Raw genomic sequence first — 57,671 nt, 5'->3', positions numbered from 1 at the left:
AGCTGAAACAGCGCGTACGGGACGTTCCCCCACCCCGTTTTCGCGGAGACCCAAATCCATAGTTCAGTTAACTTTCACGTCATTAAAAAGTAAACGGAGACTATTCCGCATTCCAGCCTGACGAATCGACAGCGGTAGGTATTTTTTCCGGGCCGGGCAACGGGTCGACCATGCAAGCAGTCGTACTCGCGGCGGGGCAGGGGACGCGCATGCGGCCGTTGACAGACCACACGCCGAAGCCGATGCTCCAGGTCGCGGACCGGCCGCTGGTGGCACACACCGCGGACACGGCCATCGAGGCGGGCGCCGACGAACTCGTCTTCGTCGTCGGCTACGAGGCCGAGGCGGTCCGGTCGTACTTCGGCGAGGAGTACAACGGCGTCCCGGTCTCCTTCGCTGTCCAGGAGGAGCAACAGGGGACCGCGGACGCGGTGGCCGCCGCGAGAGAACACCTCGACGGGCCCTTTGCGGTGCTCAACGGCGACAACCTCTACGACGCCGAGAGTCTCAGCGGCCTCTTTACCGCCGCGCCGTCAGTCGCGGCCTACCGCGTCGACGACCCGACGAGCTACGGCGTGTTGTCGACCGAGGGCGACGTCGTCACCGGCATCGTCGAGAAGCCGGCCGACCCGCCGACGGACCTGGCCAACGCCGGGGCCTACGTCTTCCCGGCGGTAGCGAGGGACTGGCTGGACGTGCCCCTCAGCGACCGCGGGGAGCGCGAAATCACGGACGTGCTCGCGAGAGTCATCGCGGAGTCGACGGTCACCGCCGTCGAGGTAGACCGCTGGCTCGACGTTGGCCGGCCCTGGGAACTGCTTGCGGCCAACGAGTGGAAACTGGGCCAGCTGGACCGGCGACTCGACGGCGAGGTCCGGGGCGACGCCGACCTGCGCGGCGAGGTCGTCGTCGAGGACGGCGCGGTCGTCGAACCCGGCGTCGTCATCGAGGGGCCGGCGCTGGTCCGCTCGGGCGCACACGTGGGCCCGAACGCCTACGTCCGCGGGGCGACCCTCCTGGGCGAGGACACCCACGTCGGCCACGGGGTGGAACTCAAGAACACGGTGCTGATGGCCGGCTCGAACGTGCCCCACGTGTCGTATGTCGGCGACAGCGTCATCGGCCGCGAAGTCAACTTCGGCGCGGGTACCCAGGTGGCGAACCTCCGACACGACGGCGACCCGGTCCGGATGACGGTGAAAGGCGACCGCGTCTCGACGGGTCGGCGGAAGTTCGGTGTCGTCGCGGGCGACGGCGCGAAGACGGCGATCAACACGAGTCTGAACGCCGGCGTCGTCCTCTCGTCGGGGGCGACGACCACTCCCGGCGAGTCCGTCACGCGGGACCGGTAACGGGGCCCTCTCCGGCGAGTGTCTGTTCTGCTTTCGTCCGGGTAGCTGCCCTTCTGTTACCATTCAGACAAGCGTGTAGGATCGTGACGTACAGTGCAAGTATGTGGGATTAAGTGGCGTGAAAGCAACTCTCAACTAAGATGGTCGACCCGACATCAGATCACCACGAGGACATCGACGAGGACGAGGCACCGGAGTGTGCTACATGCGGTGCCGCTATTGCCAACGAAGTGACACACCGCGTTATCACGTGGATAGAGGACGACAGCGTCGAAACAGCCCACTTTTGCAACGAAGACTGCCGGATCGAATGGCAGTAACGCGCCTGCCCTGACTGTCTCCTGGACTCATTCGCTCGCGGACTGTTCTGCTCGCGCTGCAGGCCGCCTGACCGTGTAACTTTGCCAGCGAAGCCGTCCCAAACCCTAGCCGGTCTGTGTATCGATGTGGTGGACTGCATCTGGCGAGAGGAGTCGCTCTGTCGGGAGTTCGACCCAGCCGTTTGCGAGCACGCGGACCTGTCCCTCGTGCAGAACCGTCTCCTGGTCGATGTCGGCGTATACGATCGCGTTCTCGTACTCCTGGACGAACTGGTCTACGGCGTCACCCCAGGCGGGGTCCGTCGAGATGACCATAGTACAGGCTACGTGGTCGCCATAATGAACTCTGATGTGGGTCGTAGCCCTACAATTGAAGATTGACAGGGTGGTGGTATGCAGAACCCGCAAGAGGGAATCCAGAAACTGCGTGGTCGTATCCAAGGTGGTGACCGTGCGATGAGCGCGGGATGGTTGTCGATCATCCCGTTCCAGATGGAGCTGGCCTCGTCATAGCCCGCATCGTCTGGCTGGATGAGGGTGCCACCGAGTGTGCCCGCGAATTCGGCAAGGGTTTGACCGGGTAGCGTGCCGTCCTGTAATGACACGTGTATCTGCTTCCACAGAGGGGTAGGCGTGGCCAGCACCTAATCGTGTGACATTTTCACACAAGGGCTGTCTTATCAGGAACCGAGTGATACACGACGAGCGGGGCCATGCGGTCTAGCCATCTGTCAGTGCCACTCGAGTCCCGACGGGGCCTGTGGTGGCGGGAGGGGGCTCCTGGGGAGGTCAGACGCCTGGTCCGGGTCGTTGTACGCACAGGGTGCGATGTCGTTGGGTGCGGCAGGGTAGAACAGCGAGGCGAGCGCGTGGAGGTGCTGGCGGCCTACGTTCAACTCCGTCTGCCCGCCACCGTACATCCCGATTCCCCGGTCGAGACAGTACTCGATTGTCTCGAACAGGGTCTCGATACTGCCAAAGCGCGACGGCTTCACGTTGAGCCACTCGGGTGTGAACGGCAACCGCTTGATGCTCGCGATACCCGTGATTGGTTCGTCCCAGGTAATCCGGTGCTCGTGTCCCTCGAACAGCGGGAGGGTATCGTCTGTCAGCCGTGGATCCTCGATGAGTGCGTCGGGAAACCCTTCGATGATACGCCGATAGAGCGAGGGGTCCGCCGACTGATCGACGTCCGTGTGTTTGTAGTGGCCTTTCAGGTCGAGTATCCGGACGGCCTCTGTCGCGGCGAGTTCATCGATGATTTCGGGCGTCCATGCGGAGGTCGCGTCGAGCTTGAACTCCACCTCTGGGTTGAGGTCGAGCCACCGCTCGACCCGCGCAAGCGTTGGTGGCTCCCCGAGACGGGCGCTCACGAGAAACCGGACCGGGTCGTACTCGCGACCGAGCGCCGTTGCCAGGTTCGTGTTGGCCTGTTTGAGCGCGAGATCCAGCGCGGCACTCTCGAGCGCCCATCTCCTGTAGGACCGTGATGCCTCTCGACTCGGGGTCATTCCGGGGAAGAGAGCAGTCCCGTCGAGCGCGTCAGAGAAGCTGTCGACGGTGTAGGAGCCGGCCGGTGGGAGTTCGATCGGCTCGTCGTCCAGCGCGCGGTGGTCTTCGATCTCGTATGTCACGTCTTCACCGGCCCCGGTCGCCCCGTCGCCGTGTATAGAGAACCGGGTACACGGTCGCGTAATCCCTCGCTGTCCCGGTTCGGCGTGCCCCAAGCCCAGTATGACGCTGATGCGGGCGAAGTCACCGGCACAGGTTCGCTGTCGGAATTCGACGTCGTAGCCGTCGATTTCGAGGGCCAGGTCAGCTATCGCGTCGTACAGTGACGGTGGCATCACGATCCGCACGTCTCCTCTGAACCAACTGGTGTCGTGTTCATGGGCGTGTTATGAGGGGTCTGTTAGCTCCGCTATGTTCCGTTCGCCTACTGCCACCGTCTCCTGAAATTTCTCCGTTGGACTGAATTCGATGAGGACAGTGCCCGCATCGACAGCTATCGTGTGGTCCGGTGCCATGTAGTAGACATCACCCGTCTCGACGACGTCCTCGTGGTCCTCGTACCGGACGACCATTCGCCCCGACAGGAGATAGCCCCAGTGGGGACACTGACACCGGTCGTTTGGGAGTCCTTTCAGGAGCGGTGCGTCGTCAAAATCTTGGAGATAGGTTTCGAACCCGACGCGCATCTCACCCCATTCTGCTTCCCGCCAGATGGCCTCATCCAACTGGAGTCCGGGTTCAAACTCTGAGAGTGCCGCGTGCTGGCCCCCCGACTCATGGTCGGTCACTGTTCGGTACTGGAGTGCTCCCCCCCGTCTTCGCCTTGCACGAGCGCGTCGAACCGGTCAACGCCCGCCTCCGCTACCTCCTTGTCTTGTGGAACTGTGCCCCCGCTCGCGCCGATTGCGCCGACGACCTCACCGTCAGCTTCCAGGGGATATCCGCCCCCGAACATGACAAGTCGACCGTCGTCCGTCGTGTGCAGTCCCCACAGGGACTCACCCGGTGTCGTAAGGTCGGCGAGGTCGTGGGTGGGAAACTCGAACCCCGCCGCAGTGTACGCCTTCTGCCGCGAGATGCTGACGCTGGGTAGCCACGCGTTGTCCATCCGCCGTTGGGCAATTATATTCCCCTCGGCGTCAGTTACAGTGATTACGCTTGCGAGGTCCATCTGGCGTGATTTCTGTTCGGCGGCGTCGAGAACTTTCTTTGCCATCTTCAGTGATACTTGTCGCGTCGTGCGAAGCTCCGGGGTTTCCTGTGTGGTAGCTGGTTCGCTCATTGTAGTGGTCTGATGCGTGTTGATTGGCCCAACAGCGCCCCGTCAGCACAGCGCAGCGGTTCGAACTACTGTGTCTGCCGTCCGAGATTCTCCATTTTGACGGTGTATACGACTTGAATCAGTGTCGGCTTCGTTTTTCGATTCTGCACTCTCTTTGGTGGACTGCTCTTCTCAAGATATGTTATCAGATAACATAAGCGGGTCAGATTTTCACGCTGAGACGTGTTTTGAGAAACTGAATGAACGCCACCGCATGCGGACACTGGGCCGGTTCGCTCTGTCATTCACTCTGCTTGTGACCGTTTCCGTAGCGACCGTTCTGAAGCGTGGACTACTTTCCGTGGTGCCCTGAGTGGGTGTGCGAACTGATACTGTTCCGGTGAATAGCTCCCTGAGGGAACCAGCCGACGCAGTCTCGTCTACCTGTACGGCTGTCACCTGGTCCACACCTACATCGTCGCTGGAACACCGCTCACGGTCAGTCTCCGCGCCGTCTCTACCGCTCAAACCATCGGTGGCTGATGGATATCGTCCCGCTGGCATCCCTCCCCACGTACCACGTTGATAGAGCAGGGATACGGTGGCCCCTCGATATGCGGTAAGGTACTGGTACTTTTGATACCGTCTCCTGTACCTCCGAACAGTTTCCGACGGGTACCGAGAGCCGAGTATGAGTCAGACTTCGGACACTCCGGCGACTGTTCCCTGGCGCTCCCGGACCGTCCAGGTCGTACTTCTGAGTACGGCCCTCGCGCCGCTTGGCGTCCCTCTCATCGGGCCGACGCTGCCGATTTTCCGCGACGCGTTCGGTCTCTCGGACGCGGAGGCGAGTCTGCTTGTAGCCGGATACTTCGTGGTTGGCATCGTTCTCTCGCCGTTCATCGGCGTGCTGACCGACCGAGTCGGACGCAAGCGGATGCTCGTGACCGGGCTTCTCACCTTTGGCCTTCTCGGCGGGGGTATCGCCTTCGCACCGTCGTTCGAGGTTGTCATGGCACTGCGAGTCCTCCAGGGAACCGGTGCCGCAGCCATCTTCATTACGACTGTGACTATCGTCGGCGACACGTTCGAGGGGCCACAGCGCAACACAGTCTTGGGTTTCAACATCGCCGTCCTTTCTGCGTCGGCCGCGCTGTTTCCCGTTGTCGGCGGGGTTTTAGTCGGGTTCGGGTGGAACGCTCCGTTTCTCGCTTACTTCGCTGCGGTCCCGGTCGCGGCCTTCGCTGTTGTTGCACTCGATGAACCACCTCGCGAGCCGAGCGGGGGTGGTGTGACGTATCTCCGGGAGGCGGTCGGCGGGATAGCAACTCCCGGAACGCTCGGGTTGTTCGGAGCGACGTTTCTGACGGAGTTCCTGGCATTCGGCGTAGTCTTCACCGCGATTCCGTTCATCCTCGCAGCGACGCTCTCTCCCGTCCTCATCGGCGGGGTGATACTGGCTACCGAGGCGACGTCAACGGTCGTCGCGGCCGCGAGTGGCCGCCTCGCCCGGTCGCTATCGAACGACCGACTCATCGCACTCGGGTTCACCTGCTACGGAACCGGATTTCTCGCCACGTGGTTCGTGCCTGACTCGCTCGCGGTCGCGGGCACGCTCATGCTTGTCGGCGCGGGAATCGGGCTGTTGCTTCCGACAGTTGACGCGGCTGTGAGCAACCGCATCGTGGCGGAGTATCGCGCCGGCGCGTTCAGCCTGCGCAACAGTACGACGTTCTCCGGGCGGGCCGCAGGTCCGGTGACCTTCGCCGGACTCGCAGCCTCGGGCATCGTCGGATACGGGGAACTCCTGCTCGCTGCCGCCGCCGTCGCGTTCGGTGCTGCCCTCCTGGCGCTGGTCTCGAAATACTGACTGACGACCCATCGGCAACTGTGTCGATCGGCGACTGTACATTCCGAGTTTATACCGGGAGTAGTATCGAACACACGCGCGCAACCCGACGATAACCGGTTTCTTCGAGGCCACGTATCACGCACCGAACTCCTCGGGAACCACCGCCTCGGGCCGCCAGCGGCGCTGGCAGGGAAGACGGTCGAAGCACAGACCGTCATTGCGAGCCGTCACAGACGCCCCCTCGGCGGGACAAGCCAGTGGATGGGCCGGAACTCCCTCGGCGAAGGCACGCGTCGCGGGTCCCCGCGGCAGGAACTCTTCGGCAGTCCGGTGTAGGTCCGGCGCGATATCTTTGTGGTCGAAGCCGTGTTCGCAGTCCCCGTCGATGAACACTGCCTGTCACCACGGGTAGTAGAACAGTGTGCCCGGCCAACCGGCCCCAGACGCTGCTGGAACCTACCACACACTCCTATGCTTCAATACAGTAACCGGCGACTTCCTTATCGACAGATTGGATTCTCCGGTCGTCTGGGGTGCGACCGTGCTTAGCCCCTTTTTCGGCCGGTAGAGCGTCAGGAAATCGGGTCGGGACAAGGACGGGCTTTGCCGGCTCACCGGCTCTTCGGCTTCCGGAACTCCCGCGGGAATCAACGCTAACAAACCGACTAAGTGTTAACATCCTACACATATTTGGGTTCGCCCGGCGAACACCGGCGCATGACATGACCGCGGGCAATCATCCCGGTGGCTGGCGCGAGGCCGAGACGGCCTACACCGACGAGGCTATCCGCGACGACACGCTGGGCGAGATGTTCGCCGCGAGCGCGGCGCGGAACGCCGACACGACGGCCCAGCTGTACAAGGGCGGCGTCTACGACCGGTCGCTGACCGACGACGTGATTCCCGCGGCTCCCGACGGCGAGTTCGCCGGCCTCAGCTACGAGCGGATGCAGCATCTGGTCAAATATCTGGCCGCGGGGTTTCGCGACCTCGGAGTCACCCCGGACACTCGGGTCGGCATTCTGGCAGACACGCGGATGGAGTGGGCGCTGAGTGACTTTGCTCTCCTGTCGGCGGGTGGGGTCGTGACGACCGTCTACACGGACTCCTCGTCGAAGCAGGTCCAGTATCTGCTTTCGGACCCGGAGGCGAGCGCCGTCGTCGTGGAGAACGACGAGATGCTGAACCGCGTCCTGGCTGTCGAGGACGACCTGTCGCTGTCGTTCATCGTCGTCATGGACGACACTGACGTGGAACGCGAGGACGTGTACACGCTCAAAAGGGTGTACGGGCGCGGCGAGGAGACGTTCAGCGAGACGGCGTACCAGTCCTGGCTGGACGAGCGCGACCCCGATGACCTGGCGAGTCTCATCTACACCTCCGGGACGACGGGCCAGCCGAAGGGGGTCCAGCTCACCCACCGCAACTTCCGGGCGAACGTCAACCAGACACGCAGGCGGATGGGACCGCGCCCGGACAAGCACCCCGACCTGCCGACGATCTCTGCGGCCACGCGCTCGATAGCGTTTCTCCCGCTGGCCCACGTGTTCGAGCGCCTCGCGGGCCATTTCCTGATGTACGCGTCCGGCGCGGCGGTGAGCTACGCCGAAAGCCCGGACACGCTGGCCGAGGACCTCCGGACGGTCGAACCTACGACCGGCGCGAGCGTCCCCCGGGTGTACGAGCGCATCTTCGACACCATGCGAACGGAGGCCAGCGGCTCGCCGGTGAAAAAACGGGTCTTCGACTGGTCGCTGGACGTGGCCCGCGACTACGCCCGTACCGACGACCCGGGACCGGTACTCAGCGTCAAACACTCGCTTGCGGACCGGCTCGTCTACAGCACTGTCAAAGAACGGCTCGGTGGTAACATCGAGTTCATGGTCAGCGGCGGCGGCAGCCTCTCGAAATCGCTCTGTGAGACGTTCCTCGGGATGGGGCTGCCGATACTGGAAGGCTACGGACTCACGGAAACGGCGCCGGTCCTGACCGTGAACCCGCCGGAGGACATCCGGCCCGGAACGCTCGGACCGCCGGTCCCGGACGTCGACATTCACCTCGACACCACCGTCGTCGACGCCAGCGAGTTCGACGACGTGACTGGTGAAGTGGGCGAACTGCTCGTCGACGGCCCGAACGTCACCGAGGGGTACTGGAACGCGCCCGACGAGACGAGGCGGGCCTTCACCGAAATCGACGGGACCCAGTGGTTCCGCACCGGCGACATCGTCGAGCGGACCGACGACGACTTTCTGGTCTACCACGACCGACTCAAGGAACTGCTCGTCCTCTCGACGGGTAAAAACGTCGCGCCACAGCCCATCGAAGACCAGTTCGCGACGAGCGACCGGGTCGACCAGGTCATGGTCGTCGGCGACGGTCAGAAGTTCGTCGGCGCGATACTCGTCCCGAACTTCGAGGCACTCAGTCGGTGGGCCGAAAGCGAGGGCGTCGCCCTCCCCGACGACCCCGAGGAACTGGTCGAGGACGAACGCGTCCGTGCGTGGGTCGGGACGGCCGTCGACGCCGTCAACGAGGAGCTCGAACGCGTCGAACGGATCAAGGCGTTCGCACTCGTCTCCCGGGAGTGGACCGCAGAGAACGACTTGCTCACCCCGTCGATGAAGAAGAAGCGCCGCAACATCCGCAGCGCGTACCGCGAGAAACTCGCCGAGATATACGGCGACCAGCACGTCGAGACTGCCTGACCCGCGGTCGGGGCAACGCCGCCTCAATCAGTAACGACCACGTCGACGGCTCGCTCGCGCGGGCCGTCACAGTCGACAAGCAGCACGGACTGCCACGTCCCCATGTCGAGGTCCCCGTCGCGGACGGGAATCGTCTCGCTCGGCCCGACCAACATCGCCCGGACGTGGGAGTCCGCGTTGCCGTCCAGTTCGTCGTGGTCCCACCCGGTGTCCGGGACGAGGTCCCCGAGGGCGTCGCCGAGGTCGCCCAGCAGTCGCGGCTCGGCCTCGTTGACGGTGATGGCCGTGGTGGTGTGACGGACGAACACGGTACAGGTCCCCTCGGCGGCGTCCGGAATCGCGTCTCTGACCCGGTCGGTGATGTCGATTACGTCGGTGTGCGTGTCGGTTTCGACGGTGAATCGAGCGGTGCCCATATCGAGTCACACTCTCCGGCGGTATGTGAAGATATGAGCTTGTAACGGTGACGGTACGAGGAGCGCGCGCTAGTCGAGGGCCGATATCTCGGCTTCTAGCGGGCCCGACGGGCGGAGCGTCACGCTCGGCTGCAAGTCGAGTTCGTCTGCAGTCACCTCCACGTCGTAGTGCTGGAGAATGTGGGCCAGGGCGAACTGGGCCTCCGTCAGCGCGATCTGACGACCGATACAGACCCGCGGCCCGCTGCCGAAGGGGTAGTACGCGGCGTCCCCCCGTGATGCGTCGCCGGCCCACCGCTGAGGGTCGAACGTCAGGGGGTCAGACCACACGCGCCTGTCCCGGTGATGGGCGTATATCGGGAGCATGATGAACTCGCCTGCGTCCAGGTGGGTGCCGGCGAGTGTGACCGGCTCGCGTGGTTCGCGTGACACGTTCCAGGCCGCCGGCGTCAGCCGCAGCGTCTCCCTGACGACTCGCTCCGTGTAGGTGAGCTCGGACAGGTCGGCCCAGCCCGGACGCCCCCCGTCCAGCACGTCCCTGGCCTCCGCCCGGACACGTTCCCTGGCCGCCGGGTTCTGTGAGAGCCAGTAGAACGCGTAGGCGATCGTCAGCGCCGTCGTCTCCTGGCCGCCGGTCATGAACAGCACGGTCTGGTCGATGAGTTCGTTCTCGGAGAGCTCGATGTCCGGGTCCGCCTTCGCGTCGATGAGCGCGGTAATCACGTCCCGCGGCGGGTCCTCGTGGTCGAGATGCCAGTCCACGAACTCCGTCGCAACCGAGTCCAGTACCGCGTCGGCGTCCTCGAACTCGCTCGAAACACCGGACTGCAGCCGTTCGGGCAGGAGCAAATCGAGCACGGAAGCGTCGAACTCCTCGCTGAACGTGGCCAGCGCCTCGTGGACGGTCTCCCCGCGTTCGCGGTCGGTGTCCTGACTGAACAGCGACCGAGTGATGACGCGCATCGTCAGTATCGACAGCTCCTCGAACAGGTCCACAGTCCCCGTTTCGGGCCACGCTGTCAGCGTCTCCTCCAGCGTCTCGCCGGCGATCTCCGCGTAGTCCGCGAGCCGACCGCCGACGAACTCGGGGTCCAGCACCGACCGCTGTTGCTCCCAGAGCGCGCCGTCACTCGAGACGAGCCCCTGCCGTCGTTGCTCCTGGACCCCGACGTTCGGGCGGCGGAACCGGTCACGGTCGGCCAGGACGTCGTGAGCGAGTTCGGGCTCGAGGACGACTGTGACCGACTGCCCGACCGACGGGTCGATTCGGACGAGCGGATACTGGTTCCCGTAGGCGTTCTGGATTCCGGTGAGAAACCGCAGCGGGTCCCTCGCCAACCGCGGCAGACTCCCCACGACCGGAAGCCCCGGCGGCGTGTGTGCCCTTCGTTCCATGGCCGCGGGTTAGCCCATATGATAAAAAATCTTTGGTACTGACTGACACGCATCTCCGTCGCTTTCGCGGGCTCGTCCATTCGGTTCCGGAGGCTCGCTCAGCCGTCAGCGAGGTAGCCAGTGAGGTCCGTCGCCGAGAGGATGCCCGTGACCGTCGTTTCGTCGTCGACGACCGGGACGTGACTGATGTCGTTGCCCCGCATCGTGCTCGCGACCGCGGAGAGCGCCGTGTCGGGCGACGTGGTGATAATCTCCCGACTCATGTGTTCCCTGACGGTGGTCTCGGTTGGGTCGACGCCGTCGGCGGTCATCCGGACGTAGTCCGTCGACGTGAGGATGCCCTCGGGCTGGCAGGCCGCATCGACGATGACGACCGATTTTATGGACTGGTCGGCCATCGCCGCTGCGACGTCGAGGGTTCGCTCGTCGGCGGTCACTGTCAGCACTGGCGTGGTCATGACGTCGGCGACGGTCGGGTCACCCATACCCGGGGTTAGGACCGATTTCACATACGATTTGGGTGGGTACTGAGGAACCCGACGGACAGTCCCGCGACCAGTTCCTCGCGCGAATCAGGCGCGGCCGGCGTTCAGGCCAGCCACTCGTCGGGCTTCGTGCTGTAATCGATGTCGGTGGCCGTGAGGTGTTCGACCTCGGACCAGTCCACGTCGGTGACGGTCACGCTCTCCCCGTCGTAGCGGATTCGCTTGCCGACCTCCTCCGGCTCGGGTTCGCGGTCGCGCCGCTTTGCGACCTCCACGTCGTGGTCGTCGAACTCCTTGACGATGGTCAGGAGGTTCACCGGGCGGCCCCACAGCTCGAAGGTCCGCTTGAGGACCTCCTTGGCCTGCCCGATATCGAGCATCACGCCGTTGTACTGGTGGGCAAGCAGGAGTTCGTTACGGTTCTGGTAGTTGCCGTCCTCGACGACGACGGTGGGTTTCCCGAAGTTGGTGAACTGCAACATGAGCTTCTTTTTGACGTCCTCGTGGTCCGTCGAGGTCACCCGGTAGTCCCCCGAGGCGTGGGTGTACTCGTAGGTGAAGTAGTCGTTGTCGTCGACGAACTCCTGGGTGAGGAACTCATCGAGGAAGGTCACGTCGTTGTGGCTCTCCCGGATCTCCCGCATGCGCTCCCAGCCGCGGGTGTAGTCCACGTCCTCGAGTGCGTCCGTGACGCTGTCGTAGCGCGAGTCGTCGAACATGTAGCGGGCGGTCCGCTCCAGTTCCTCCTGGCCGACCCGGGAGACGAAGCCGCGGTACTGGGGCTTGACCAGCGAGTAGTGGCGCTGGGCCAGCCCCTCGTAGGTCAGCACCTTCCAGGGGTACTGTTCGACGTCGAACGCGCCGTCGCGGGCCGCCGCCAGCCCGTCGGCGTCGACTCGGGGGTCCTCCGGGTCGAGGTCGTCGAGGTGGCCCGGGACGTCGGTGAGCCACACCGGCGGTTCGAGGTGGTCCTGGACCATCTCGTAGTCGACGCTGTCGTCGAAGTTCCGCCAGGCGATGCCCTCGACGCGGAGCAGGCGCTCGATGACCTCGCGGCGGTTCTCCGTGTTCTCGACGTACTCCCAGATCTCCAGGCCGAGGCTGTAGGGGTTCAGCCCGCCCGAGCCCAGCACCTTCGACATGTGGTCGGAGTAGAGGATGAACTCGTCGTCGCCGGCGAACTGCTCGCCGGTCATCATCAAGGATTCCCAGTAGGAGGCCCACCCTTCGTTCATCACCTTCGTCATCTTCTGTGGGGCGAAGTAGTAGGCCTCCCGGCGGAGCAGTTCCAGCAGTTCTAGCTGCCAGTCCTCCATCTCCGTGGCGCGTTCGGCGTCCTCGTCGTACTGCATCCCGTGTTTCCGGAGGAAGCCGAGCACGTCCTTCTCGGGTTCGGCGGGGAACGTGACGTTCTCGTCGTCGTCGCGCTGGGCGTCCAGCCACTCCTCGTCGAACACCTGCCGTTTGACCTCCTCGGAGAGGTCGAGGTCATCCAGCTGGTCGGTCACGTCGGCCCCTTCGATGTCCTCGAACTCCTCGGGCACTGTCTCGACGGGGCTGTAGGGGACGTGCTGGTCGATGTTGTCCTCGAGGCAGAGCACGTGGTCGATGAACCGCTCTACCTCGGCCCGCTCGATGTCGGGGTCCTGCATGTACTCCTGGATGGTGTCGCCGTGGCGGGCTAACATTCCGGCGGCGTCGGGGCCGCGACGGCGGTCCTCGCCGGAGGCGTCGGTCGTCGTCCGGGAGGAGCCGTCGGTGAACATGCGGAACCACTCGTTGTTGGCGAAGAAGTCCGCGTGGGCCTCGACGTGGGTGATGACGGCCTTCTGGTCGGCCAGCGTGTTCGACTCCTGGAGGAAGGCGTGGGCCGGGTCGTCGTTGTTGACGATCTCGAAGGCCTTGCCCCCGAGGAACTGGCCCTGCTTTTGCTGGCGGTCGTACTGCATCCCCCAGCGCCAGTGGGGGTACCGCTGCTGGAACCCGCCGTAGGCGATGAGCTCGTTCATCTCGTCGTAGTCGACGATCCAGTAGTTCACCGGGTACGGTTGCAGCCCGAGCTTTCTGGCGAGGTTGCCGGCCTCTTCGACCGGTTCGTCGAGGTCGTCGGCCACGCGCTGTTTCGCGAATCTGTCGTCGTTCATTGGTCCTCCGTGCTGAGTATGTCGTAGATAGCGTCCACCACGTCCTCCGGCGAGGAGACGTAGGCAACGGCGACGTTGTCGGCGTCACGGAAGTTGCGTTCGACCTCCTCGGCGTGGGTGGCGTTGATGGCGTTCCCGCTGGGCTGGGTCTCCACGTAGGCGTGGAGGTTCGCCGGAATCTGTTCCATCAGCGGGATGACCTTCTCCTCGGTGTCGTTCGAGGAGTTCTCGCTGTCGCCCGCGGCGAACACGTAGCGGTTCCACTCGCTCCAGGGGTATTCCTCCTCGAGGACTTCAGCTGCGAGTTCGTACGCGCTGGAGATGCGGGTGCCCCCGCCCGAGCGGATGCCGAAGAACTCGTCGCGCTCCACTTCCCAGGCGTCGGCGTCGTGGGCGATGTAGACGAACTCGGCGTTGTCGTACTTGCCCGTGAGATACCAGTCGAGCGGCGTGAACGTTCGCTCGACGAGTTCCCGCTTTTTCTGGCGCATCGACCCGGAGACGTCCCGGATGTTCACGACGACGACGTTCTTCTCTCGTTCCTCGACAATCTCGGGGTAGCGGTAGCGCTCGTCCTCGCGGCGGAACGGGATCTGGTCGACGCCCTCCTGCCGGATGCGCTGTGAGGTCTCGACCTTCTCGACGTTGTCCTCCATCTCCTCGATGGAGTCCCAGACGGCCTTCTCCCCGGCGGGCAACTCCTCGTAGGCGTCGTCGATCCACGCCTTCGAGACGGGCATGTTCTGCTCGCGGGTCCACTCGTAGACGGTGGCCGGCCCCCAGCCGTCGACTTTGAGCGCCTCGCGGACGTAGTCCTCGTCGAAGTCCATCGCGAGCTTTCGCTTGAGACCTTTCTTGAACAGCCGCTCGAAGTCGAGCGTCGAGGAGGGGCCGGTTCGCGTGATGTCCGTGAAGTCGCCTTCCTTCTCCTCGATGACCTTCTTGCCCTTGGGTTCGAGGTCGAGCCCGAGCTGTTCGTCGAGCTCCTCGGCGAACTCCTCGGGGTCCATCTCGTAGTACTCGTGTTCGCCGCCTTCCTCGCCGGGTTCGCCGTCCTCGTCACCGTCGCCCGGCTGGGGCTGTGGCTGGCCGACCGGGTCGCCCGGTTCGGCACCCTCGCCCTGACCGACGCCGCCCTGGTCGCGCTGGTCGTACTCGAACTCCGGCAGGTCGATGATCTTGATCGGGATGCGGACGGAGTCGCCACGGGACTGGCCGAGGTCGCCGTACTGGATGAACTCGGCGAGGTCCTGGCGGCGCTCCTCGCCCACGTCGCGGTACCGTTCGAGGTCGTCTTTCAGTCCCATCTGTAACTCACCTGGCTCATGACGTGTCGGCTCGTCAGCTCGGCCGAGGCCTCGGTGTAGTCGAACATCTCGACCATGTTGGCAATCGTCGTCGCCTTGAGGCGGGCCGTCTCGGTCCCGGACGGCGGGTTGTCCCACTGCCCGGGCTCGAAGTCCTCGTAGGTGCGCTGGATGTCGTCCCAGTCGTAGCTGCCGAGGACGGTGTTGATGACCGGAATCTCCTTGGGGTTGACGTCGCCCACGCGGAACTCCTCGTCACGGCGCTGCCACGCGTGGCGGTTCAAGGCGGTGATGATCTTGTCGGTGCGGAACTGCTCGACGGCGTGGTCGGGGTCGTTGCCGTCGTAGTTCTTCTCGTCGAACCGGCCCAGGTGCTCGATCTCGAACACCTTCATCTTCAGCGGGTCCGGGTCGACGAGCTCGCCCCGAACGTTTTCGATCTGGTCGTCCGATTCCCAGGCGTAGACGTGCTCGATGTACTCCTCGACGGTCGCCTCGTCGACGCGCTTGTCCCGCATCATCGCGTCGAGGACGTCCTGTTCCTGCTGGCCGAAGATGTAGTTCTTGACAGTCACGACCCGTTCCTCGTACTCCGTGGCCTCGCCGGCCGAGAACACGGGGGCATCCGCCAGCCCCTCGGCGACGGCGTTGAGCACGTCCCGGGGCATCAGCACGTGTTCGACCGGGAGGTCGGGGTGATGGCGGTCCTGTGGCTCGTGCAGCAGGTCGGCGACGATGTCGCGCACGTAGGTGACCGGGATACCGTGGTCGCCGTCCTCGGCGGTGGTCTCCAGGTCGTAGTCCTCGATGTCGACCCGCTCGTCGCCCTCCATCAGGTAGCCCCGGTCGAACAGCAGGGCCTTGTCGACGAGGTCCAGCCCGGTCGGAATCTCGGCGCTGTCCAGCCGCGAGACGACCGCGTACAGCGCCGCGGACTCGACGGTGTGGGGGGCCAGCTCCTTGTCGGTCGCCGTCTCCACCCGGTCACGGACCGAAATCGTCAGCGGCTCCTGTATCCACGTCTCCAGTTCGTCCCAGGTCTCGGGGTCCCAGACCGCCGTCTCGTTGGTCAGTTCCCGGCGCAGGAGCTGGGCTTCCAGCGAGAGGTTCGTCAGGTACGTGAACTCGTGTTTGTCCAGCCGTCGTTTCAGTGCCTTCAGCGGGTCCTGGCCCTCGCGGTCGGCGTGCTTGTTGAGCTGGGCCTCCAGGTCCGGGTTCGAGATGATGACAAGCTGGGTGTCGACGTCCATCCCGATGCCCTTGTCGAGTTTGACGTGGGACTCGTCGGGGACGTTCAGCAGCTTCTGGAGCAGGTCGGCGTGCTGGGCGGCGTCCTCGACGACGGTCAGCAGGCCGTTGCCCTGCGAGAGGACGCCGTCGTAGCTGAACGCCTGGGGGTTCTTCCGCCCCCGTGAATCGAGTTCGCGGAGCATGCCGTGCATCCACGAGCCGACCAGCCGCTCCTTGGGCGTCCCCTCGTCCTCGGAGTGGAGGATGCCGATGCCATGCCCCACGTCCACGACGAAGTTCTTCACCCGGAGGTGAGCGGGCTGGGTGACCGCCGAGAACAGGTCCGTCTCGCCCTGCCGCCGGTACTGCTCTTCGAGGAAGTCGTAGGCCTCCCGCGAGAACGGGTCGAGCTGGCCGTCGACGCGGATGGGGATGTGGTCGTCGAGGCGCTCGTTGACCTCTCCGAGGAGGTCCGCCCGAACGTCGTCGGGAAACACCGTCAGCGGGTGGGCCTGGACGGGGCTCTCGTACCAGTCGTCCTCGTCCTCGATGGCCGCGTTCCCGTAGGTCATGCTGGTGGCGGTGCCGCCGGCCCCGGCGACGTTCCACTCGACGGTGTAGCGCCGTCCCTCGGGTGTCTTCGAGTACTCCCGCAGGCCGTTGATGAGACAGCGTTTGAGCTCGGACTTGCCGGTCGCCGTCGGCCCTTCGAGCCAGATTATCTTCTCGTCTTTGCCGCGGCCCGCCGCGATCGAGCGGAGGTCGTCGACGAAGGCGTTCAGCACCTCGGTGTTCCCGAGGATGGCGTGCTCGCCGTCGTTGTAGGGGTCGTCGAAGAAGCGGTAGCGCTCCTTCTCCTCGCCCTCTTCGATGACCATCCGCGTCCCCGCGTCCTCGATGGCGTCCAGCAGGTACTTCGAGGCATGGGCCGCGATCTGGGGCGTTTCGAGGACGGCGTCGACGTACTCCGCGAGGCTCATCGGGGCCTCGTAGGCGGCGTCGAGCGACTCGTCCGCGCGGTCGATGTACTCCTCGCCTGTCATTACTCTTCCATCTCGCTTTTGGCGACCTCCGCACCGGCGAACTCGAGCACTTCCTTGGCTCCCTCTTCGGAGTAGCCCTGCTCGATGAGGGCGTCGATCCACTGGTTGCGCTCTTCGTCGTCCATCTCCGAACTGGAGACCAGCGCGGAGAAGTTGATGTTGTGCTTCTTGTCTTCCCAGAGTTTGCGTTCCAGCGCACGGCGCAGGCGGTCGTTGTCCTGTGGGTTGAACGTGTCACCCTCGCGGGCGCGCCGGGACACCCAGTTGGACACTTCCTGCCGGAAGTCGTCCTTGCGGTCCTCGGGGAGGTTCAGCTTCTCCTCGACGGAGCGCAGGAACTGCTCGTCGGGCTCCTGCTCGCGGCCGGTGAGCTCGTCCTCGACGGTCGCGTCGTCGATGTAGGCCATGACGTGGTCCATGTACTTCTCGCCCTGGCGCTGTATCTCGTCCATGTCGTAGGCCAGCGCGTGGCGCACGTCCTCGATGGCCCGCTCCTTGTACTCCTCGCGGACGAGTTCGAGGAAGCGGTAGTACTTGCTGAACGACTCCTCGTCGATGGAGCCGTGGTTCTCGAGGTTGCCCTCGAGGTGGTTGAACGTCGTCAGCGGGGAGAGGAAGTCACGGCTGCGGTGCATCGAGTCCATGATGGCCTCGGCGATCTCGTCGCCGATGAACCGCGGGGAGACGCCGTCCATCCCCTCGCCGATGTCGGCCATCTTCTCGGCCTCCTCCCGGAGCTTCTTCACGTCGACGTCGTCGGCCTCGTCGATCTCGCCGTTGTAGGCTTTCGCCTTCTGGACGAGGTCGATGGACTCGTTGTCCGGCTCCTCGATGCGGGTGAGGACACCGAACAGCCCCGCCATCTCCAGGGTGTGGGGCTCGACCTGGATGTCCGGCAGGTCGGCGTTGCGCAGCATCTTCTGGTAGATCTGGGCCTCGGCCTCGTACTGGAGGACATAGGGGAAGTCGATGCGCTTTGTCCGGTCGTTGAACGCCTCCATCTTCTCGTCGCCTTTCTTGTCCCGGTACTCGGGCATGTTCGTCCGGCCGACGATGACCTGGTCGATGTCGATGCGGGGGTTGTTCTTGGGCTTGATCGTCTGCTCCTGGCTGGCGTGCAGGAAGTCATAGAGGAACTCCCGCTGGAGCTTCAGCAGCTCCTCGCCGGAGAAGAGGCCGCGGTTGGCGTTACAGAACGCCCCGGAGTAGTCGAACGCCCGGGGGTCGCTCTCGCCGTAGATGGCGATCTTCGAGTAGTTGACGTCGCCCGTGAGTTCAGTCTCGTCCTGGTTCTTCTTGTCCTTGGGCTCGAAGGTCTCGATCCCGCGGCGCTGGTTCTCATCGGCGACAAAGCGGATGATCTCGACGTGGTTCTCCAGGACTGACTGGAGGTCGTCGTCGTATTCGGCCAGCAGCCGGTCCATGTAGAACTCCGAGGCCGGGTCCAGCGACTGCTCGTTCCGGATGGTGTAGGGGGCATCGAGCGCCTCGTTGATGTCCTCGATGACCTTGTCCCGCTGCTTCTGTGGGAGGAGCACGAGCGGGTCCTGGTTCATCGGCGACCGGACCACGTCGTCGGCTGGGTCCTGGTCGTGGATGACGTCACAGAGGTTCGTCCAGCGGAAGGTGTACATCCGTCCCTCCTCCCGGCTCGTGTAGTCCTCGAAGTACCGCCGGACCTGCCGGTCGAAGTCGGACTTGCCCGAGCCGACCGGGCCCAGGAGGAGCTTGATACGCTTCTCGGGGCCGAGCCCGCGAGCGCCGGACTTGACCTTGTTGACGAACTCGTGGATGGCCTCGTGGATGACCCGCCCGTAGAAGGTGTTCTCACCGTCGTTGAGGGGGTCGTCGCTGGCCAGTTCGTACTCGACCACGCCGGCCTCCTCGTCGTAGGTCTTGCCGTAGTAGTCGAACATGTCCGCCACGCGCTGGTGGGCGTTACGGGCGATCTTCGGTTCGTCGTACAACTGCTGTAGATACCAGTCGAACGTGTTCGTCTTCCGGAGGTCCGCCGGTATCGTGTCACGGTACTCCTTGCTCAGCGCTTCGAGTGTCTCTTTGTTCTTGCTCATGCTATCTCAGTAGTTTGTCGTTGCTGCAGCCGACTGTCGCGGGACGGCCCTGCTGCTGTGTGTCCAATCCGTCGTCGGCACTGTCCGCCGCAAGCGTGCTCGCGTCCGGCCGTCGAATACCCCACCACTGCGGGGTTTCGGGTATGCCCTTTCATGGCTGACCTGCCCGGGGACCGTTCCGACCTGGGGTGGTAACGGGAGACAGTGGGGAACTGTTTCCGATACTATTTACCGTACGAGTGCTGTTCATATAAGAACTTTGCCCTCCTGTGGGTAAACCGCCGATAAATTCCGACGCCGTCATCGGGCGAACACGGGGACAGCGGGCCACAAGTGTGTTACCGTCTCTCATTAGTTCTGTATTGAATTTATATACTGTGTCGGTTGTCAACTGTTCACTTCGGTGTGTCGGCCAGTGTTTAGCGCTGGATTGATGTGAATCTGTTGCTGGATTGATTGGCCACTGAGAGCGGGTCACGTGGTATAGTGGCACAAGGGTTTCGACGGTGCCGTCGAACGAATGGTTGTGGACGTCCGGACGCGCTGGAGTTCGGGCCGGACCAGCGGATTCTTGCCGGTCGGGACGAATTTAGTAACATGGACCTGTCGGGCCTCCCCGAGGACTGGACGGTGTGGAACGAGACCGACGACAAGCTCATCCTCGCGTACCGTCCGGACGTCTTCGACTCCGAGCGGTTTCCGGCACCGTGTCTCCCGACCATCTATCTCACGCGAGGGCGACGGACCCGACGCCCCGGTGCTGACCGGTCCGGTGAGGCCTGGTACGTCACCTTCTATCTGGAACCCGAGGTCGAGCGCGACGCAGATTCATACGAGCGCCGCGACGCTGCCGTTGAGGGAGCTGTCAAGCTTGCGACCCGGTTTGCTGCCGGGGAACTGGACTACCGCTCGCTGTATCAGGTGCCCCGCGAGGCGTATCTGGACAAACTGGACGACCTGACCGGTCGGACATGACGCTTTACCGTGGTGACGTTCTATAGTGTCGTATGACTACTGTCACGCTCGTCGGGACGCGCCTCGCCGAAGTCGGCGAGGAGTTCGTCTACCGCGGCGAAGCCAGCGGCTGTGAGGGCTGTCCGTATCGCGACCAGTGTCTCAATCTGACGACTGGGAACCGCTACCGGATTACGAACATCAGACAGAGCGGGCAGACGCTGGACTGTGCGATGCACCAGGACGGCGTGCGGGCCGTCGAGGTCGAGCCCGCGCCGATCCGGGCGAACGTGCCTTCGAAGGGTGCCTACGCCGGAAGCAAGGCCTCGCTGATGGGGCCGTGTCCACACACTGAATGTCCGAGCCATCCCTACTGTGAGCCTGCTGGGGCCGAGTTTGATGAGGAGTATCGGATCGACGAGATCATCGGCGAGCCGCCACACGACTACTGTATGCTAGATCGGGATTTGACGCTGGTCGAGTTGGAAGCGCCTGAAGATAGTTGATTCCGAGTCACTCTCACTAGTTCTGGATTGGGCTAAGATACACTGGACCGTTCCGTTTTCATGGTTATTCAATCCCATCGAGCACGTGATATCTGTACAACCCGTGGAGTTGACACCAAATTCACTTTATATCTATCCATCTATTGAATTTTTGGTAAAACAATCACATATTCCATACAATTCTAAATATTCAATGGTGTTATTCCGCTAGATAGGAAGAAAAACATTTAAATAGAGGTACAGGTCGTATTACAGCACCTATATCTGGATGTTGTCGGAATACATTCCTGTATTCTGTGATCATTCAGAGGTCTGTATCTGCTCGATAGTATAGTGTAGACCAAGTACTAGGATGGGCGTTAAAACGAGCCAAAGCACATACTCGACCCACATCTCTCCATATGCATCAATCCGTAACGTGATTGACTGACCGTTGAGCAGTGCCAGATGCCAAATATTGATCAGGAACACACTCAGGGCGAAAGCCTCGAATACCGCTATCAGGGAGATCAGTCGCTTCACTATGTTCGGGTCGGCTAGAAAGGGTTTTGTTAGATACTCACTATACTCACTGTATTTGCATAATAAAACCTACTTACCGTCTGTCTGAGGCCAATAGAATATTTTTTACCACTGTTTTTATTGGAATACCTCAGGTTCAACTGTTTTGAGACGCTACTGGTGTCTCAGCATCATTGATTTGGCATCTCAGGAGTTAGACCCTGTTGCCGCTCGTCTTTATCAGAATTGGTGGACATCGCGATCTGCTCTGTGATTGGGGCCTCAAGGAATGTGACGAGTCGATAGAGAAACTTCGTGTTATCTCTCCCATTGAGATGATCTTGATAGACCGTGACCACACGGTCCCAGTCAAGAAAAGACAGCGATCGTATCAACTCTTCGTTCTCATAAATCGCTTCTCGGATGTATGACTGGGTGCGGATCAGCTCACTGTGATTGCCCCACGGATTGTGGTTCAGCCGCTCATCAGGCACAGACTCAAACGGGGAAAGCAAGCGTAGTGCAGTCATCGGGGCATCGCCAAACCGATGAACCGTTCGCGAATACTTGACTGGAACACCAGTGCTAGCGTGGGGGATCTCGGCTAATTCGGGATCAAGTGCGGTTACAGCTGAATTGATGACGTTCCGCCGTAGTTTGTACCCGATCGGCATGTTGACCCACAGATCCAACAGCCGGTTATCATATATGGGCATCTGCAACTCAACGTTCTCCCGGAGACTCTGTCTGAACAATGGATCAGTCGTTGCGGGCACATGTAACCGCCCCAGAACAAAATCCCGGAACGAGTCAAATTCGAGACCGTAGCTAGTGATGCTGTCGTCTTCACGACTGGTGTTCCGGGCCAGAACGGCAGAGCAATCGACATCGGTATCCGCAAAAAAGGGCGTGCGGGCACCAAGCTCACTGTCAAATTCTTCTAAAGTTGATATCGGCAGTTCAAACGGGAGTTCACGTTTGTGCAGCGGCCCGAGATCGAGGAACCGAGTCGGGACAAACATACCTTTAAACAGCGTATCAGCGAAGTGGCCGGTCAGCAGGACATCGACTTCAGAACGGATCTCATCAATAAACCCAGCCGCCCAGGCCTGATTAAACATCTGTGCGAAGTTCCACATCTCCGGAGCCCGATCAAGCACCTCCTCAAAATACTCTGGGTCCCGTCGAAGAAATCTGAACTCGACGCCTTTTGCTATCGCAATTCGCTCGGCGATCCTGGCCTCCTTGCTCATCCAGTCACCCATATGATACGCGGTGATGTCGAGGTCATCATCAAGCGCAGCCATGATGAGACGCGCGTCGCTCCCCCCACTCAGAAGGATTCCGTACTGTTTCGACCGATCTCGTGTCCGCTCGGCCACAGATGCCTGGAAGCGCTCAACAAACTCATCGACAAAGGCAGCATAATCGTCAAACGGACCTCCTTTAGGAAATTTCGGCCGCCAATATGTCTCCTCCGTGGTCGTTCCGTCTTCGAGATCATACGTTGTTATGGTTCCCGGCGGGAACGTCTCCACACCCTGAAGCGGGGTCTTTACTCCAGTCGGTCCTCCTCGCCACGAGAGGTGCTGGACGACGTATTCCTCATCGAAGGACAACGAGAGTGTGGGGTACTCTTGAAGCGATTGGATGTGTGAAGAAAAGACAACCGCTCCGTTTTCGGTTTCAGTGACGTAGAGTGGCCACGTTCCGAGGCGATCTGTAAATATTGAGACCGTTGATTCGGCACGGTCGTAGACCACACCCACGAAATCTCCATTCAATCCGTGAACGAAGTCGATACCCACCTCGTCGTACAAGTTGGCACAGAACTCCGATGCGGATTCGGTCTCGATATCTCGATCCCGATAGACACCGTCTGTTTCATGTCCTTCGACATTACCCCACACCCAGACGAGAGCATCTCTATTTGCTGTGTGGTGTGGATTTTCCCGGTCCCGGCTCTGGTGGGTAAACCCCCGTAGACGGATGTTTGCATCCGCAAAGTGCGACTCGCGCTCGTCGCCCGTCCAGGCGAGTGTCTCCGCCATACCACTCATCGGACAATCGCCATCAATGACACCACAGACACCGACCATGGATATCGGATTTGGAATGATAGTATATATTTAGATATTTTCTACTAACTAACGGCTGGTTAGCGTGGAGTGTCATGGTAGACAATCAAACCTGATAGGATGAAGGCGGTCTACTAGAAGTGGACGACTTTTGTGGTAGACCGCTACTAACCCTGCGAAGGCACTCTTATCCAAGGTGCGATTTGGGCGTAGTCTATACATAGTAACAGTCCTCTCCGACCGAAGGACGTGCAGGACGCGAGCGATGAGTACGCCCGGCAAAAAGCCACTCTCAGATTCAACTGACACAGACGAGCTCTCCTTGCGTGAAACTATCGCTGCGATCGGCGATGTGGTCTCGTACAGGCCGGGGCTCTCGGTAGCAATACTCGGTCTCAGCCTATTAGTCGGGGTGTTAGAAGGAATCGGCGTCGGCTTCATTCTCCCGATCGTGACCGTCGTTCAACAGGGTGGGGGTAGTGAGCTATCAGGCCCTGTCCGCGTTTTTGTCGACGTGTATACAACGTTGGGGCTTCCGTTCACACTCGAGTATATTATTGTCGGCGTCGGATGCATTCTGGCACTTCGATACATGCTAGGGGTAGGTATCGCATGGCTAACGGCCATTCTCGGCACAGGATACAGACGACACCTCCGACTTATTAGCTATGACCGGGTCCTTTCAGCCCAGACAACGTACTTCGATGCGCACGGATCAGAGGAACTGTTGAATGCAATTCTGACCCAAACGAGTTACGCCAGTGCGATCATTACGAAGATCGTTCGCGGGCTCAAAACAGCGCTCGTTAGTACGGCCTACGGGCTTATTGCGCTCTACTTAGCTCCAAAGCTCATGGCGCTGACCAGTCTCGTCTTGCTTCTCGCGATGGCTGGGAGTAAATACGTATTCGAATCGGGATACGGCGTCGGCGACCGGCTCGCCCAGGCCAATGAGCGCGTCCAGTCTTCACTGCAGGCTGGGATCCAGGGAATCAGGGAAGTGAAACTGTTCTCGCTTGAAGACGAACTGCAGTCCGATTTCCGGACTGCGATCAATCAGCAAACTGATGCTTCGATTAAGAAACAGCGAGATCAGACGGCGCTAGCCAATCTCAACAACTTCTTCGCGACCGCGACTGTGTTTGCGCTGGTGTATTTTGCGGTGACGAGTGCCACCCTCTCACTCCCAGGACTTGGCGTGTTTCTGTTCGCGATGTTTCGACTGGCCCCAAGAGTGAGTTCGCTAAACGGGCTTGCTTACGATATTAACAACGATCTCCCACATTTCATCCGGACACAGAAATTCATCGAACGGTTGGATCGTCAGGAAGAGCAGTGGGGCGACAAGGCAGTCCAGGACCCGATCGAACGGATTGAATTCCAGGACGTGTGCTTTGCGTATCCAACCGGCGACGGGACGATACTGGATGATGTTTCGTTTTCGGTCAACCAGGGTGAGTTCATCGCACTAGTCGGGCCCTCCGGAGCTGGCAAGTCGACGCTAACATCGCTGCTTGCTGGATTATATCAGCCGGATAGCGGTCAGATATTGGCAGACTCGACGCCTATTGTCCAGTTCACAGCCGCTGAGTGGCGGTCTCGCATTGCGGTCGTCAAGCAGAATCCACACATCTTCAACGAGACGCTGCGTTATAACTTGACGGTCGGCAATCGAGAGGCATCGGAGGCTGCGATTGCAGCGGCCTGTTCGACTGCTCAAGTGACCGAGTTTCTCGATGAGTTGCCCGCAGGATACGACACTGTTCTCGGTGATGATGGCGTCCGCCTTTCTGGTGGCCAGCGACAACGTGTTGCTATCGCTCGAGCATTACTGAAAGACGCTGATGTTTTAGTGCTCGATGAAGCAACGAGTGAACTTGATAGCACACTTGAAGCGCGCGTCCACGGTGGCATTGAGCGCTTAGATCGCGATTACGCTGTCGTTGCTATCGCGCATCGGTTATCTACCGTGACCGGAGCTGATACGATTCACGTTATCGAAGCCGGTGAGATTGTTGAATCGGGGACCCATGATACCCTGCTTGACCGAGGGACAGCGTACTCCGAGCTGTACCGCTCTCAGGTCGACGAGACTGGTGAGCCACAGTCTCCGGTGAGTGACTGACTCGACAGTCCCTGTCGAAAACCAACAACTCAGACACCCGATCTGGTGCTCCTTTCAGCAACCACGTACAAACCATGTGACACCCCCGCGTACACCGGAACTCGTCGCCGCTGTGATATCTGACGTGGCCGCACTCTTGATACATCTAGTTTGTGTGGGATTGTTGACTCGCGCCTGCAATTCCGAACCGGAGAAAATCGAGGGGGAATTAAATTCGCCTGCTGGGGCAGTGCGACACTACTTGGCGAAGTCCCGGGGCTGTCCCCGAGATACTTGATTGGATATCTTGTCCTTACATCCCTTTGCCGCCATCGTCGTTGTAATGAATGTGACCGCCATCGTGGTCGTGTTCATATCCACTCACTGTTTCTCACCTCCATATGAACTCTCGCTTGGTGAGGTGATTAGAATATATCGACTAACTCGTATCGGAGTGACCGAGCGCTATTTTATATGGCTACTACTAGACGAACGCGTACCCACTGCTATATGTCATGGCTGACACTGGAGGGTGCTTACAGCGGACCGTCGCTACTCGAGCTTCTCGGATAGGTAGACTGCTCTATATCGGAATCAAAAAACCAGAACTTTAATTCGAACGTAGAAACGGGACGGTGACCGATTACACCCCCAGAAGTCGGTCCCGGAAGAAGAAGGCACCGGCAGCGAGTGCCGCGAGAACGATGACAATCCCGATCCCAATCAGCGGCAGGCCGCCGTCGTCACCCGGTGGCTCTGTCGACGGGACCGTCTCGGTGTTCGTTATTGTTTCAGTATCTGTCTCGGTTTCAGTACCAGTGTCGGTAGCTGCTGCTGCTTCGGTCACGGACAGGGTTCCGGCAGAGACTCCATTGACTGCGATCTGATAGCTGCCTGTATCGTCGAATGTCACAGAGACGGTTTCAGTCACGGATTCATCAGCTCCGACTGTAATCTCTCTGGTCTCGACACTGGTGCCATCAGCCGTCACATCCAGTGTGATATTACCTTCTAGGTCGCCACTGTTCTCGACAACAGCGGAGACGTCGACTGACTCACCAGTGTTGACCTCGGTAGTGCTTAGACTGGCATCGGTCACTGACACCGAGGGCTGTGCTACCCCGATAGCGAAGGAGGAGAAGCCGGGTGTGTCTGCCTTGAAGCGGTTCCCACCGAGATGCGTCGTCTCAAGGGCGTTCCACGACCCATTGTGGAAGCGGTACATGACCACACTCTCGGGTGCGATGCCCTGATTCTCAAGCCGGGTTTGCGAAACACGGAAGGTGAACGTCCCTTCACTAACCTCGCTTTCCTCGAGGTTCTTGACCTCGACCTCAATGTGGCGGAGGACCGTCTGCGCGCGGGCTACGTCAGGCGTTCCGGCCACTGGACGCTGGCTCGTGCTCACATTGACCTGCACACCACTAGCGTCCCCGGCACTGGTGATGTTCAATCGCTCAATTGCCGTTCCCTCGTTTTCGCTCGTGTCTCCCTCATTGATATCCAATACGACCGTTTGCCCTGTTGAAAGGTTCCCAACCGTGGAGACTGCCGTCCCGTTCGCTTGGGTTACTTCAGGTCTGATCGCCGGGGGCTCGGTTTCACTGTCGGGTTCGGGATCAGTGATAATCGGGTCACTACTACTGTCATCGCTACTACTATCGTCACTACTGCTGTCATCACTGCTGCTATCGTCACTACTGCTGTCATCACTGCTGCTATCGTCACTACTACTGTCATCACTGCTGCTATCATCACTGCTGCTGTCGTCACTACTGCTGTCGTCACCCAACTGAATCGTTCCGGTTGTAGTACTCAACTGGGACTCGTTATCATCGAGCGTCGAGACGACGACGTACTGATATTTGCCGTTGGTAAAGTTGTCGAACGTATCGACTGAGACCTGTGCATCCCGGTTCTCCCCGTTGACGACCGTTACCGAAGCATCGATCTGCTCGTAGTTGTTGTTGTCTGCACCACCGGCCGTAATCGGATCCGTGTTCGGCTGGTCGGTGTTCAACTCTTCAGCGAAGAACCCGATTGCGCTGCCTGCACTCACCGGACGCCCGACCTCGCCATCAGCGAGGTCATTCCCGTTGAGCGTCGTCCCATCCTCCACACGCGCGATTCCGTTAGTTTCGTTGATGGAGTGTTCGAGCTGAGCATCGTCCGATGCGGAAAAATCAGTACCGAGCTTCGACTCGTCGACGACCAGATCGAAGCGACTGTCTTCGAATGTGGATTTGTTGTAGACGGCAACTGCGTGTGTGACTTTCCCGTCATCACTGCTGTCGAACGCGCTCGTTGTATCGATATCGAACGTCAGGTTGTCTCCCGCTTCGGGTGTCCCTGGCCCGGTTACCGTGGTGCTACCTTGCTGAACAGACAGTTGATCGGCACCGATCAGGACCACCGTCCCGTCGACAGAGATATTGTGGTCAGCAAGACCCGAATTACCACTGGAAGCCCCTGTTTCGATCCCGTCACTGTCGGGCCCGTGAACCGCTGCGAAAATCACGTAATGGCCGGGACTGAACGAGGTTGTATGGGTCAGCTCTCCGGCACCGTCAAGCGATGCCGAGTTATCTAGAATCTCGAACGATGCATTCTTATTGGCCTTCTCAATGTCGGAGAGAAGCGTGAGCGCTTCCTCGGAGCTGGCTGGAGCGCCGGCACCGTCTTCAGGCTTCACCCGAGCGGCCACGAGTTCCACGTTATCCTGGTTATCGAGTTGATTACCTGCCTGCGCGAGACTCTGGTCGAAGGTGATAGTCACATCGTCGCCGCTCTGGTGAACTCCCATCGGATTCCGGTCACCGTCGAACTCACGAATCAGCGACTTGGTGTTGGTACCGTCGTTCCCGTCTGTGAAGGAGTTCCCATCCCCAAGCTGCTCCCCGTTGACCACACTCGGTTGCGTAATGCGGGTAGCGGCGTCCGTGTCATCCGTCCGGAGTGTGTAGGCTCCACGTTCCCAGCCCTGTATCTGTCCGCTGTCACTCAGGGCAAAGACCTGTGACCCGGTAATATCGGCGGGGTTATCGGTAACCAGCGTCACGGACTCAGCCTGATTGACTGTAATGGCCGTCTGAGCGACCTTGTCGTCATACACGGCCGTGAACGATGACTGGCCAGCTAATTCGATAGGGTTTGGAAGTAATTCGAACCCACTTTCTACACCGTTGTTCTTGTTCGTGTGGTACACATCAATCGCAGCGCTATCAGTGACATCCGTACCGGACGATGTCTCAACGGTCACATCTACGTTGTACGCTTCTGGAAGTTCAATCGTGCCAAGGTCAACATCCGAACTCGGTGAGCGCTTATCAATTGTGTAGAGGTCGGGAATGCCGTCGTCAGGGTAGCTATCAATGCCCTGTGTATACTGCAACGTGTACTCCTCCCCTGCGGTCACACTGATAGAATAGCTACCGGAGTTATCCAGTTTAACTGGAGTCCCGTTGCCATCCGAATCAATCGCAATCACCTCACCAGTAGTGACTGGATCCCCCGAAGAATCCTCTAACTGCCCCGTTATTGTGACACTACTACTGCCGGTACTCGCTGCAAACGCCACACCGGGGGCGAGTGCGCTGAGAACGAGTTGTGCAGTTATAATTATAATTATGCTTTTTTTACTTTTCAACATATATCCTTATGCTGATATCTGGTTAGCGGTTAATAATTGTTTCCGTCCTATCAGTAATATATCTCCGAAACTGACTGAAGAATATCAACCTATTGCCATACTGAGCGATGATAACAGACGACGACGAGCACTGCAAGCAGTCCGGTCAGAATTGTGAATCCGGGCCCTGATTCAGCGGTAGTTGCGTCGGGGGCTGCCGTCTCTGGCGTGAGCACACCGCTGTTCTCAGTCGTGGCAGTCGGCGTTCTGGTGGTGTTGGTGCGTTCTGTCTGCGTGGTTGGCGTCGGCGATTCCGTCGTCACCGTTTCTGACGGTATCCGTGTACCCGCTGCTGTTCTGGTCGCGGCTGTGGCCTCCGCAGTCTGTGTCGGTGTTTCCTCTGTTACTGTGGGTTCTGCGTCATCCGCGCCGGTGTCTCCGCCGCCACCTGACCCGGAGGCACCGGAATCGGATTCTGTCTCGGTCACCGTTGATGTCGACCGCTCTGAAATCGTTAGGGAGGACAGGTCGCTCACAGCCAAGACCTCTGCTCGTTGTCGGACGTCCTCATCGCCTCGAACGACCACGTACAAGTTATACGACGCTGGCTCGATGTCGGCTGTCGAAATGTTCGCTGTGTACTGCCCCGCCTGCTCTTTGTTCATCTGCTGGCGAGCTGCGATATCGTCATCACCGATCACGACTTCGACACGGTCTAACGAGGAATGCGTCTGAATGTCCTTTTCCGTCAGGTTCGCAGTGACCGCTAGCGATTGGCCGGATTCGATCGAGGTCGGCGCCGCAACCGACACGCTGTACCCTGCCAGGACAACAGGGTATACAGCTTTCAGTTCGTTTTCATCCCGAATCGTAATAGCGTACGTCCCCGCCTCTCCGTTCCCGAAGTAATCGACCGTATGTGTCGTGTCGCCGGAGTATCGGTCGCTACTGATTAACTGATTGTCCGGGCCGCGAAACTTGATCTCGTAGGACGCGTCGTCGGGGACGTTCGCCTCAGTCGTGACGGATTCTCCAGCGAAGACACGAGTAATCGACGTAATGCTGTACTCGGTGCTTTCGTACGTGACCGTCTGATCGGGGACGTCGAGAGACGGTGTGGCCGAGAGGGAATAGCCGGGGGCAGCAAGGGCACTCGCTGCTGTGAGGGTTACAGCAAACACAAGTATCAGTTGGAGGGGAAGCTTACCGAGACTGGTCATGATATGTCTGTAATGAGGATTCTATTCATCTCTTTCGGTTTATGTGATTAATAGGCGCAAAACCTCGCGCTTTAGCGCGGGCAGGATGTCAACCTGCCTCAATCCGCTGGAAACGTACGCTGGCTGAGCCGACAGCTACAAACGGCTCGATATCCAGATTCAACCCATGCCAACCCGGCGGCGACAGCAGTTCGTAGTTGGAAATATGGCCTGGCTGCTGGGCTCGCTGCTTGTACTGTCGCTTCTGGGCTCGCTCTCCCCTGAACTGTTTTTCGTCGTTTCGCTCATCGGGTTCCTCGTTGTCGTCGAATTAACCGCCCCGTTTGCCGTCACTCCCACATGGCGGCGGCGCCTGAAATGGGTCATCGGTATCGCCCTCGTCGTATTTGGCTACATCGTCGTCCGGCGGATTCTCGAAATACTGCCCCCAGGGATCATATAATGTTCAGCGACCGTTCCTACCCACGCCTGTTACTGCTCACACTCCTCGTCACGGTGGTCGCGACACTGCTTGTCGCTGCTGGCACCTCGTCGGCTGCCTTTGGCGTGTACAATTCACAGTGGGACGGGACGGCGGAAGTCAGAACCGCTGCCGAGGCGGCTGGTGCACAGACGACTGTCGTACAAAACACCAGTCGCTACGATGGCTCGGCACCGAACGAAACAGTTGCCGTTGTCCTGTCGCCGACCCGTGGGTACCACGAGCGAGAGACGGCGGCTGTTCGGTCGTTCGTTCGCGCCGGCGGCACACTGCTGGTTGCCGAAGACTACGGTGACGGCGGCAACGAGTTACTTTCCGCTGTCGGTGCTTCGGCCCGTATCGACGGCAGGCCGCTCCGAGACGAACGGCAAATCGGGCCCAGCCCGGCATTCCCACGGGCAGACGTCATGACGAATCACACGTACACGACGACAGTTGACGAGCTCATGTTGAACCACGGGAGTGCCGTGAATCCGGGATCGGCGACTGTACTGGCGACCGCCTCAGAGTATAGCTACCTCGATACGAACCGGAACGGAGACCTGGACACCGACGAAGAACTGATGCCACGGCCGGTCGTGACTGTCGAATCAGTCGGCTCGGGGACCGTGCTCGTCGTCAGCGACCCAAGCATCTTTCTTAATTCGATGCTGGATCGCAGCGATAATGCTGCCTTCCTGCGGGCGGTCGTGGGCGCACACGACACCGTCCTCCTCGATGTCTCTCACACTACGGCACTCCCGCCACTCGTTGCGCTCCGACTCCTGCTACAGCAATCCGGCCTGGCTACATTCCTCGGCGGCTGTCTCTCGATACTGGCGCTGTTCGCGATAGCGAAATCACCGGGTATCGCTCGCCAGTTCCCGTGGCGAAACCAGCAGTCCACATCCCAAGCCCCGGGGCTTTCGAGTGCCGACGTCAGCGCCGCCGTTCAGCGTCGCCACCCCGATTGGGACGAGGAGCGCGTCAACCGAGTCACAGACAGATTGATGAAACACCGTGAGTAACGAAAGGCAATGACTGATCCCGCAGAGCTGGCTGCAACCATCGCTGACGAAACCTCGGACATCCTGATCGGTATGGACGACCTGGTCGAACAACTGACAATCTCTCTGCTCACTCGCGGCCATGTTTTGCTCGAAGGCGTTCCGGGCGTGGCCAAGACGACGCTGGCAAACACCTTCGCACGGGCAAGCGGACTCACATTCACTCGCGTCCAGATGACGCCAGACATTCTCCCCGCAGACATCACCGGCGCCAGTATCTATCGCGAACAGACTGGTGAATTCGAGATACGCAAAGGGCCTATTTTCGAGAACGTCGTCGTCGCAGACGAGATCAACCGTGCTACGCCGAAAACCCAATCTGCGCTGCTGGAAGCGATGGCTGAGGGGCAAGTCTCGATCGAGGGCGAGACGCTCGAACTCCCCGAGCCGTTCCTGGTTATTGCGACACAGAACCCGATCGAAATGGAAGGGACGTTCGAACTCCCTGAAGCACAGCGTGACCGCTTCCAGCAGAAGCTGATCGTCGATCTGCCCGACGAAAATACGGAGCGGGCGATGCTCAAGCGGTTCGGAAACGCACCGATGATGGGGCCGAGTGACGCCAGTGCGGCTGTCTCACCTGCCGATATCGCGGCTGCTCGCGACGTTGTGATGAACGTCAACGTCGAAGAGGCCGTTCACGACTACATTCTCGGCTTGGTTGCCGCCTCGCGGACGCATGCGGATACCGCGTATGGCGCGTCACCCCGTGGATCGCTTGCGCTCCTCCAGACCGCTAAAGCCCGTGCTGCCATTCGGGGCCGGGAGTACGTCATCAATGATGACGTCAAGCAGCTAGTCGAACCGGTACTCCGTCATCGACTCGTCCTCTCGACGGATGCCGAATTGAGTAATATAACGCCCGACGACATTATCGCCGACATAGTATCGTCGGTCGTGCCGCCAGAGGGGCAGATACAGGATGTCGACCTCCTGAATGACACACCCGAACCGAGTACGGACTAGCTGACCGGTGGCAGTACTCTCCCTTCCTCAGGGAGCGAGCGAAGCGGGCGAACAGAGCGGTCGTTCACTCTTCTGAGTCAGTGTTCTCGGTCCAGCGGCATGTGAGGACAGACGCTGCGCGGTCATCAGTCGCCTCGGTGACCGTAACCGACACAGGAACGTCCAGCCCATGAGCGAGCCCCAGCCCAAACACTGAGGCAATCGGGTGATCGAACCGGTCAAGCGGCCCGTACGCGGACCCGCTCACTGCGACAGTCAGCTGGTTGTTCTCAGGGTCCATTTCTGGGGTGGCTGTTCGGGCCAGTTCGAACTGCTCGACGACGGCGTCGGCGAGTTGTTCGGCACGCGCGCCAGGCGTTGCTGCAAGGCTCCCCGTGACACTGCGTTCAACCGCTCTGAAGAGTCGATAGCCACTGGGGTCGAGAGCCACACCGCGCGCTTCCCCGTCATCCGAGACGACAATCGTCTGCTCGAGCAACTCTGTGGCAGGCAGTGGCGCTGTCTCGTGCTGTGGGACGAACAGTCGGACACTCCCATCGGCGCCAGTCGGAACATAGAGATGGGTGTCTGCTAACCCGAGTTCTTCGACAATGGCAGCCTCGTTGCCCGCAAGCGTTGCGTACACGTCTCGGCCGACCTCGGCTGCGACAAACTGCTCGGGGGTGATGTAGTACGTCAGCAGTCCGCCGAACAGACCAATACCGCCCAATATAAGCAATACGTCGCTGGCCCCTCCAGCGAAGACCGAACTGCCGATAGCCAGCATCCCGAGGAGGGCCAGGCCGGCAGCCGTCCGCTGATACTGGCTCTGTTTCGCCCGCGTGTATGAGTCACGCAGTCGCTTGTTCTCCTCGGCAAGCAACTCAAGCTGTGTCAGTACCTCTTCGCGAGCCGGCTCGTCGTCACCTGTGTCGCCGCCATCCAGTAAGCTATCGAGATTCATAGATTAGAAGAGCGTATCTGTCTCGTCCTCTCAGTTCGTATCTGGAGCTAGATTACTGTGTCGCTTCAGGTTGCCAGCACAACAACCCGAGTGCTTGTTGCGGAACCGTTCTCCGACGGCCGATCTCTTGTACGGAGGTGATACGAAATGCATAGAAGCGACTCCGGCGCGAGTTACCCGTTCGTTGGACGCGACTCCACCGGGAGATGCCCGAGTACCAACAGTAACACCCTGTGCAGCAGATACGATGCCGTTCCAAGTACTATAACGAGACCGATACCCGCCGCATAGATTCCGGACAGCGAGATCAGTCCGACGACGCCGGCGCCGAGGATCACGACACTCCCGACAAGCACGACCCCATCCGGGAGGTCCTGCAGGGCTGTCACGACATCGCTCACGAGGAGCGCGAGCAGCGAGACCGAGCCGGGGAGCAACGCCGTGACCCCGGCGTCGGCGGGCGTTACCGCAACCAGTGCGAACTGGCCGATCGCCACGGGGACTATCACTGGGAAGGCGAGCCAGCTGCTCGCGACGACAACCCACGCGATGACGCCCCAGAACCCACCCAGCAGCCAGAACGTGACGAGGACGGCGACCAGCGCACCCAGCCCAGGCCAGTTACGGTGGCTGGACCACCGGAAGGTAGCGAACCAGGGACGTTCACCGTCGGTCTCACCGTCTGTCGTGCCATCGTCTGGCTGGGTGTCCTGGGTCGGTGTCACTGGGATGCCTCCCGCTGTGCCCGCCCTGCCGATAACACACTAGCGAGGCGATCGCTGGGGCCAACCTCGAACGCAGTGACGCGAGGAATGGCCGCCAGTTCCCGTCGGAACTCCTCGAATTCCGTGTACCGACGATAAGCGTCGTCGATCTGGCCCACTGTCCGGGGTTCATACAGCACAGTTGGCGTGAGAAACACGGTGACTTGCCCGTTCCCCCGCTGTGCGACCTTCACTGCCTCTCGGAGTTCGGTCCGATGGGTGTCGTCAGTCACGATGATTGTCCTGCTGGTCCCGTCATTGCGCGCCGACGCCGTGCGGACCGCACTGAACAGCGGTTCATCCGCGATGCGCTGGACATAGGTGTCGGCTGACTCGAAAAACGGCCGGAGCTTTGTCGCAAACGGGCTTTCATCGTCCAGTCGGGCGGCTGTCCGTCTGGCACGGGCAGGGTTAACTGTCGCTGTCGAGTGGTCGGCGGTCGGATCGTCGGTCGGATCAAGCGATTTGATTCCGCTGGCGATTGTCCGGTAATGTGTGGTATCCGTACTCGGCGTGAACGTCCAAGTGAGGCCACCGTCACCCACGCCGTACCACCCGAGTGGATCGCTGTGTTCCTGTGCGCTTTCGAGTAGTGCGAGTGTGACCTGTCGGGCGAAATCCAGTTTCGTCTCGCCTGCATGGCCCGTTCCCATGGACGCGCGATGGTCAACGACGAGTATCGTTTCGAGATCTGTCTCTGCCTCGAACTCCCGAATGTACGGTTCGCTGAGGCGGGCTGTCGCCTTCCAATCGATTTGCCCGGTGGTATCACTGGGCGTGTACTGGCGAATCTCGGCCGGCGTGAGTCCGCTCCCGGTCCGTCCGGCATCGTGCTGTCCGAATCCAGCCGCAACGCGGTCACCGCCTTCACCGACGTGGATGTCGCGTGGCGAGCGTGGCTCGACAGTCACCGACGGCGTTGGGCCAGCAGTGGTTCGCTGGCGAAACAGGCCCATCGGGTCGGTGACCGTGACCGTTGGCTGGCCGAACGTGAACGCGCCAGCGACAGGCCAGGTCACCTCGAACGTCGTCTGGGCAGTTTGCGCGCCGTCGGAGAGGTGGCAGGTCGCTCGGGTCGCACGGCTAGCGACTGGTGGGTCGATATCGACAGCGATTGTCCCGTCGACCGGGGACGGCGTCTCCATCCTGACTGTCCCCAGTGTCGTTTCTTTCGCGGTGACACGAGTCCGGTCGAGCTGATGCGTGATCGCGAGGGAGTCGACCGTCGCCTGCGTCGTCCGGACGAATCGGTACTGGCGAGTGAGCAGCCAACCACCGATACTCGCAGCGCCGACGAGAAGTACCGGTCGCTCCAGCACGAGCGCCCACAGTCCCAGGAGGCCCGCAACTCCAACCGTCAGCCAGTACCGACGTGTCACCTCCATCTGTATCCCGCAACGGGAGAGCGGCAGTTAAGTGTTACAGGACAGGCGTCGATGCTGGCGTGGGCTGCTCCGCCCTCGACGCTGTGACTCGGGTGGATCGACGCGCTTGCCTCCCGATAGGTGGCAGTCATACCCTGGCCGGTGGGGGTCTACAGGCGGGACCGGCCGAATACCTCGGGGCCTGCCCCGAGGCTTTTTGAGTGGTGTTCGGTAATGCGTGGATTTTTGATGCGTGATAGCTAGTGGTGACTGTGCAACGGACGGGGTTCGGACGCGCCATCATCGTGACACTCTGCTGCCTGCTGGTGCTGACAGCGGGAGGCGGGTTCGCACCGGCTGGCGTCGCAGCCAGTGAGTCAGTCGACGGCCCGACGGTTCATCAGCAGGCGTCTCCGACGTCGACGAACAATACAACCGTGCAACACGAACGGCCCGACAACGTCTCCCAAGCAGGTGATTCACAGCGGGTCAGTCAGTGGCTGGAGGGGCGATTAACGGGACAGTTGCAGGCCAGTACGATCGAGATCTCACAGGGTGAATACGACCGCGCGAAAGCGTATCTCGGCGATGATTACGACTCTCGACTTGAGCAGTATGTCGAGGTTGCCGGGGAGACAGACGGAACGACCGACGACCAAACAGCAGCGACGCTTCGAGAGACGCAGACAGATCAGCAGGCGTTCGCGAACGCGTCACAGGCGTATCAACAGACCTACGAGGAATATCAATCAGCTCGTAGGGCAGGCAACACGACGGCGGTTCGCCAGGCCGCTCGTGACCTGGAACGCCTGTCCCAACAGGTCAGAGAGACGAATCAGTCCCTGATCGATAACTACCAGCGAATCGAGAACCAGACCGGCGTCGCGACTGGTGATTCCCAAGACACGATTAGAAATCTCTCGCAAAACATCACAGCGCAGCAAGCAGTGGTCAGAACCGAAACGTTCGTCCAGACCCGAATGCGCCTCCAGACGAACGGCTCTGCCGTTGCGTTCACCGACCCGATGGCAATCACCGGGACGATAACGACAGCCGACGGGACTACCGTGGCCAACGAGACGGCCAACATCGTCGTCGGGAACCGTACCTACCGGACGACCACCAACGAGACTGGCCGATTTGCGGTCCTGTATCGGCCAGTGTCACTCCCCGTCAACGCTACAACGACGACCGTCAGCTACCGACCACCGGCCGACTCACCCTATCTCGGGACTGCATCGACAGTCCCCGTTGATGTGACACAAGTATCGCCCTCGTTGTCGGCCACTGTGCGACCTTACACAGCCGGATACAGCGATACGGTTGCGACGAAAGTTGTTGCAACCGTTCGCGGCCGTCCGGTACCGTCATTGCCTCTGACGACGACGGTTGGCGATCGTAGTACGTGGGCACTCACAACCGGCCAAGGTGAGGCAGGGTTCACCCAGCGCGTGCCAGCGGCGATTCCCGCTGGACAGCGCTCGATTCGTATTGAGCACACGCGCGAAGCACTCGCAATTGGCCCTGCCTCGACTACAGCGCCCGTGTCTATCAGGACGACCCCAACACAGCTGTCAGTTACGTCACAGTCGCGTGGTGACCGCGTGCGTGTGCGGGGTCGATTGACCACCACAGATGGGGACACTGTATCTGACCAGACGGTCACTGTTGATGTCGGTGCCACAACTCGATCCGTCGTGACGAATCGGACCGGCTGGTATCGTGTGACACTCACAAACGTCTCACGGCCCGAGGGAACGAACCAGTCGGTTGTGGCGGTCACTGCTCAGTTCGATGGCACCCGGACGAATCTGGAGAGCAGTCAGGCCACGACCTCAGTAAACATCGGACTGCCCACAAGCAGTGCGAGCCGTGGCGCTGGGACCGGTGAGACACTCTCGTCGCTGCAGTTACTTGCCCTCGGCCTCCTCGGCGGATGCGCCGTCGTCGGGGCTGTGATCTGGGTCCAGCGACGTGAGGGCAGTGATGAGTCGGCAGCGACTGGTACCGCAGATCCGAGCCCGGATTCCGCCACTGAACTACATGAGCACTCGCGCCAGTGGCTAGACCGGGCCCGTTCGGCGCTTGCCGATGGTGAGGCGACCAGTGCGACCGTTGCCGCATACGGTGCGGTCCGTGGTCGGCTTGAAGAACAGGGCGGGCTGTCGAATTCGTTGACCCATCGGGAGTTCCGCCGGGCCTGTGAAACACAGCTCGACGCGGCCGACGATGCGCTGTTTTCGACCCTCGCCAGCGCGTACGAACGCGCGACGTTTACTGCCACGATAGATGCAGAGACCGCCGCTGATGCCGTCGAGGCAGCGGCGGAGTTACTCTCGCCCGGTGACGAATCGTCGTGACTTGGTCCACAGCCGGCTGAGCGCACACTGCCATTGGCGCCATAGAGACGTCCAGTTTACTTGCAAAACATGACGTTCGACCTATAATAACAATTGTACTGTCGTTATAGCTGACAACTACACTGCTATGACACGTCGAACTCTTCCCACAGGACCGCGTCTCAGATCGGTGGGGAGCGACGCTGGGTGGGATACTAGGTCCGTGGCCGACACTGGGTCCCCTGACAGACACGGGTGATTCAAGCACTGTCCTGAGAGTGTTCTACAGTCTGTTTTCCGGACTGGACCAACTGTCTCTGTTGCTACAATGGGAGACCGCGATAATAGTAAAACCATCATATCGGCTGGCCGTGACAAAGCAATTATGGGTCCTGACTGGAAAAGGAGAGTAAGTAATGGCTAACACCAGTATCGCCCCTGAACCGACAGCCGATCCTGTCCCCGCCGTGACGGCTGATTCTGTCGTCAGAGAGTATACCCGTGGCAGCACCGGTGTCCTGGGCCAGAACGACGCGCCTACTGTCCGAGCACTTGACGGTGTTTCGATGGCTGTCACGCGTGGTGACGTGGTCGGGATCGCAGGTCCCAGCGGCAGCGGTAAATCCACACTCCTCCATCTGCTTGCGGGCCTCGATGTCCCAACGCGTGGTACGGTTTCGATCGATGGCGATGATATTTCGTCGCTCTCTCAACGGCAACGGGCTCGCCTCCGCCTCAACAACGTCGGGATCGTCTTTCAACGCTTTCACCTCCTCGATGCCCTCTCTGCCAGAGCGAACGTCGCCCTCCCACTCGTCGAACAGGGCGAATCGAAACGTGACCGCCGCAAGCGAGCCGAGACACTGCTTGAGTCCGTGGGTCTCGGCGATCGAGCAACACACAAGCCCGGTCAGTTGTCCGGCGGTGAGCAACAGCGGGTCGCTATCGCACGCGCGCTGGTGACTGAGCCGGCACTACTGGTCGCTGATGAGCCGACCGGTGAACTCGACTCAGCGACCGGTGACCAGGTGTTAGACTTGCTCGTGGATGTCGCGGACGAACAGGCGGTTGTGCTCGCGTCACACGACCAGCAGGCCCTAGCTGTCTGTGACCAGGTCATTCACTTGCAAGACGGCACCATCGTCCGGCGAGAGTAATGCTCGGGCAACGCGTCCGCTCATTGGTAGGGTTGGCTGTCGCCCGAGTCGCTGGCCGGTTCCGGATTGCCCCGCAACGGGTGCTGTTGGCAGTGCTTGGCGTCGGCGTCGCCGTCGGACTGATGATCTCTGTCACCGGTGTCTCCCTGGGGCTGGCCTCCCAGTCCGTCGTCCAGAGCGACGGAGTGGATTACTGGCTGGTCCCCGAACAGGCGAGTGTCGAGTCGATCGCCATTTCGACTGGTGGACCACGCCTGGGTGATGTCCATCGAACCAGCCACCAGATTGGGACCGATGATCGGGTCGACTACGTCACACCCGTCTTGCTCGAACTCGTCCCGGTTCGGGATGCGACGACCGGCGAGCGAACGTACGTGTTTGCAGTGGGCGTCGTCCCGGAGCCAGAGCAGTCGGTGCTAGACATGCCGGCTGGCCGTCTCACGCCGGGGGACCCGTACTACCAGAACGGGAGCTACAACGGCACCTGGACCGGGGATGCGATCCTGAACACCGCCGCTGGGACCGTGACCAATACGTCGACTGGCTCCCAGCTCACACCGATCGGCACGAACCGGTCGATGACCGTCATCAATGTCTCGGACGGCGGGGTCGGGACGGCCGGTGGTGGTGTTCCTGTGATGCTCGTCCATCTCAGTGAACTGCAGGACCTGACCGGGAGCACGAGCGGTGACACCGCCGACCAGTTGCTCGTCAGTACGAACGATCCCAGTGTCAAGTCATCACTCGAAGGACGGTATCCGGAAACGACTGTCGTCACGCGCAGTGGCCTCTCCTCACAGCGCGTGTCAGCATCGAATCTTCCGCTAGCCGTCGCCGTCGCAGCCCTCGTTTCGGCAGTCGTCGTCGGCGTCCTCTTCGTGACGACGCTGATGGGACTGGAGGTGAGTGCCGACCGCCAGCAACTGGGTGCCCTTGCGGGAATCGGGTTTTCCCAGCGATCGCGGTCGCTACTCGTCGCCGCTGAAACGCTCATCATTTCGATCCTCGGCGGTATCGTCGGGGTCGGAATCGGTATTCTCGGCATCATCGGCGTCAACAGACTCGGTGAGCGATATTTCAGCGTCGACGCCGTCGCGGTGTTCGAACCACAGCTCGCCGGCTATGCATTACTGGTCGCTGTCGGGATCGGGCTCGTCGGGGCACTGTATCCGGTCTGGTTGAGCCGACGCGGTGATGTCTTGGAGGTGCTGGCCTGATGCTGGGCAAACTCCGGGCGCAACTCGGTATCGCCTTTGCGCAACTCCGCCATGATCGGCTTCGAACCGTCCTCGCCATTTTGGGCGTCGCGATGGCAGTCCTGGCGACCGTACTGCTCGTGAGCGTCGGCTTCGGCGTCATCGAGACCGGCCAACAGAAGTTCGACCAATCCGGTCGTGATCTCTGGGTCACCGGTGGCCCAGTCGAGATCAGACCAGGCAGTGCCGGCGGCTTCGAAAACACGCTCGTTGACTCCCATTCCGTGGCAGCGAACATCACTGCCCGAGAGGACGTTGCAACGGCGGTCCCGATGGGCTTCCAGACCGTCTACGTCGGGAAAAACACGTCTGACTATCAAACGCTCATCGGGGCTGGCGCGCCGGCTCGTGGCCCGTCAGTGCAGATAACGGAGGGACGGGGCGTCGGGAGTCCCGACACCCATTACGCCGGGGGACAGTACGACGGGCCGATGACACGCCAGGTGGTGATCGACCAGCGGACGGCTACCCTGTTGAACGTTTCTGTCAATGACACGCTGTATATCGGCGGCACGCTCGCCACAGCGCGACAGAACAAGTTCACCGTTGTCGGGATTTCCCCGACGTACTCGCGGTTTATCGGCGCGCCGACAGTGACGATGCATCTGAGTGAGTTACAGGAGGTGACGGGGACGACTGTCAGTGACCGGGGGACGTTCATTTCTATTCGGCTGCAAGATGGTGCGAACGTTACGGCTGTCGAGAACGATTTACAGACAGCCTATCCCGAATACACCGTTCGGACCAACAGGGAGCAACTTCAGGCGACGATCCAGGACCAGATCGCGGTGATCGCAAGCGGTGTCAGCCTAGTTGTCCTTGCTGTCGTCGCCGGGATTCTCCTGACGCTGAACCTGCAGCTCTCGTTTGTCTACCAGCGGCGCGAAACCTTCGCTGCACTCCAGGCACTGGGGACCCCGACGTCGTCGTTGTCCGCGATCGTTCTGACGAACACATTGTTGATTGGCCTGCTCGGGGGGCTTGTCGGGATTGGGGTGGCCTATCCAGCGACGTGGCTTGTGAATCGAGTCGCCGCTGCACTCAGCGGGTTCGAGCAAGTGGTGACGCTGTCGGACCGCGTGCTGCTGGGTGGGCTTGGCGTTGCCGTCTGTGTGAGTCTGCTCAGTGCGGTGGCCGCGAGTCTGTATCTTCGACGATTGCACCCGCTGTCAGTCCTTCGTGGTTGACCCGTCTCGGTTCGGAGGTTCAAGAGTGTGGCGCGCTGCACTGCGGGACTGCTGGATTTAGGCTCGACTCCGCAGGCGGCTTCTTTCCCTGGTCGGCGATACCTACAAGCTACCTTTCCGCTAGATTGGGTTCTGTTTCAAAAAGATATATTCAGACCAAACATATATATCACCTCTCACGTACGCTCTGGTAATGGTGTCCTACTCGGGGATAGAAAGGGTGCTACCGCTGAATCGCAGCCATATCGAACAGTTGTCAAGTCTACTACGTCGCGTCGTGTCCGGCTCGTGGCGCCGTACCCGTCGAACGCCGGCAGAGACATTCAGGGGGGCATCGTGACGGATGGCCGAAGTTGCAAACGCAACCCAGAATGGGGCCGCTGTCGCGGATGAGGCGACCACCTGGCTATGTGCAGCTGAGAGCGAGGCACAGCCGACGATCAGCGTAGTGATGCCAACGCTTGATGAGGAAGACGGCATCGCGGAGTGCATCACCCGTATCAAGACCGCGCTGGCAGAACTCGAGACGCCCGGTGAAATCATTATCAGCGACAGTTCGACTGACCGCACGCCCGAGATTGCGCGTGACATGGGTGCAATCGTCGTCGAACCCGACGGCGCCGGCTATGGCTATGCCTATCGGTACGCCTTTGAGCGGGTCCGTGGCGAGTATATTGTCATGGGCGATGCAGACACCACCTACGACTTCGAAGCGATTCCACGCCTCCTTGAGCCGGTTCGAGACGGCACTGCGGACATCTGCATGGGCAGTCGGCTCAACGGCGAGATCCGACCGGGGTCAATGCCGACGCTGCATCAGTACATCGGTAACCCCGCACTGACTGCCTTTTTGAACCTGTTCTACGATGCCGGTGTCAGCGATGCCCACAGTGGGTTCCGTGTGTTCTCTCGGGATGCGCTCGCGACACTCGACCTGGAAACCGATGGGATGGAATTCGCCAGCGAGATGATCATGGATGCGGGCGCAAAAGGGCTGAAAATTGAAGAGGTGCCGATTACCTATCACGAGCGAGAAGGCGAGGAGACGCTCGATAGCTTCCAGGACGGGTGGCGCCACATTCGGTTTATGTTGATCAACGCCCCTGGGTATCTGTTCTCGGTGCCGGGGTTGGTTGGGGCCGCCATCGGTGGCGTGTTGATGCTGCTTGCTGGCAGTGGCTTGTCAGTGGGTGGTATCAGTCTCGGCGTTCACTCTATGCTCGGTGGCAGTCTCCTGACGATCGTTGGCTTTCAGGTAACGAGCCTCGGCGTCTTCGCGACGGTTGCTAGTGACCCCATTCGGCGTCCCTCTGATCCACTGACGGAATGGCTCACATCAGCCTTCCAGTTAGAACGGAGTGCCATGGTTGGTTTGGTGGTGTTTGGAGGTGGCGCCGGCTATGCAGTGTATCTCGCGAGTCGCTGGATTGCAAGCGGGTTCAGGCAACTGCCGCTTGTCGCGGCTGATGTTGTTGCGTTTACCGCGATCGTTCTTGGTCTACAAATCGTGTTTAGTGCCTTCTTCATGAGCACGATTGCCTCCGCTCGACAGTGACTTCCTCCCCACGATTACGGAGCGAACGGCGCCACCGGTGAACTGGCTCGAGGTCAAGCCCCGAGGAATTTCCCTCGAATTCCTGTTAACGAGTACAGCGAGGTAGTCTTCTGGACCGTTCAGTGCAGCATTCACATTGGTCAGAAGATCTGATTCCACGCAGGACTGAACGACCTGCCCTACCGTCTGTTGTTTTCGCTTTAGCGTGTCTGAGGCAGTTTGAAAAACAGAAGCGGCCGGATCAGATTTTTCTGCCGGGTTTCCTCTATATGCAAGCTGGGCCGTCCTTGGTTCAACTACCCGCAGGAGTTCCGACTCTACTCACTTTTTTGTAGTTTACTGCTTACAGCGGTATTACTGAGACCTAAGCGTTCAGTAAGGTCTTTTGACACTTGAACTGGCGGGTAGGCCAACCTCATTTCCTTCAGAATATCAATTTGAGTAACCGTCGGAGCGGGTCGGGCTTAGACACTATGGAATTGGTTTGACCGGTTTAAACGTTAATATCTCTATACAGGTGTTTATCTATGACAAGTATCAGAAACCACAAACATAACAGCATGAGATAGGCGGCGTCCCATCGAACCCGTGATAGCTGACCAGCCCACCGACGAAGAATTGCATAACTCTCCTGCGAATCATAGCTTATTTGCCCTTCCTGTCCTCATTGACCGACTGCGCAGCCGCCCGTCCATACCCACGGAAGGGGGCCGCTAGTGGTGAAATCCTCGACCTGGTGGGTCTAATAAACTTCACAGAGGGACTACGTAGATGACGGCAGACTGGAACTCATTCACAACTACCCTCTGAGGCTGGAGGAGGCAGGGTACATCGAATGGGAGCGGGACAGCGGAGCGTTATCGAAAGGACTGGATTATAATGAAATCAAGCTACTGCTCGACCTCGTAGAGAACTCTGCCGACGAAATCCCACCAGACTGGTCTTGAGTAGACGATGAGTTGATCCACAGAGGGAAATGACGAACCCTTTTTGATGCATCCGTATTGCAAAACACTCTATATGACCCAGATAACAACCAGGGGCTAATCGCCCCATTCTATAGGCGTGGCTAAGCTGGAAGAACAGCCATTGGAGTTGTGTTGCGTACCGGAATCGAGACACGTCGGAGAAATCATCGAGTCGACCAAAGACGTGGTGATGCTGCGGCCCCATTACATTCGGACTCCCGTGTGTGTTGAGCGTGCTGTTGCTGAGGACGTGGAGTTTGAACTGAAGAAAGCGAGACGTAAGATGAGTGGAATAAAGCCATTAGAGACGCGTCAGTGCGTCCGCCGTGTGGAGTTCTCAGCAGGGACTGACGAGTCGGTGGTCGTCAAGATACCACACTTTCCGACGCTCAAGCCGATCTCGCTCACGTATTCGATCTGGGGATATCACTCATCCAGTCGGTATATAAACTATGAACGCTCTTTCGAAGTAGATTGTTGATAGAGAGAGCTGCGGCTGAAAGTCGAAGAGGGCAAGGGCACCGCGCCAGCGGTGCCCGATATGTTCCCAATAAGCCGGTTCGTGTCGGAATCGGCTGCAGCGGACCTGCTACAACAGATCCGCTGGCGTGATGGCGTTGAGTGCCCTCGCTGCCGTTCTGACCTCACGGTCAGAAACGGCAGCTATCGGGTGTATCAGCGGTATTTGTGTAAGAATTGCGGTCGAACGTTCAACGACAAGACCGACACGATCTTTGCTCACTCGAAGCTCTCACTGAAAGAGTGGTACTTTACGATCTACGTATTCTTACGGTTTAATACGAGTATTCGGCAGATTGAGGCGGAACTCAATCTTTCGTACAGAACGGTGAGGCGGCGCGTCGAGCGCTTCGCCAAAGCGCTCGACGCGCCTTCGATCACGCTGTCTGGACCCGTTGAAATCGACGAAGTGTACGTGTCTGCTGGCCTCAAAGGCCGCGAGCGCGACCAGGAGTCGCGCTCGCGTGGCCTGTCCACGCGTGGACGAGGATCGTACGACGGCGACAAACCGCCAGTGTTCACGCTGGTCGATCGTGGCTCAGACGATCGGTACGTCGTGCCAGCGAAATCCGCCGACGAATCGACCATTCGACTCCTGCTTGCTGACTACGACGAGGAGTCGCTGACCGTCTATACGGACGGATTTCGAGCGTACGAACCGCTCGAAGAAGACGACGCATTCACCCGCAAATACGTTGTCCACGGCGACGGAGAATACGCTGATGGCGACATCCACGTCAACACCTGCGAGAGCCACGCGTCGCTGATGCGACGGTGGCTCTCGCCCCACTGAGGAGTGTCAAAAGACAAGCTAACGCCGTATCTTAGAGCCTTTCAGCTCCGCCGCGAACTTTACAGAAAACCAGGTGACGAAGCGCTCAAACATGCTCTCACTGCCGTCCTCTGAAAATCAACAACGTGCTTCACAAGAGCGAACTATGAAAATTGAGGGAGAACAAGGGATTAGCCGATCGCCCGCAGAAGGGTCAAATAATAACTACTTACTTACCCAAGTGGTTTAATAACAAGCATATAACAATAATTGGAGTTCAGCATGTTTTATCAAGTGCTTAGAACACATGGCTCAAGAAAAAAGCAGATCCGTTTGCCACCCCAGCCCTTCTAAACAAGCAAGGAAAGCAAGAGGCTCAAGAACTGAGTCATGACTGACTGGAAGGGTCGTCTTTTTCTGACAGATATTGTCGTTCTCACAGGGGCTATCGTAGCTGGCAGTATTCCTATTAATTATGCATCAGATACCGGACAAACAGCATCCACTGTCAGCAAAGGTCCCGAACAACCTGGGGACCCGTCCTTTGACATTGAGATCATCAGCACTAGTCAGCCAGTTAGAGCAGGCAAAACGCTCAGAGTTAATTTCAGTGTGACCAGCACCGGTGCTCCCGAAGATACGCGCTCTGCGTTTGGTTGTCCACTAAAGCCTATCAACGATTGGAGGGTTTCAACAAAAACGTCGAAAGATACACTGTTAATCAGGAAGACTACATGACAAAAATGAAAAAAGATAAGAAGGAACACGCACGCAAGCGACTGGCCCTTAATTTCACTCGTCGTAGTTATCTCGCGTTGACAGCGGCGTTCGGGGGGCTCCTGAGTACCACTGGTGTCGAGGCGGCATCCTCGGTCATCGAAGACTTCGAGCGGTACGACGGGACGACGACGCTTGACGACGTGTACTCGTCCAACATCGGTGCGTTCGACGTTGTCACTGACACTGTCTTCGAAGGTGCTCAGTCACTGTACTCGGTAAAAAGTAACGGTGCGTTCATCAACTCGACGAGTGGGTTAGACACTTATCCTTCGATCGGTGACACGGTCGAGTGGTACACGTGGTCGCGGGCGGGGTCGGGCGATCGTCTTCACTTCCTCCCCCAGAGTGAGACGAACCGGGACAACCACTACTCGATCGATCACTCGCTTCGCGACGACCGAATGCGAATCGGGATTTATGTCAATGGTAACTCCGAGTACTTCGCTGTCGACACGAACTTCACGACGACGCGAGACGAGCGGTGGCTGCGCCACCGCCTGGAGACCGAAGACACGGGCTCGGCCCACGCGTTCACCTACAAAATCTACGAGTACAACTCCTCTGGTGAGGACACGCTGCTCAATTCGATTTCGGGTACCGACACCGAGGCGTCAATCTCGGGTGGCCGAGAGTTCTCGACGGGCGGGATCGGTTGGCTCGTCTACGGGAACTCCGGGGCCGAACGATGGTTTGACGGGCTGGCGAAGGTAGACGACGGGGGTGGGACGACCCTCTCCGTCACGACCGGGGACGCAACCAACGTGGGCGAGACGAGTGCAACGCTGAACGGAACCCTGAACGACCTCGGCGGGGCCACTTCGGCCGACGTTTACTTCGAATGGGGTCCGAGCGGCAATCTCTCGAACGCGACGACGCAACAGACCTTGTCCGCGACTGGCACGTTTAGCGAGGAACTAACCGGGCTTGAAACCGGCACCGACTACGAGTTCAGAGCGGTCGCCCAAGCCAGCGACGGCGACACCGACACCGGAGGCATTGCGGCGTTCACCACCGGAAGCAGCGGCGCGACGTCCGACTTCGTCTCCCCGTACTACAACCTCGCCTCCGATCCGACGAGCCAGTCGCTGATTTACTGGATCGACGAACGTACCGGCGCGGACGGCGGCGAGCAGACGTTCGCGTACGGGACCGATTCGAGCGACCTCTCCCAGCAGGAGACGGTGACCGGGACCGCCGTTCCCGAGAAGAACGGTATCTATCGGTACGTGGTCGACCTCTCGGGGTTGAGCGACGGGACGACCTACTATGGTGACATCCGCGATGGCGGGACGACCCTCGAGTCGGTCGAGTGGCGGACGCTGCCCGCCACACTACCCGACGGCGGACTCGACATCGCGCTCTACTCCGACATCCACATCGACAACGGCGACGGAATGGGCGATCCCTCCGACATGATTCCCGTTCGCGAGGAGGACCCCGATCTTGTTCTCTTCGGCGGCGACTACATCACGTGGGGCGACGGGTCGACGAGCAACCGGTCCGACGAGGAGGTCGTCGACTGGTGGCTCGACCTGTTCAGGGAGTGGTACGGGACACTCAACGAGAGCCGGCTCCACCCTGTCCTTCCGATACCCGGCAACCACGAGGTCGGCAACCACAGCTGGGACGGGACGGGCACCGTGAACCCCGAACAAGGCGTCTTCCAGTTCTTCTACGGGAACCCGAGGTTCCTCGACCCGGTCGGCGAGAACTACGGCCAGGTGACGGTCGGCGACTACCTGCAACTGCTCGCTCTGGACACACACTCGGCGTATCCCGAGGACGTGGGCGCCTGGCTGGGGGGTGCCATCGACGGGAGCGTGCTCTGTACGATTCCGTTCCACCACAGCCCGCTGTTATCGGGCGGGAACCGGCGCGTTCCGGAGGACGACGACTTGCAGAGGCGACTCCGCGACGAGTGGCTGCGGACGCTGTGGGAGGACGATTCGGTCCTGTGTCACTTCGCTGGACACATCCACCTCCGTGAGTACACGGTGCCCTACACGGTCGTCGATACGGAGCCCTCCTCGGGTGACTACATCCCGCTCGACAGCGGGGTGGACGGATACCTCGTGGAAGATACGAGCGGCGCCGAGCGAGTCATGCAGTTCGGCACGGGATATCGCGCGAACCGCTCGTACGACAAGGAGTGGTTCACCGACTACATCGCCGAGCAGAACCAGTTCTATTCGCTGACGCTGACGAGTTCCCAGCTCGAAGTCCGGGAGCTGGACACGGCCGGCAACCCCTACGAATCACACATCTTCAGCACGCTTGACCTTCCGTCGGTGGACACAACGGCAGCAGGCGACGCTTCTTTTGCCGGGAGTGGAGGCGATTACACGATCAGTGCAGCTGGGGCTGACGTCTGGGAGTCCGCCGACGAGTACGGCGCGCTCTACAAAGACGATGTTTCCGGGGATGTCGTCGCTCGGACCACGATAGAAAGTCAAGAGAACACCCATCCGTGGGCCAAGTCTGGTATCATGATCGCCAACGATCTTACAACCGCTGGGAGCTCCGCCGGTGACGTCATCGTGGCTGTTACCCCCGAGAATGGCTTTGCCTTCCAGTGGGACGGCAACGGCGACGGGTTCGTCAACAGTAACACCAATGTCGACTCAACGAACTATCCCTGCGACCTCCGCCTAACTAAGTCTGGTTCAGGATACATTGGTGAATACTCCACCGATGGCGGCTCAACTTGGACCACAATCGACTCCGTCTCCATCAGTGACGCGAACAGCAGTCAGGACGTTGGTCTGGTCACCACCTCTCATAACACTGGGACCAACTGTACCGCCGAGTTCGCAAACTTCACGACCGAAGCACCTACTTCTGTCGATCTCCCGTCGGTAGACACGACAGCAACGGGTGACGCTTTCTTTTCGGGAGAAAGTGGCGATTACACGATCAGTGCAGCTGGGGCTGACGTCTGGGAGTCCGCCGACGAGTACGGTGCACTCTACAAAGACGATGTCTCCGGTGATGTCGTCGCTCGGACCACGATAGAAAGTCAAGAGAACACCCATCCGTGGGCCAAATCGGGCATTATGATCGCCAACGATATTACAACCGCCGGGAGCTCCGCCGGTGACGTCATCGTGGCTATTAGCCCTGAGAACGGCTTTGCCTTCCAGTGGGACAGCAACGGCGACGGGTTCGTCAACAGGAGCACCGACACCGATTCGACGAACTATCCCTGCGACCTCCGCCTAACTAAGTCTGGTTCAGGATACCTTGGTGAATACTCCACCGATGGCGGCTCAACTTGGACCACAATCGACTCTGTTTCCATCACTGACGCGAACAGCAGTCAGGATGTTGGTCTGTTCACCACCTCTCATAACACCGGAACGAACTGTACCGCCGACTTTGCAAACTTCACGACTGAAGCACCTCCTTCCGTCGATCTGGCGTCGGTGGACACGACGGCAGCAGGCGACGCTTCTTTTGTCGGGAGTGGAGGCGATTACACGATCAGTGCAGCTGGGGCTGACGTCTGGGAGTCCGCCGACGAGTACGGCGCGCTCTACAAAGACGATGTTTCCGGGGATGTCGTCGCTCGGACCACGATAGAAAGTCAAGAGAACACCCATCCGTGGGCCAAATCGGGCATTATGATCGCCAACGATATTACAACCGCCGGGAGCTCCGCCGGTGACGTCATCGTGGCTATTAGCCCTGAGAACGGCTTTGCCTTCCAGTGGGACAGCAACGGCGACGGGTTCGTCAACAGTAATACCAATGTCGACTCAACGAACTATCCCTGCGACCTCCGCCTAACTAAGTCTGGTTCAGAATACATTGGTGAATACTCCACCGATGGCGGCTCAACTTGGACCACAATCGACTCCGTTTCCATCACTGACGCGAACAGCAGTCAGGATGTTGGTCTGTTCACCACCTCTCATAACACCGGAACGAACTGTACCGCCGAGTTCGCAAACTTCACAACGAACTAACTGTTCAGCCGACCGTGCACGTGTGGGTTCAGGTTCCACCCACTCACCTGTTGCATATTGGATGGTTTTTTCGCCCGACCAAGATGGACCAATGGAGCCTGCTAACTGGGCTTCCCACGTTTTCGAGTATAAATATTTGTCAGGTTCTTATATTGGTTGGCGACGGAAGATTGGATGAAACCGTAAGTAGTGAGCCGGTTTGTATGCCTTCACCATCCATCGGACAGGGATATCTTCACGCGAGAGGAGTCCTCATGCGAGCTCAAAACCGCCCGATGAGCGCCACCCTGTGTGGTCTGCGAAAGAGTTGAGTCCTCTGGAAGTGTCTCTTTCTCGTTGAAGAAAGGGCCTATTGCTGCGGCATTTGTCGGAACCAGAACTTAATGAAGCGATTGCGGATGCACAATCGGAGGACGAGACCCGTTCTAGTCAGGCGACTGTGTTATATCAAGAATCTCTATCAAGATAACACGCGCAAGCAAGCCGGCCCATCGGAATTGACAGATTCGGCCACGCTTCGACGGCGGCCGCCGGATATCACGTTTGATCAATAGGACCAACTTTGTACAATCCTCGAAGAAGGACAACCACGGACGCCCAAGCAAATTCACGCCACCGGAGAAAGGTACAACATCATGTACCATCCCGCTCATCTGAACCGCAAGCTACATTTCACGCGAAGAGAGCGATTGGTCGGGGTTATGAGAGGAATGTGGTGCTGCATATGGAGGTGTCTTCAGCACGGTCGCCACCTATTGTAAAGATTCTTCAGGACTCAAAGGTGGATATAGGATATCGATTCGGGAGGGTGAAATGGTCGTCGAACCGGGAGGCCAGACGTTCTTCGGTTTCTCAGGCAACCTATGCTCACCATTTTCTCGAAAACCCGGAGTTGAAATCAAGGTGGAAGTGGACGTGTTTCCACTCGCCGTTCTCCTTTCGGTAGACTTTGATCGCCCGGTCCTCATGAGGGATTTGTTCAATCGCAAAGGTCGCTAACTCCGACTTGTTGGGAAGTTCGTATGCGGGGTCGCCAGTGACACGGTTGAGCTGGTCCGTGCGAGTAATCGTGCCACTCGTTAATTCTTCCACAAATCCTTCGAACACCCCACCGACGGCGTCCCAGCACGCCTCCCTACCACTGCCTCCCGTCATGACCATCACGACGTCCTTGTGTGACCAGATTTCCGCCATGGGACTGATATACCCGTTTATAACCACTTCCAATGCTCAGATGAGACGTGTGTTGCAGTATGTCACCGCTTTAGGATTTCAATAGAGTCGAATGATACTATGATCAAAGTCCGTTTCTTCTACAGAAGTTGATATTGGTGGTACAATGGATACCATCTATACAGCACGCGAACACCGGTTCAATTTAGCAGACACTGGTAAACTCGCGGAGTTTCTCTCCAGCAGCCTGTGTGAATTCTTCAGCCGAAGCCACGAGAGTGGCTCCAAACCTGCCCAGTACCAGCCCATTAGTGGTGTGCCGCCCTTCGACCTGTCCTCGGTACCTGCATTCTTGATCTCCACCTGAGAAGTGGCGTAATCCGTTCCAATCATTTCAGGTTATTGAATCGGGATGTTTTCACGAATTGGGTTGAACGCATCTGAAGTAAATTAGATCTATTAGGTTTAGAATATCAGGATAAGTTACTACTTTATGGGGAGACCATCTACTGGGCTCTATGAACAACCGGGCAGAGAACCGAATACTTCTCACTTCGGATTATTTACCGCCGAGTGATGGGGGCGTTGAACAGGTAGTACAGAAATTAGCCCTTCATCTCGTTGATGAAGGTTTCAAAGTTGGTATCTTCACGTTAGACGACGATGCCCGAGATTTTGAATTGCAGGATGTTCCCGAAATATCAGTCTACACTGCTTCGGCCCTAGATCTTACTAACATTATCGGATTACAGAGTATGTTCTCGGTTTCTGCCTTACGAGAATTCAGAAGGGTTCTTCGAGAGTTTCAGCCAGATATTGTACACGCCCATAACCGATTCTTTTATACATCAGTAGTTGCCGCGCTCTACTCAATTCGTGCAGATTACAAACTGGTGACTACGTTTCATCTCAGTGATATTGGAATGATATCCGGCCTCGGTGGTGCCGCAGCGAAGACGTTCGAACAGACAATAAGTCGGTTCGTGATCTCTCGGAGCGAACAGGTGATATGTGTCAGTGCCTCCGCCGAGTCGATTGCGCAATCACTCGGGGCGAAGCGAACGGCAGTAGTTCGGAACACAGTTGACGTTGACGAATTTTCACCGAATCCAAAAAACGGGAAGTCACTCTTGTATATTGGCCGATTTGTCCATAACAATGGAATCCAGGATCTACTGACCGCACTTCCATCGATCCTAGACTCCCATCCGGATGCGGAGGTCCATCTTGTCGGAAGTGGTCCCTTGGGAGAGGAAGTTCAGAAAACAATTCATTCCTCTGGTCTCTCTGATTCAGTGACGATCTACGATTACGTTGATGACATCTCTGAGATGTATGATCGTGCAAGCGTGTTTTGTCGGCCCTCCTACTCCGAGGGACTACCCCTTACAATGCTTGAGGCAATGGCGTCCGGTATCCCACCTGTCGTCACGGCAATCGCCGGCGTTCCTGAGGTTGTCACCGATCACGAAACAGGCGTTCTTCTGGAGCCGGACAATCCAGACGAAGTGGCACAGGCAGTTATCGAACTGTTTGATGACGCCGAGTTACGAGTCAGACTGGCAAAGAATGCCCGTGAATACATTACTGAAAACCTCACGTGGGAGCAGCGGACGGAAAAAGTGATAGACGTATACAGTCAGGTAACTACTGATGTCTGATCGGCTCGCTAGGACGATGAGCAGTGGCGTTCAGTGCTACTTCGGAGGTATCCTTGAATGAAGATCGCTCACGTCTACGACGAACACTACCGCGTTAGTCCAGAGAAGGGTTCTGTCGCAAAGGTGATTTATAACCTTGCAACAATACAGGCAGAACTCGGACATGACATTACTGTACTTGAACGACAATGGTCCGGGCTACCGCAACAGGAGAAACAAGATGGAGTTCAGTTCACCCGGTTTCCGCTCTCCATTGGGTCTGATATTGAGGGTGAGGAGATCCCCTACAAGCAGATAAAGAGTCCCACTGGAATCCTGACGATGCTCTTTGATCGATTTGAACTTGCGCTAAAGCTTCGGAGACACTTCAGGCAGACGGATTACGATATCGTTCACTTTCACGTCCCGTTCGTTGCGAACATTCTCATACACATTTATCCTACAATCAGAAATAGGGCGGTATATACTGCCCACGTTGGCGAAGAAGACGTGCGTTTCGGACTCTCCAAGGAAGGATTTGTCTCGCACTTTCTTTCGGTTTTTTCTCCGGACTTACACTTGATGCGGCGTACGGCAACCTCTAATGTTCTGAATGAGCGACTGGCGGAAGAACTCCCTTTAAAGGATATTGAAGTTATCCCGAACGGTGTAGACGTTACTGAATATACCCCTGAGAACACCGATCTTGTTGATTTGAAATCTGAATTCGGTATTGAGACACCGTTTGTTCTTTTCGTAGGAACAATCACCCCACGCAAGGGCCCTGATATTCTCCTTGATGCTATCAACACTCTCGAAGAAGATGGTACTATTGGAGAGTTCAGCTTCGTATTCGCCGGAAACCAAGAGATTGAAAAGGAGTTTGCGGCTGAGTTAGCCGAGCGTGCAGAGAATTTAATGACAGTGATCCATTTTCCGGGATTTGTCAGTCTTAAAGAACTAAAAGCATTGTATGCATCCTGTGATATCTTCGCACTTCCTTCACACGAAGAAGGATGGGGGATGGTCATCACTGAAGCGATGGCTTCTCAAAGTCCAATTGTGGCCACAAACGTATCTGGAATCCCCGAACAGGTCTACGAAGAAGAAAACGGTTATCTTGTTGAACCTGGAGATGCGTCCGGACTTGCGGACAAAATCCAGATATTAATTGATGCTGAAGACCAACGCCGGCAAATGGGTGAGAAAAGTCGAGAACTGGCTATGGAGCTATTCAGCTGGGAATCCGTTGCGGAGCAGTATCTTTCGATGTATCCCTCTAATGCTCAAGAGCTGACTGATATATACTAACTAATTGCTTACAAATCACGTTCCAAGATAACTCGGTTTGGACTTTCTCATCTATTATATCCTCCATATGTTGACTAGTTTCTTCTGAACTGATGATACCAATTATTGCTTCGCTCAGAGAATCAGGGTCGTTTGATGGAACAATATACCCAGTCTCCCCTTCAGTAACTGCCTCAGGTAAACTCCCGACATTAGTAACAACAACAGGTGTTCGATATTCATACGAGATAGTGAGTACACCACTTTGAGAACCGCTCTTATACGGTAGAACTACGACATCTGCATTCCGGAAGAATTTTCCAACTTTCTCGTCGGGAATGAATTCGTTATAGATCTGAACAAATTCGGAGTTTGCAATATCCGCTGGCAGGTATTTTGAAATGTCACCTTTCCCAGCTAAGGTTACAGTCGCTTCTGGGCATTCAGACTGAATCTTGGGAATAGCATCGCCGAGAACATCGATTCCCTTATAATCTGCAATAAGACCGAAGAAGAGTATGTTTTTCTTATTAGGATCGTCAAATCTAACACCGGTATCTACATTACGGTAATGTTCATACACACCGTGTTTGAGCACTGCAATCTTGTTTTTTGAAACATCTTTATTTTCGAGTACCTCCTTCAAATATTCTCCGTGGACAAGAATCTTATCAGCAGCTGAACGAAAGTGATATTTCGAATAGGAATATATCCGAGTACGGTCGTAAAAAGTAACATCATTCGTTTCCTCTGGTTCGTGATCCGTATATACGATAGGATACGAGGAAAGAAACGGGATTACCGGATTCAACCAAAAGAATCCTTGAGTGATATGAATAATATCAGGGTCGATAGTCTGGATTTTCCTGAGTAGTCGATAATATGTGATTGGGTTCAGGCTACGAAGAATCGTCACAAGATTTGAGCTAATTCCAACTCTATGAACATTAACTCCGTCCACAAAGGGATTATCTTGGATATTTCTTTCAGATACAATCACACTAACCTCATGACCAAGATCGTGAAGAGATCGCGCAATTTCAGCAGGATAGATCGGTGTTCCACTCAATTGGATGAGTAATATTTTTAATTTCTCCTCCTCAGGAGTTGTGTCACTCATATCGTTGGCTATAACTGTAGTCCCTCCCCTAATTAACTTATTCAAAATGCTTCCAGTTGCGGATATTCCTATGACTGACGATCCTCATGTGGTTGCCGTTGTTTTGAACTGGAACAATTACGAGGACTCGTCCCGCTGTTTAGAATCTCTAATAGACCAAGACTACTCCAACTTGGACATAATTCTCGTTGATAACGCTTCTACCGATGGATCTGGGGAACAATTAAATGGAGATTTTTTTGACATTACTGTTATATATACGAAGGAGAATCTCGGGTTTGCTGGAGGTATGAATTATGGGATTCGGGCCGCTATGGAGGAATCACCAGATTACGTCTGGATATTAAATAACGATTCTATTCTTCCAAAGAAAACCCTTGAGGGGTTAGTTCCTATTTTAGAATATGATTCCGATATTGGAATTCTATCACCTCGTATCCAAACGGAGAACGAAGAACTCTGGTTTCTACAGGGTGCCATCAATTGGAGGAAATGTGATGTTGATCATCAGGTACCCGACAACAATTCTGCTGAATCACAGCTCATTTCAAATGAATACATACCGATGTGTGCAGCCCTAATTCGTTCAGAGGTCTTTGAACAGATAGGCCTCCTACCAGAAGACTACTTTATGTATTACGAAGACGTGGACTTCTGTATAAAAACCAGACGAAAAGGGTACAGATTAGCCACCTCAACTACTACCACCATCACACACATCGGCTCAGCTAGTTCTGGTAGCGATCTTAGTGCCTTACCGACATACTATAATTTTAGAAACAGAATACATTTGGCCAGAACCTATTCTGATCAATCTGGATCCGGTTTCTGGATATATTACGTTATGAGTATACTCTACGGAACTCTTCGAAGGTTCTATAATAAAGAATTTGAGGCAGTAGTACCCCTTCTACGAGGAGTTGCTGATGGCATCCAGGAAACTAAAGGTCGTGGACCATATCCATAAATGAATCTATTACAAATCACCCAAACGAAAATTTATCCGCCGACACAGGGTGGTGAACACCGATCACACGGTTTAACTCTCGCATTCCAAGAAGGAGAACATCAAACTATCCGATACTGTGTTGGTGGCCCGCTGAGCAACCATGAACTACCAGAAATTGAATATGAGGTAAAGATTAATAATAAGTATAAAGAGATCCGTCCAGCAAATCCATTATACGACCTCCCCAGTATCCCGTCTACTCTTCTAAATGTTCCAGGGACGTTGGTGAATCAGGTCCTGAAATATAGCCCGACACGCCAGTTACAATCATTAGTTCGTTGGGCAGACGTTATATTAGTACAGGGGCCACATTTAGTTCCCCCTGTTATTCGTCTGGCTAATAACACACCCGTTATTTATTCGAGTCATAACGTAGAGGTAGATCGGTGGAGGACACTTTCAGATTCGTCTGTGAAGAGATACTTTTATAATGAGTTGTATGAAAATGAAAAAATCGCTGTTGAGCAATCAGATGCTACTATTTGTGTTTCAGAGGCAGATAAACAACGGTATGATGAGCTCTTCTCTCCATCTTCTCCAATGTGGATTATACCTAATGGGACCTCGAAGGCGAATCTACGTGAGCGCAACATCGAATGTGAAAATAGGACTGTCAGGGAGCGCTATGGAATTGAGGCAAATCAACGAGTAGCAGTTTTTGTTGGAAGTGATTATGGTCCAAATATAACTGCGGTCGAAAAACTACTTCAATTCGCAGAACATGCTGAGCGAGAAGGTGACGCCATTCATTTCCTTGTTGCCGGGACTGTCTGTGATTATTTCGAAGAAGAATACTCAACACTAACCCTCACAGGATTTATAGAAGATATCGAAGAGATATACGATGTCGGAGATATAGCATTAAACCCGATCACCGAAGGAGCAGGTTCAAACATTAAAATAGTTGACTATATGGCACAGTCACTTCCCACGATCACTACTTCATTTGGTGCGAGAGGTTTTGATTTAACCGATGGTGAAACTGCCTTTGTCAGAGATTTGGAAAGTTTTTATTATTTAATACGCCACTTAGATGAAGATGATCTTAAGAAAGTCGGTAGTAGTGGTCAGGACCTAGTACGTGAACAATACATCTGGGAGGTGCTCTCTAATACGGTTCTTGAGTATTTACAAAAAGTCAAATAGGAATTTGTACAAATAAATTGTAAACGGCGTGTGAGAGGTTCTTGAGGCCCGTATCTATATTTAGTAAATTTAGGGCAGGATAACTGTGTAAAATATATTTATTATTTATGCGTTCGGATACGAATGTATTGGCCGTCACGGAA

The 57,671-nt window shown here is 58.1% G+C and carries 42 protein-coding genes and 1 pseudogene (1 of these 43 only partly in view); 22 read left to right on the top strand and 21 right to left on the bottom strand.

Annotated features, from left to right (window positions below):
- Positions 1–60 carry the 5' portion of a right-handed parallel beta-helix repeat-containing protein gene (locus tag KZ498_RS12220; RefSeq protein WP_312619166.1) on the bottom strand. It extends 1,425 nt beyond the left edge of the window, so only the first 60 of its 1,485 coding nucleotides appear in the window; it begins with the start codon at positions 58–60; its stop codon lies beyond the left edge, outside the window.
- A 110-nt stretch (positions 61–170) separates the two neighbouring features.
- Between KZ498_RS12220 and glmU the strand changes: the two genes are divergently transcribed.
- The gene (gene glmU / locus KZ498_RS12215; protein ID WP_312619165.1) at positions 171–1,352 is read left to right on the top strand and encodes a bifunctional sugar-1-phosphate nucleotidylyltransferase/acetyltransferase; all 1,182 of its coding nucleotides are present in this window, start codon (positions 171–173) and stop codon (positions 1,350–1,352) included.
- Between the two features lie 140 nt (positions 1,353–1,492).
- Positions 1,493–1,672, top strand: coding sequence for a hypothetical protein (locus tag KZ498_RS12210; protein WP_312619164.1), 180 nt, complete (start codon positions 1,493–1,495; stop codon positions 1,670–1,672).
- A 105-nt stretch (positions 1,673–1,777) separates the two neighbouring features.
- Here the strand turns inward: KZ498_RS12210 and KZ498_RS12205 are convergent, their stop codons facing one another.
- From KZ498_RS12205 to KZ498_RS12190, 4 genes are all read right to left on the bottom strand, one after another.
- Positions 1,778–1,987 (bottom strand): hypothetical protein, encoded by a 210-nt coding sequence (locus KZ498_RS12205; protein WP_312619163.1) that lies wholly within the window; start codon positions 1,985–1,987, stop codon positions 1,778–1,780.
- 416 nt (positions 1,988–2,403) lie between these two features.
- The gene (locus tag KZ498_RS12200) at positions 2,404–3,519 is read right to left on the bottom strand and encodes a hypothetical protein (RefSeq protein WP_312619162.1); all 1,116 of its coding nucleotides are present in this window, start codon (positions 3,517–3,519) and stop codon (positions 2,404–2,406) included.
- Positions 3,520–3,570: 51 nt separating this feature from the next.
- The gene (locus tag KZ498_RS12195; RefSeq protein ID WP_312619161.1) at positions 3,571–3,972 is read right to left on the bottom strand and encodes a hypothetical protein; all 402 of its coding nucleotides are present in this window, start codon (positions 3,970–3,972) and stop codon (positions 3,571–3,573) included.
- Positions 3,969–4,400 (bottom strand): heme-binding protein, encoded by a 432-nt coding sequence (locus KZ498_RS12190; protein WP_312619160.1) that lies wholly within the window; start codon positions 4,398–4,400, stop codon positions 3,969–3,971. The genes KZ498_RS12195 and KZ498_RS12190 overlap by 4 nt, the downstream gene beginning before the upstream one ends.
- Positions 4,401–5,136: 736 nt before the next feature.
- Here KZ498_RS12190 and KZ498_RS12185 point away from each other — a divergent pair.
- Positions 5,137–6,315: an MFS transporter gene (locus tag KZ498_RS12185; protein WP_312619159.1), complete on the top strand. Its 1,179-nt coding sequence runs from the start codon at positions 5,137–5,139 to the stop codon at positions 6,313–6,315.
- A gap of 117 nt (positions 6,316–6,432) precedes the next feature.
- Here KZ498_RS12185 and KZ498_RS12180 read toward each other — a convergent pair whose 3' ends face one another.
- The gene (locus KZ498_RS12180) at positions 6,433–6,690 is read right to left on the bottom strand and encodes a hypothetical protein (protein WP_312619158.1); all 258 of its coding nucleotides are present in this window, start codon (positions 6,688–6,690) and stop codon (positions 6,433–6,435) included.
- 329 nt (positions 6,691–7,019) lie between these two features.
- Between KZ498_RS12180 and KZ498_RS12175 the strand changes: the two genes are divergently transcribed.
- Positions 7,020–9,005 (top strand): long-chain fatty acid--CoA ligase, encoded by a 1,986-nt coding sequence (locus tag KZ498_RS12175; protein WP_312619157.1) that lies wholly within the window; start codon positions 7,020–7,022, stop codon positions 9,003–9,005.
- A gap of 23 nt (positions 9,006–9,028) precedes the next feature.
- On the opposite strand, the gene KZ498_RS12170 is transcribed toward KZ498_RS12175, so the two are convergent.
- The 7 genes from KZ498_RS12170 to KZ498_RS12140 form a co-directional block, all read right to left on the bottom strand.
- On the bottom strand, positions 9,029–9,421 hold the full coding sequence (locus tag KZ498_RS12170) for a secondary thiamine-phosphate synthase enzyme YjbQ (RefSeq protein ID WP_312619156.1): 393 nt from the start codon (positions 9,419–9,421) through the stop codon (positions 9,029–9,031).
- 69 nt (positions 9,422–9,490) lie between these two features.
- The gene (locus tag KZ498_RS12165) at positions 9,491–10,816 is read right to left on the bottom strand and encodes a cytochrome P450 (RefSeq protein WP_312619155.1); all 1,326 of its coding nucleotides are present in this window, start codon (positions 10,814–10,816) and stop codon (positions 9,491–9,493) included.
- Between the two features lie 98 nt (positions 10,817–10,914).
- Positions 10,915–11,301 (bottom strand): CBS domain-containing protein, encoded by a 387-nt coding sequence (locus tag KZ498_RS12160; protein WP_312619154.1) that lies wholly within the window; start codon positions 11,299–11,301, stop codon positions 10,915–10,917.
- Positions 11,302–11,405: 104 nt separating this feature from the next.
- Entirely contained in the window at positions 11,406–13,445 is a 2,040-nt protein-coding gene (locus tag KZ498_RS12155) for a SpoVR family protein (protein WP_312619153.1), read from the bottom strand.
- Complete coding sequence (locus KZ498_RS12150) at positions 13,442–14,752, bottom strand: YeaH/YhbH family protein (RefSeq protein ID WP_312619152.1); 1,311 nt, start codon at positions 14,750–14,752, stop codon at positions 13,442–13,444. Before KZ498_RS12150 ends, KZ498_RS12155 begins: the two co-directional genes overlap by 4 nt.
- Positions 14,743–17,025, bottom strand: coding sequence for a kinase anchor protein (locus tag KZ498_RS12145; RefSeq protein WP_312619151.1), 2,283 nt, complete (start codon positions 17,023–17,025; stop codon positions 14,743–14,745). The genes KZ498_RS12150 and KZ498_RS12145 overlap by 10 nt, the downstream gene beginning before the upstream one ends.
- Entirely contained in the window at positions 17,025–19,097 is a 2,073-nt protein-coding gene (locus KZ498_RS12140; protein WP_312619150.1) for a serine protein kinase PrkA, read from the bottom strand. The genes KZ498_RS12145 and KZ498_RS12140 overlap by 1 nt, the downstream gene beginning before the upstream one ends.
- A gap of 597 nt (positions 19,098–19,694) precedes the next feature.
- On the opposite strand from KZ498_RS12140, the gene KZ498_RS12135 reads away from it, so the two are divergent.
- Together KZ498_RS12135 and KZ498_RS12130 are read left to right on the top strand one after the other, a co-directional pair.
- The gene (locus KZ498_RS12135; RefSeq protein ID WP_312619148.1) at positions 19,695–20,072 is read left to right on the top strand and encodes a DUF5820 family protein; all 378 of its coding nucleotides are present in this window, start codon (positions 19,695–19,697) and stop codon (positions 20,070–20,072) included.
- A gap of 32 nt (positions 20,073–20,104) precedes the next feature.
- Positions 20,105–20,557, top strand: a complete 453-nt coding sequence (locus tag KZ498_RS12130) for a UPF0179 family protein (RefSeq protein ID WP_312619146.1) — start codon at positions 20,105–20,107, stop codon at positions 20,555–20,557.
- A 692-nt stretch (positions 20,558–21,249) separates the two neighbouring features.
- Here the strand turns inward: KZ498_RS12130 and KZ498_RS12125 are convergent.
- The gene (locus tag KZ498_RS12125; RefSeq protein ID WP_312619144.1) at positions 21,250–23,109 is read right to left on the bottom strand and encodes an asparagine synthase-related protein; all 1,860 of its coding nucleotides are present in this window, start codon (positions 23,107–23,109) and stop codon (positions 21,250–21,252) included.
- 292 nt (positions 23,110–23,401) lie between these two features.
- Between KZ498_RS12125 and KZ498_RS12120 the strand changes: the two genes are divergently transcribed.
- Positions 23,402–25,261 (top strand): ABC transporter ATP-binding protein, encoded by a 1,860-nt coding sequence (locus tag KZ498_RS12120; protein ID WP_312619143.1) that lies wholly within the window; start codon positions 23,402–23,404, stop codon positions 25,259–25,261.
- Positions 25,262–25,883: 622 nt separating this feature from the next.
- On the opposite strand, the gene KZ498_RS12115 is transcribed toward KZ498_RS12120, so the two are convergent.
- Both KZ498_RS12115 and KZ498_RS12110 read right to left on the bottom strand, forming a co-directional pair.
- A complete protein-coding gene (locus KZ498_RS12115; protein WP_312619142.1) occupies positions 25,884–28,889 on the bottom strand; it encodes a PGF-pre-PGF domain-containing protein in 3,006 nt (1,001 codons plus the stop codon).
- A gap of 89 nt (positions 28,890–28,978) precedes the next feature.
- On the bottom strand, positions 28,979–30,088 hold the full coding sequence (locus KZ498_RS12110) for a hypothetical protein (RefSeq protein ID WP_312619140.1): 1,110 nt from the start codon (positions 30,086–30,088) through the stop codon (positions 28,979–28,981).
- Positions 30,089–30,254: 166 nt separating this feature from the next.
- Here KZ498_RS12110 and KZ498_RS12105 point away from each other — a divergent pair, with 166 nt between their 5' ends.
- Genes KZ498_RS12105 through KZ498_RS12095 form a run of 3 tightly spaced genes read left to right on the top strand, consistent with a single transcriptional unit; the run spans position 30,255 to position 32,581 of the window.
- On the top strand, positions 30,255–30,530 hold the full coding sequence (locus tag KZ498_RS12105; RefSeq protein WP_312619138.1) for a hypothetical protein: 276 nt from the start codon (positions 30,255–30,257) through the stop codon (positions 30,528–30,530).
- On the top strand, positions 30,530–31,576 hold the full coding sequence (locus KZ498_RS12100) for a DUF4350 domain-containing protein (RefSeq protein ID WP_312619136.1): 1,047 nt from the start codon (positions 30,530–30,532) through the stop codon (positions 31,574–31,576). Before KZ498_RS12105 ends, KZ498_RS12100 begins: the two co-directional genes overlap by 1 nt.
- Positions 31,577–31,585: 9 nt before the next feature.
- Positions 31,586–32,581 carry a MoxR family ATPase gene (locus KZ498_RS12095; RefSeq protein ID WP_312619134.1) on the top strand — a complete coding sequence of 332 codons (996 nt, stop codon included), beginning with the start codon at positions 31,586–31,588 and terminating at the stop codon, positions 32,579–32,581.
- Positions 32,582–32,645: 64 nt separating this feature from the next.
- Here KZ498_RS12095 and KZ498_RS12090 read toward each other — a convergent pair whose 3' ends face one another.
- The 3 genes from KZ498_RS12090 to KZ498_RS12080 form a co-directional block, all read right to left on the bottom strand.
- Positions 32,646–33,524 (bottom strand): hypothetical protein, encoded by an 879-nt coding sequence (locus tag KZ498_RS12090; protein ID WP_312619132.1) that lies wholly within the window; start codon positions 33,522–33,524, stop codon positions 32,646–32,648.
- 173 nt (positions 33,525–33,697) lie between these two features.
- A complete protein-coding gene (locus KZ498_RS12085) occupies positions 33,698–34,249 on the bottom strand; it encodes a hypothetical protein (RefSeq protein ID WP_312619130.1) in 552 nt (183 codons plus the stop codon).
- Complete coding sequence (locus tag KZ498_RS12080) at positions 34,246–35,673, bottom strand: DUF58 domain-containing protein (RefSeq protein WP_312619128.1); 1,428 nt, start codon at positions 35,671–35,673, stop codon at positions 34,246–34,248. Before KZ498_RS12080 ends, KZ498_RS12085 begins: the two co-directional genes overlap by 4 nt.
- A gap of 251 nt (positions 35,674–35,924) precedes the next feature.
- Here KZ498_RS12080 and KZ498_RS12075 point away from each other — a divergent pair, with 251 nt between their 5' ends.
- The 8 genes and pseudogenes from KZ498_RS12075 to KZ498_RS12040 all read left to right on the top strand — a co-directional run bounded on the left by KZ498_RS12075 (position 35,925) and on the right by KZ498_RS12040 (position 50,150).
- Positions 35,925–38,012, top strand: a complete 2,088-nt coding sequence (locus KZ498_RS12075; RefSeq protein WP_312619126.1) for a hypothetical protein — start codon at positions 35,925–35,927, stop codon at positions 38,010–38,012.
- Positions 38,013–38,407: 395 nt separating this feature from the next.
- Positions 38,408–39,148, top strand: a complete 741-nt coding sequence (locus tag KZ498_RS12070) for an ABC transporter ATP-binding protein (protein WP_312619124.1) — start codon at positions 38,408–38,410, stop codon at positions 39,146–39,148.
- Positions 39,148–40,365, top strand: coding sequence for an FtsX-like permease family protein (locus KZ498_RS12065; RefSeq protein ID WP_312619122.1), 1,218 nt, complete (start codon positions 39,148–39,150; stop codon positions 40,363–40,365). The genes KZ498_RS12070 and KZ498_RS12065 overlap by 1 nt, the downstream gene beginning before the upstream one ends.
- Complete coding sequence (locus KZ498_RS12060) at positions 40,365–41,591, top strand: ABC transporter permease (RefSeq protein ID WP_312619120.1); 1,227 nt, start codon at positions 40,365–40,367, stop codon at positions 41,589–41,591. Before KZ498_RS12065 ends, KZ498_RS12060 begins: the two co-directional genes overlap by 1 nt.
- 343 nt (positions 41,592–41,934) lie before the next feature.
- The gene (locus KZ498_RS12055; RefSeq protein WP_312619118.1) at positions 41,935–43,146 is read left to right on the top strand and encodes a glycosyltransferase family 2 protein; all 1,212 of its coding nucleotides are present in this window, start codon (positions 41,935–41,937) and stop codon (positions 43,144–43,146) included.
- 1,509 nt (positions 43,147–44,655) lie between these two features.
- Positions 44,656–45,540: pseudogene (locus KZ498_RS12050) on the top strand (IS1595 family transposase).
- Between the two features lie 255 nt (positions 45,541–45,795).
- Positions 45,796–46,143 (top strand): hypothetical protein, encoded by a 348-nt coding sequence (locus KZ498_RS12045; protein ID WP_312619116.1) that lies wholly within the window; start codon positions 45,796–45,798, stop codon positions 46,141–46,143.
- 5 nt (positions 46,144–46,148) lie between these two features.
- Positions 46,149–50,150: a metallophosphoesterase gene (locus KZ498_RS12040; RefSeq protein WP_312619114.1), complete on the top strand. Its 4,002-nt coding sequence runs from the start codon at positions 46,149–46,151 to the stop codon at positions 50,148–50,150.
- 867 nt (positions 50,151–51,017) lie between these two features.
- On the opposite strand, the gene KZ498_RS12035 is transcribed toward KZ498_RS12040, so the two are convergent.
- On the bottom strand, positions 51,018–51,344 hold the full coding sequence (locus tag KZ498_RS12035) for a DUF4440 domain-containing protein (protein ID WP_396276121.1): 327 nt from the start codon (positions 51,342–51,344) through the stop codon (positions 51,018–51,020).
- Between the two features lie 497 nt (positions 51,345–51,841).
- Here KZ498_RS12035 and KZ498_RS12030 point away from each other — a divergent pair, with 497 nt between their 5' ends.
- On the top strand, positions 51,842–52,984 hold the full coding sequence (locus tag KZ498_RS12030; RefSeq protein ID WP_312619112.1) for a glycosyltransferase family 4 protein: 1,143 nt from the start codon (positions 51,842–51,844) through the stop codon (positions 52,982–52,984).
- Positions 52,985–53,041: 57 nt separating this feature from the next.
- Entirely contained in the window at positions 53,042–54,274 is a 1,233-nt protein-coding gene (locus KZ498_RS12025) for a glycosyltransferase family 4 protein (protein ID WP_312619110.1), read from the top strand.
- Here KZ498_RS12025 and KZ498_RS12020 read toward each other — a convergent pair.
- Entirely contained in the window at positions 54,243–55,373 is a 1,131-nt protein-coding gene (locus KZ498_RS12020) for a glycosyltransferase family 4 protein (RefSeq protein ID WP_312619108.1), read from the bottom strand. The two genes, KZ498_RS12025 and KZ498_RS12020, sit on opposite strands and share 32 nt — an antisense overlap.
- A 70-nt stretch (positions 55,374–55,443) precedes the next feature.
- Here KZ498_RS12020 and KZ498_RS12015 point away from each other — a divergent pair, with 70 nt between their 5' ends.
- Complete coding sequence (locus KZ498_RS12015) at positions 55,444–56,340, top strand: glycosyltransferase family 2 protein (RefSeq protein ID WP_312619106.1); 897 nt, start codon at positions 55,444–55,446, stop codon at positions 56,338–56,340.
- Positions 56,341–57,528 carry a glycosyltransferase family 4 protein gene (locus tag KZ498_RS12010; protein ID WP_312619104.1) on the top strand — a complete coding sequence of 396 codons (1,188 nt, stop codon included), beginning with the start codon at positions 56,341–56,343 and terminating at the stop codon, positions 57,526–57,528.
- The last annotated feature ends 143 nt before the right edge of the window (positions 57,529–57,671 follow it).

This window comes from Haloarcula sp. 1CSR25-25 (assembly GCF_032027985.1).
In the GTDB taxonomy this organism is placed as follows: Archaea; Halobacteriota; Halobacteria; order Halobacteriales; family Haloarculaceae; genus Haloarcula.
The sequence above is the reverse complement of the archived record's forward strand: the minus strand, read 5'-3'. Positions and strand labels throughout refer to the sequence as shown.

Bases quoted from the DNA above. Each gene is read 5' to 3' on its own strand.
- glmU (WP_312619165.1), top strand. From the start codon at position 171: ATGCAAGCAGTCGTACTCGCGGCGGGGCAGGGGACGCGCATGCGGCCG.
- KZ498_RS12210 (WP_312619164.1), top strand. From the start codon at position 1,493: ATGGTCGACCCGACATCAGATCACCACGAGGACATCGACGAGGACGAG.
- KZ498_RS12205 (WP_312619163.1), bottom strand. From the start codon at position 1,987: ATGGTCATCTCGACGGACCCCGCCTGGGGTGACGCCGTAGACCAGTTC.
- KZ498_RS12200 (WP_312619162.1), bottom strand. From the start codon at position 3,519: ATGCCACCGTCACTGTACGACGCGATAGCTGACCTGGCCCTCGAAATC.
- KZ498_RS12190 (WP_312619160.1), bottom strand. From the start codon at position 4,400: ATGGCAAAGAAAGTTCTCGACGCCGCCGAACAGAAATCACGCCAGATG.
- KZ498_RS12185 (WP_312619159.1), top strand. From the start codon at position 5,137: ATGAGTCAGACTTCGGACACTCCGGCGACTGTTCCCTGGCGCTCCCGG.
- KZ498_RS12175 (WP_312619157.1), top strand. From the start codon at position 7,020: ATGACCGCGGGCAATCATCCCGGTGGCTGGCGCGAGGCCGAGACGGCC.
- KZ498_RS12170 (WP_312619156.1), bottom strand. From the start codon at position 9,421: ATGGGCACCGCTCGATTCACCGTCGAAACCGACACGCACACCGACGTA.
- KZ498_RS12165 (WP_312619155.1), bottom strand. From the start codon at position 10,816: ATGGAACGAAGGGCACACACGCCGCCGGGGCTTCCGGTCGTGGGGAGT.
- KZ498_RS12160 (WP_312619154.1), bottom strand. From the start codon at position 11,301: ATGGGTGACCCGACCGTCGCCGACGTCATGACCACGCCAGTGCTGACA.
- KZ498_RS12155 (WP_312619153.1), bottom strand. From the start codon at position 13,445: ATGAACGACGACAGATTCGCGAAACAGCGCGTGGCCGACGACCTCGAC.
- KZ498_RS12150 (WP_312619152.1), bottom strand. From the start codon at position 14,752: ATGGGACTGAAAGACGACCTCGAACGGTACCGCGACGTGGGCGAGGAG.
- KZ498_RS12145 (WP_312619151.1), bottom strand. From the start codon at position 17,025: ATGACAGGCGAGGAGTACATCGACCGCGCGGACGAGTCGCTCGACGCC.
- KZ498_RS12140 (WP_312619150.1), bottom strand. From the start codon at position 19,097: ATGAGCAAGAACAAAGAGACACTCGAAGCGCTGAGCAAGGAGTACCGT.
- KZ498_RS12135 (WP_312619148.1), top strand. From the start codon at position 19,695: ATGGACCTGTCGGGCCTCCCCGAGGACTGGACGGTGTGGAACGAGACC.
- KZ498_RS12130 (WP_312619146.1), top strand. From the start codon at position 20,105: ATGACTACTGTCACGCTCGTCGGGACGCGCCTCGCCGAAGTCGGCGAG.
- KZ498_RS12125 (WP_312619144.1), bottom strand. From the start codon at position 23,109: ATGGCGGAGACACTCGCCTGGACGGGCGACGAGCGCGAGTCGCACTTT.
- KZ498_RS12120 (WP_312619143.1), top strand. From the start codon at position 23,402: ATGAGTACGCCCGGCAAAAAGCCACTCTCAGATTCAACTGACACAGAC.
- KZ498_RS12115 (WP_312619142.1), bottom strand. From the start codon at position 28,889: ATGTTGAAAAGTAAAAAAAGCATAATTATAATTATAACTGCACAACTC.
- KZ498_RS12110 (WP_312619140.1), bottom strand. From the start codon at position 30,088: ATGACCAGTCTCGGTAAGCTTCCCCTCCAACTGATACTTGTGTTTGCT.
- KZ498_RS12105 (WP_312619138.1), top strand. From the start codon at position 30,255: ATGCCAACCCGGCGGCGACAGCAGTTCGTAGTTGGAAATATGGCCTGG.
- KZ498_RS12100 (WP_312619136.1), top strand. From the start codon at position 30,530: ATGTTCAGCGACCGTTCCTACCCACGCCTGTTACTGCTCACACTCCTC.
- KZ498_RS12095 (WP_312619134.1), top strand. From the start codon at position 31,586: ATGACTGATCCCGCAGAGCTGGCTGCAACCATCGCTGACGAAACCTCG.
- KZ498_RS12090 (WP_312619132.1), bottom strand. From the start codon at position 33,524: ATGAATCTCGATAGCTTACTGGATGGCGGCGACACAGGTGACGACGAG.
- KZ498_RS12080 (WP_312619128.1), bottom strand. From the start codon at position 35,673: ATGGAGGTGACACGTCGGTACTGGCTGACGGTTGGAGTTGCGGGCCTC.
- KZ498_RS12070 (WP_312619124.1), top strand. From the start codon at position 38,408: ATGGCTAACACCAGTATCGCCCCTGAACCGACAGCCGATCCTGTCCCC.
- KZ498_RS12065 (WP_312619122.1), top strand. From the start codon at position 39,148: ATGCTCGGGCAACGCGTCCGCTCATTGGTAGGGTTGGCTGTCGCCCGA.
- KZ498_RS12060 (WP_312619120.1), top strand. From the start codon at position 40,365: ATGCTGGGCAAACTCCGGGCGCAACTCGGTATCGCCTTTGCGCAACTC.
- KZ498_RS12055 (WP_312619118.1), top strand. From the start codon at position 41,935: ATGGCCGAAGTTGCAAACGCAACCCAGAATGGGGCCGCTGTCGCGGAT.
- KZ498_RS12045 (WP_312619116.1), top strand. From the start codon at position 45,796: ATGACTGACTGGAAGGGTCGTCTTTTTCTGACAGATATTGTCGTTCTC.
- KZ498_RS12040 (WP_312619114.1), top strand. From the start codon at position 46,149: ATGAAAAAAGATAAGAAGGAACACGCACGCAAGCGACTGGCCCTTAAT.
- KZ498_RS12035 (WP_396276121.1), bottom strand. From the start codon at position 51,344: ATGGCGGAAATCTGGTCACACAAGGACGTCGTGATGGTCATGACGGGA.
- KZ498_RS12030 (WP_312619112.1), top strand. From the start codon at position 51,842: ATGAACAACCGGGCAGAGAACCGAATACTTCTCACTTCGGATTATTTA.
- KZ498_RS12025 (WP_312619110.1), top strand. From the start codon at position 53,042: ATGAAGATCGCTCACGTCTACGACGAACACTACCGCGTTAGTCCAGAG.
- KZ498_RS12020 (WP_312619108.1), bottom strand. From the start codon at position 55,373: ATGAGTGACACAACTCCTGAGGAGGAGAAATTAAAAATATTACTCATC.
- KZ498_RS12015 (WP_312619106.1), top strand. From the start codon at position 55,444: ATGACTGACGATCCTCATGTGGTTGCCGTTGTTTTGAACTGGAACAAT.
- KZ498_RS12010 (WP_312619104.1), top strand. From the start codon at position 56,341: ATGAATCTATTACAAATCACCCAAACGAAAATTTATCCGCCGACACAG.